This window comes from Streptomyces sp. NPDC087901, assembly GCF_044742205.1.
Classification (GTDB): domain Bacteria; phylum Actinomycetota; class Actinomycetes; order Streptomycetales; family Streptomycetaceae; genus Streptomyces.
The window spans coordinates 1-57671 of sequence record NZ_JBIUUC010000024.1 but is presented as its reverse complement, the minus strand read 5'-3'; the positions used below and the strand labels follow the sequence as shown (position 1 = coordinate 57671).

At 67.6% G+C, this 57671-nt stretch carries 38 protein-coding genes and 7 pseudogenes (1 of these 45 running past the window's edge); 22 read left to right on the top strand and 23 right to left on the bottom strand.

Annotated features, from left to right (window positions below):
• The 5 genes and pseudogenes from ACIOEW_RS39225 to ACIOEW_RS39205 form a co-directional block, all read left to right on the top strand.
• A pseudogene (locus ACIOEW_RS39225) lies at nt 1–1525 on the top strand (Helicase associated domain protein) (it extends 879 nt beyond the left edge of the window).
• A 180-nt stretch (nt 1526–1705) separates the two neighbouring features.
• Nucleotides 1706–2410 (top strand): TnsA-like heteromeric transposase endonuclease subunit, encoded by a 705-nt coding sequence (locus ACIOEW_RS39220; RefSeq protein ID WP_401970177.1) that lies wholly within the window; start codon nt 1706–1708, stop codon nt 2408–2410.
• Nucleotides 2392–4632, top strand: coding sequence for a transposase (locus ACIOEW_RS39215; protein WP_401970175.1), 2241 nt, complete (start codon nt 2392–2394; stop codon nt 4630–4632). Before ACIOEW_RS39220 ends, ACIOEW_RS39215 begins: the two co-directional genes overlap by 19 nt.
• Nucleotides 4626–5648: a TniB family NTP-binding protein gene (locus tag ACIOEW_RS39210; protein ID WP_401970183.1), complete on the top strand. Its 1023-nt coding sequence runs from the start codon at nt 4626–4628 to the stop codon at nt 5646–5648. The genes ACIOEW_RS39215 and ACIOEW_RS39210 overlap by 7 nt, the downstream gene beginning before the upstream one ends.
• Nucleotides 5649–5754: 106 nt before the next feature.
• Nucleotides 5755–8682 (top strand): helicase associated domain-containing protein, encoded by a 2928-nt coding sequence (locus tag ACIOEW_RS39205; RefSeq protein WP_401970173.1) that lies wholly within the window; start codon nt 5755–5757, stop codon nt 8680–8682.
• A gap of 947 nt (nt 8683–9629) precedes the next feature.
• Here ACIOEW_RS39205 and ACIOEW_RS39200 read toward each other — a convergent pair.
• Nucleotides 9630–9926: a hypothetical protein gene (locus ACIOEW_RS39200; RefSeq protein WP_401970170.1), complete on the bottom strand. Its 297-nt coding sequence runs from the start codon at nt 9924–9926 to the stop codon at nt 9630–9632.
• Between ACIOEW_RS39200 and ACIOEW_RS39195 the strand changes: the two genes are divergently transcribed.
• Nucleotides 9925–11250, top strand: coding sequence for a hypothetical protein (locus tag ACIOEW_RS39195; RefSeq protein ID WP_401970167.1), 1326 nt, complete (start codon nt 9925–9927; stop codon nt 11248–11250). The two genes, ACIOEW_RS39200 and ACIOEW_RS39195, sit on opposite strands and share 2 nt — an antisense overlap.
• A gap of 80 nt (nt 11251–11330) precedes the next feature.
• Here ACIOEW_RS39195 and ACIOEW_RS39190 read toward each other — a convergent pair.
• Nucleotides 11331–11456 (bottom strand): annotated as a pseudogene (locus tag ACIOEW_RS39190) (N-acetyltransferase); the annotation flags it as partial.
• A 269-nt stretch (nt 11457–11725) separates the two neighbouring features.
• Between ACIOEW_RS39190 and ACIOEW_RS39185 the strand changes: the two are divergent.
• Nucleotides 11726–12349 (top strand): hypothetical protein, encoded by a 624-nt coding sequence (locus ACIOEW_RS39185; protein ID WP_401970165.1) that lies wholly within the window; start codon nt 11726–11728, stop codon nt 12347–12349.
• Between the two features lie 279 nt (nt 12350–12628).
• On the opposite strand, the gene ACIOEW_RS39180 is transcribed toward ACIOEW_RS39185, so the two are convergent.
• The 11 genes and pseudogenes from ACIOEW_RS39180 to ACIOEW_RS39130 all read right to left on the bottom strand — a co-directional run bounded on the left by ACIOEW_RS39180 (nt 12629) and on the right by ACIOEW_RS39130 (nt 21113).
• Complete coding sequence (locus ACIOEW_RS39180; protein WP_401970163.1) at nt 12629–13408, bottom strand: hypothetical protein; 780 nt, start codon at nt 13406–13408, stop codon at nt 12629–12631.
• Nucleotides 13405–14268: a hypothetical protein gene (locus tag ACIOEW_RS39175; RefSeq protein WP_401970160.1), complete on the bottom strand. Its 864-nt coding sequence runs from the start codon at nt 14266–14268 to the stop codon at nt 13405–13407. Before ACIOEW_RS39175 ends, ACIOEW_RS39180 begins: the two co-directional genes overlap by 4 nt.
• A 365-nt stretch (nt 14269–14633) precedes the next feature.
• Nucleotides 14634–15857, bottom strand: coding sequence for a three-Cys-motif partner protein TcmP (tcmP, locus tag ACIOEW_RS39170; RefSeq protein ID WP_401970158.1), 1224 nt, complete (start codon nt 15855–15857; stop codon nt 14634–14636).
• A 136-nt stretch (nt 15858–15993) separates the two neighbouring features.
• Nucleotides 15994–16740: a DUF5131 family protein gene (locus ACIOEW_RS39165; protein ID WP_401970155.1), complete on the bottom strand. Its 747-nt coding sequence runs from the start codon at nt 16738–16740 to the stop codon at nt 15994–15996.
• A gap of 478 nt (nt 16741–17218) precedes the next feature.
• Nucleotides 17219–17356 carry a hypothetical protein gene (locus ACIOEW_RS39160; RefSeq protein WP_401970185.1) on the bottom strand — a complete coding sequence of 46 codons (138 nt, stop codon included), beginning with the start codon at nt 17354–17356 and terminating at the stop codon, nt 17219–17221.
• Nucleotides 17357–17359: 3 nt separating this feature from the next.
• A pseudogene (locus tag ACIOEW_RS39155) lies at nt 17360–17413 on the bottom strand (hypothetical protein); the annotation flags it as partial.
• A 124-nt stretch (nt 17414–17537) separates the two neighbouring features.
• Nucleotides 17538–17714, bottom strand: a pseudogene (locus tag ACIOEW_RS39150) (N-acetyltransferase); the annotation flags it as partial.
• 31 nt (nt 17715–17745) lie between these two features.
• A complete protein-coding gene (locus ACIOEW_RS39145) occupies nt 17746–18144 on the bottom strand; it encodes a DUF6415 family natural product biosynthesis protein (RefSeq protein ID WP_401970153.1) in 399 nt (132 codons plus the stop codon).
• Nucleotides 18141–18323 (bottom strand): hypothetical protein, encoded by a 183-nt coding sequence (locus ACIOEW_RS39140; protein WP_401970151.1) that lies wholly within the window; start codon nt 18321–18323, stop codon nt 18141–18143. The genes ACIOEW_RS39145 and ACIOEW_RS39140 overlap by 4 nt, the downstream gene beginning before the upstream one ends.
• Before the next feature lie 419 nt (nt 18324–18742).
• A pseudogene (locus tag ACIOEW_RS39135) lies at nt 18743–20200 on the bottom strand (IS1182 family transposase).
• A 67-nt stretch (nt 20201–20267) separates the two neighbouring features.
• Nucleotides 20268–21113: an MOSC domain-containing protein gene (locus ACIOEW_RS39130; RefSeq protein ID WP_401970149.1), complete on the bottom strand. Its 846-nt coding sequence runs from the start codon at nt 21111–21113 to the stop codon at nt 20268–20270.
• Between the two features lie 527 nt (nt 21114–21640).
• On the opposite strand from ACIOEW_RS39130, the gene ACIOEW_RS39125 reads away from it, so the two are divergent.
• Both ACIOEW_RS39125 and ACIOEW_RS39120 read left to right on the top strand, forming a co-directional pair.
• Nucleotides 21641–22438 carry a hypothetical protein gene (locus ACIOEW_RS39125; protein ID WP_401970146.1) on the top strand — a complete coding sequence of 266 codons (798 nt, stop codon included), beginning with the start codon at nt 21641–21643 and terminating at the stop codon, nt 22436–22438.
• Between the two features lie 185 nt (nt 22439–22623).
• The gene (locus ACIOEW_RS39120; protein WP_401970181.1) at nt 22624–23121 is read left to right on the top strand and encodes a DUF6193 family natural product biosynthesis protein; all 498 of its coding nucleotides are present in this window, start codon (nt 22624–22626) and stop codon (nt 23119–23121) included.
• 201 nt (nt 23122–23322) lie between these two features.
• Here ACIOEW_RS39120 and ACIOEW_RS39115 read toward each other — a convergent pair whose 3' ends face one another.
• Entirely contained in the window at nt 23323–23949 is a 627-nt protein-coding gene (locus ACIOEW_RS39115) for a nucleotidyltransferase family protein (RefSeq protein WP_401970145.1), read from the bottom strand.
• Nucleotides 23950–24094: 145 nt separating this feature from the next.
• On the opposite strand from ACIOEW_RS39115, the gene ACIOEW_RS39110 reads away from it, so the two are divergent.
• Nucleotides 24095–25777: an ISAzo13 family transposase gene (locus ACIOEW_RS39110; RefSeq protein ID WP_401970144.1), complete on the top strand. Its 1683-nt coding sequence runs from the start codon at nt 24095–24097 to the stop codon at nt 25775–25777.
• A 39-nt stretch (nt 25778–25816) separates the two neighbouring features.
• Nucleotides 25817–26263: pseudogene (locus ACIOEW_RS39105) on the top strand (transposase); the annotation flags it as partial.
• 630 nt (nt 26264–26893) lie between these two features.
• Here ACIOEW_RS39105 and ACIOEW_RS39100 read toward each other — a convergent pair.
• The 4 genes from ACIOEW_RS39100 to ACIOEW_RS39085 all read right to left on the bottom strand — a co-directional run bounded on the left by ACIOEW_RS39100 (nt 26894) and on the right by ACIOEW_RS39085 (nt 38467).
• A complete protein-coding gene (locus tag ACIOEW_RS39100; protein ID WP_401970141.1) occupies nt 26894–27367 on the bottom strand; it encodes a S1 RNA-binding domain-containing protein in 474 nt (157 codons plus the stop codon).
• A gap of 126 nt (nt 27368–27493) precedes the next feature.
• Complete coding sequence (locus ACIOEW_RS39095) at nt 27494–33880, bottom strand: RHS repeat domain-containing protein (RefSeq protein ID WP_401970140.1); 6387 nt, start codon at nt 33878–33880, stop codon at nt 27494–27496.
• Nucleotides 33881–34080: 200 nt separating this feature from the next.
• Entirely contained in the window at nt 34081–37767 is a 3687-nt protein-coding gene (locus ACIOEW_RS39090) for a LamG domain-containing protein (RefSeq protein ID WP_401970179.1), read from the bottom strand.
• A gap of 445 nt (nt 37768–38212) precedes the next feature.
• Nucleotides 38213–38467, bottom strand: a complete 255-nt coding sequence (locus ACIOEW_RS39085) for a hypothetical protein (protein ID WP_401970138.1) — start codon at nt 38465–38467, stop codon at nt 38213–38215.
• A 366-nt stretch (nt 38468–38833) separates the two neighbouring features.
• Between ACIOEW_RS39085 and ACIOEW_RS39080 the strand changes: the two genes are divergently transcribed.
• From ACIOEW_RS39080 to ACIOEW_RS39030, 11 genes are all read left to right on the top strand, one after another.
• Complete coding sequence (locus tag ACIOEW_RS39080; protein WP_401970136.1) at nt 38834–39010, top strand: hypothetical protein; 177 nt, start codon at nt 38834–38836, stop codon at nt 39008–39010.
• Nucleotides 39010–40266 carry an IS3 family transposase gene (locus ACIOEW_RS39075; RefSeq protein ID WP_401970135.1) on the top strand — a complete coding sequence of 419 codons (1257 nt, stop codon included), beginning with the start codon at nt 39010–39012 and terminating at the stop codon, nt 40264–40266. Before ACIOEW_RS39080 ends, ACIOEW_RS39075 begins: the two co-directional genes overlap by 1 nt.
• 142 nt (nt 40267–40408) lie before the next feature.
• Nucleotides 40409–41332: a hypothetical protein gene (locus tag ACIOEW_RS39070; protein WP_401970133.1), complete on the top strand. Its 924-nt coding sequence runs from the start codon at nt 40409–40411 to the stop codon at nt 41330–41332.
• Between the two features lie 230 nt (nt 41333–41562).
• The gene (locus ACIOEW_RS39065) at nt 41563–41826 is read left to right on the top strand and encodes a hypothetical protein (RefSeq protein WP_401970131.1); all 264 of its coding nucleotides are present in this window, start codon (nt 41563–41565) and stop codon (nt 41824–41826) included.
• Between the two features lie 200 nt (nt 41827–42026).
• Nucleotides 42027–43613 (top strand): ISL3 family transposase, encoded by a 1587-nt coding sequence (locus ACIOEW_RS39060; RefSeq protein WP_401970129.1) that lies wholly within the window; start codon nt 42027–42029, stop codon nt 43611–43613.
• Between the two features lie 874 nt (nt 43614–44487).
• Nucleotides 44488–45690 carry a hypothetical protein gene (locus ACIOEW_RS39055; protein ID WP_401970126.1) on the top strand — a complete coding sequence of 401 codons (1203 nt, stop codon included), beginning with the start codon at nt 44488–44490 and terminating at the stop codon, nt 45688–45690.
• Entirely contained in the window at nt 45687–47750 is a 2064-nt protein-coding gene (locus tag ACIOEW_RS39050) for a hypothetical protein (protein ID WP_401970124.1), read from the top strand. Before ACIOEW_RS39055 ends, ACIOEW_RS39050 begins: the two co-directional genes overlap by 4 nt.
• Before the next feature lie 87 nt (nt 47751–47837).
• Nucleotides 47838–49055 (top strand): hypothetical protein, encoded by a 1218-nt coding sequence (locus tag ACIOEW_RS39045; protein ID WP_401970123.1) that lies wholly within the window; start codon nt 47838–47840, stop codon nt 49053–49055.
• Nucleotides 49052–51808, top strand: coding sequence for an RNaseH domain-containing protein (locus ACIOEW_RS39040; RefSeq protein ID WP_401970121.1), 2757 nt, complete (start codon nt 49052–49054; stop codon nt 51806–51808). Before ACIOEW_RS39045 ends, ACIOEW_RS39040 begins: the two co-directional genes overlap by 4 nt.
• A gap of 109 nt (nt 51809–51917) precedes the next feature.
• Nucleotides 51918–52400: a GNAT family N-acetyltransferase gene (locus ACIOEW_RS39035; protein ID WP_401970118.1), complete on the top strand. Its 483-nt coding sequence runs from the start codon at nt 51918–51920 to the stop codon at nt 52398–52400.
• 320 nt (nt 52401–52720) lie between these two features.
• Entirely contained in the window at nt 52721–53641 is a 921-nt protein-coding gene (locus ACIOEW_RS39030) for a phosphotransferase (RefSeq protein WP_401970116.1), read from the top strand.
• Here the strand turns inward: ACIOEW_RS39030 and ACIOEW_RS39025 are convergent.
• The 5 genes and pseudogenes from ACIOEW_RS39025 to ACIOEW_RS39005 all read right to left on the bottom strand — a co-directional run.
• On the bottom strand, nt 53626–54294 hold the full coding sequence (locus tag ACIOEW_RS39025) for a hypothetical protein (RefSeq protein ID WP_401970114.1): 669 nt from the start codon (nt 54292–54294) through the stop codon (nt 53626–53628). The genes ACIOEW_RS39030 and ACIOEW_RS39025 overlap by 16 nt on opposite strands.
• A complete protein-coding gene (locus ACIOEW_RS39020) occupies nt 54291–55565 on the bottom strand; it encodes a pyridoxal phosphate-dependent decarboxylase family protein (protein ID WP_401970111.1) in 1275 nt (424 codons plus the stop codon). Before ACIOEW_RS39020 ends, ACIOEW_RS39025 begins: the two co-directional genes overlap by 4 nt.
• Nucleotides 55522–55785: a hypothetical protein gene (locus ACIOEW_RS39015; protein ID WP_401970110.1), complete on the bottom strand. Its 264-nt coding sequence runs from the start codon at nt 55783–55785 to the stop codon at nt 55522–55524. Before ACIOEW_RS39015 ends, ACIOEW_RS39020 begins: the two co-directional genes overlap by 44 nt.
• Nucleotides 55786–56504: 719 nt before the next feature.
• Nucleotides 56505–57107: a hypothetical protein gene (locus ACIOEW_RS39010; protein ID WP_401970108.1), complete on the bottom strand. Its 603-nt coding sequence runs from the start codon at nt 57105–57107 to the stop codon at nt 56505–56507.
• A gap of 41 nt (nt 57108–57148) precedes the next feature.
• A pseudogene (locus tag ACIOEW_RS39005) lies at nt 57149–57487 on the bottom strand (IS30 family transposase); the annotation flags it as partial.
• Nucleotides 57488–57671: the final 184 nt, after the last annotated feature.

Genomic DNA, 57671 nt, shown 5'->3' with positions numbered 1-57671 from the left:
TGCATCACCTTCCATCACCGGACGATAGAGGCACAGGCGTACGCCGAGGGCCTTCAGCGCGTTGGGGTGAAGCTGCACGCCGACCGGCCCGAGAAGTACCCGGCGAAGATCTGGGCGGACTGGCTGTGCGGCGAGCACGTCCCGGAGCGCCGGCGGGAGGTCCTGGGCGGCTTCGGCACTACCGCGCAGCGGGCGGTACTTTCGAATTGTCGCGTTTTGGGAGAAGGTGTTGATCTCAGAGCGGTGGACAGTGTTGCCCTTTTGGACCCCAAGGGCGCTCCGCACGACATCGTCCAGGCCATCGGCCGGGCCCTCCGTCAAAAGCCGGGAGAGGGAAAGCTTGCCTCACTGATCGTGCCGGTATTCCTTCAGCCCGGAGAGAAGCCGGAGGACATGTTCACCTCCGGGTCATACCGGCCCTTGGTGAAGGTGCTGGAGGGCCTGCGGGCTCACGATGAGGAGGCCGTGGAATTGCTGGCGATCCCTCAGGAGCCGCAGAAGGACATCGCGCAGCCGTCCAAGTACATTGGACCGCCGCCCGAGGAAGGCGAGAACGAATCCCGTCTACTGCTGCGTTTTGCCGCGCCGCGTGATCCCGTGATGGTCGCGGACTGGGTGTCCTTCAACGTGATCGACACCGAGAAGCAGGACTGGGCTCGAGGCTGGGCGAAGCTCAAGCAGTTCGTCGAGCGCGAGGGCCACGCCCGCGTGCCCTATGGACACCGGGAGGGTGCGACGCCTCTTGGGCAGTGGGTGGCGGAGCAGCGGCGAGCGTACGGGGCCGGGGAGATGAGCGGGCAGCGCGCGCAGCGGCTGGAGCGGCTCGGCATGGTGTGGTCGGTGGCCGATGAGCGGTTCCAGGAGAACCTGGAGGCCGCGAAGGCGTACTACGAGCAGCACTGGACACTGTGCGCGCCGAGGACTGCGACGATGCTGGACCGGCCGATCGGGCAGTGGCTGTCCAACCTGCGCCGCCCGGGTGCGCTCGCCGACAAGCCGGAGTGGGAAGCCGCGTTGAAGGAGATCGACGAGGGCTGGAACCCGTCCTGGCCGCCGGAGTGGCAACGGCACTACGCCGTGGTGCGGGAGATGCTCGCCGAGGAGACCATCCTCGCCTACGTCGAACCGGGCGTCACGGTGCACGGTATGGACATCGGGAGATGGCTGGCCAAGCAGCGGAAACCCGAGGTGTGGGCGGCCCTGTCCGACGGGCAGCGCGAGCGCCTGGAGCAAATCGGCATCACACCGGCCGCCCCGGCCCCGGAGGTACCCGCGAAGCAGTCTACGGCGCCCGTGAGCGCCTTCGAGAAGGGCGTAGCGGCCCTGGCCCAGTAACAAGGCACGGGAAGGGCACCTGATCGTCCCACGGGGGCACACAGAACGGCTGGAGGATGGCACCGATGTTCGGCTAGGGGTGTTTTTGAGCAACAGCAAGAGCAGGCGCGGGAAGCTCACCACCGACAAACTCACCGCGTTGGCCGGCCTCGGGCTCGACTGGGCCGCAGAGCAGACTGAGCGCGGCTGACAGCGGCTGCGGGTCAAGGGACGCCCCCGCAGGACCGGCGGGTCCGGAACTGCGGCAGGCGTTTTCCCGTTGGCTTGTTATGCCCATTACCGGATGAGCCGATCATTCGTTTGGCTCTGTGTGCGGAACGCGAAAGCGGGATGGGATGCGGCAAGGGCCGGGCCGGCTGATGTCGGAGCTGTGGACGTACGGTTCTTGGCTGCGGGCGGGACGATGCAGTGTTCGCCGTGGTCGGCGGCGGCCGCCGAAGTGGCCTTCGAGCAGTGTCCGCCGCTGAGTCCGTTTCCCGTCCGCAAGGGCAAGCGCACGGCGCCGGGATGGTGGTGGTCGGCGACCACTGGGCGGCTCGTGCACTACGGGTCGGGGGCTATGCGGCTGCATCTGATGCTGCTCGATCGCGATCCACGCGTCCAAGGTCTGGCCGGCCGGCCACTGGAACTGCGGTGGCGTGCGCCGGGCGGAGTGCGTACGTATCTCCCGCAGGTGATGCTCCGGCTAGCCGACGGCCAGGGGGTCTTGGCGGACTGCACCGCCGCAGGGGGGCTTTCTCAGCGTCAGCGGTCCCTCGCGGCGGCGGCCGGCGAGGTGTGTGCGGCGGTGGGCTGGCGGTACTGGGTGCTGGGGCCGGTCGATCCGGTCTACCGGCGCAACGTGACCTGGCTGTCCGGGTACCGGCATCCGCGCTACCACGGAGGACAGCAGCTGGCCGCGGCATTGCGGGAGTCGTTCGCCGGCCGTACGCCCCTGTGGGAGGGCGTGCGCCAGACCGGGGATCCGATGGTGGTCCTTCCCGCGCTGTTCCATGCTCTGTGGGCGGGGCAGCTGTCCGCCGATCTGGGCGCTCCGATGCATGAGCGGATGCCGGTATGGGCGCAGGCGGCGTGATGGGGGCACGGGGCCGGGGGCCCGGCGGTCCGGTGGTCGAGGTGGGGTCCCGGGTGCGGTTCGAGGGGCGGACCTGGACGGTAGCCGCCCTCCATGGCGGCCAGGTGCGGCTGATCGCCGAGAACGGAGAGATGGCGGCGCTGCTGTTGTCGCTGTTGTTCGCCGACGAGGGGTTCGGAGTTGCGGCGGCACCCGCCGCCCGCCGGGTGCCGCCGCTGGGCTTGCTGAAGTCGCTGCCCGCGCCGGTGCGGGAGCGGGCGTTGGCGTGGGAGCGGCACGTGCGGGAGGTGGAGACGGGGCGCCCGGGCGGATCCGCTGCGGCTGGCCCTCCGCGGGATGCGTACGACCCGGATGCGCGGACGCTGGCGCAGCGGGAGGAGGCGAAGGCGGCGGAGCTGTCGGCGGCAGGGATGCCCACCAGCGCGGTGACGGTGCGGCGGATGCGGGCCCGCTACCGCAGCGACGGGGTGTGGGGACTGGTGGATCAGCGGGCCGCCCGGCCCCGGTCGGCGCTGGGGCGGGCGGATGAGCGGGTGGTGGCCGCCCTGCTCGAGGTGCTGGAGGCCGGGCAGGAACGCTCCAGCGGAACGCTGGGGCGGCTTCGGGTGTATACCGAGCGGCTGCTGGCCGAGCAGCACGGCGACGGGTCGGTGCCGCTGCCGTCACCTGCGACGTTCAACCGCCTCGTGCACGCCCTGGCCGACGGGCGCGGGCTGCTGGGCAGTGCGCGGCAGCGCCGCTGGCGCTCGGCGCGCCCGGCTCCCCCGTTCGTTCCCACGACGGTGATGGCGCCGGGCGAGCTGGTGATGATGGACAGCACCCTGCTGGATGCCTTCGTGGTACTCGACGACGGGGTGGTGGAACGGCCCGAGCTGACCATCGCGCTGGATGTGGCGACCCGCAGCATCTGCGCGGCCGTGCTGCGCCCGAAGGGAACCCGCAGCGTGGACGCGGCGCAGCTGCTGGCGCAGATGATGGTCCCCGCGCCGATGCGGCCTGCATGGCCCCAGGCGCTGGCGATGGAACGTTCAGTGATCCCGTACGAGCGGCTGCTGAGCGTGGACGCCCGCCTGGAAGGAGCCGCGGCACGGCCGGTCATCACCCCGCAGACCGTCGTGGTCGATCAGGGCAGCGTGTTCGTCTCGTCCTCGTTCGTCGCCGCCTGCGGGTCGCTGGGCATTTCCCTGCAGCCGGCGCCGCCGGGCAACGGGCCGGCCAAAGGGCATGTGGAGCGCACGTTCTCCTCGATCAACACGCTGTTCGCCCAGCACGTGGCCGGCTACACGGGTTCCCACACCGGCGAGCGGGGCCGGGACACCGAAGGCGAGGCGGTATGGACGCTCGCCCAGCTGGACGACCTGCTGCAGGAGTGGATCATCTGCGGGTGGCAGGCGCGCGAGCACGACGGCCTGCGGCACCCGATGATGCCCCGCCGCGCTCTGTCGCCGAACGAGATGTGGGCGGCACTGGTCGCCGTGTGCGGATACGTCCCGGTCCCGCTGGGGCGCGAGGACTACATCGAGCTGATGCCCGTCAAACGGCAGAAGATCAACGATTACGGCATCCGCACCTACGACCACAAGACCCTCAACCCCTACCGTGGCGAAGCCTCGCTGGCGGCGGACGGCCTGTGGGAGATCCACTACAACCCGCACGCGCCCGACGAGGTATGGGTGCGCCTGCCCAAACCCGGCCGCCCGCGGGGGTACGGGTGGGAGGCCGTGCCGTGGATCCACCGCACCCTGGTCAGCGCCCCGTTCACCGACTTCACCTGGCAGCACGTCAGGAGCACCGTCACCCAGCGTGGCAGCCGCGTCCAGCACGAACACGACCTGGCCCTCGCCCTGCGCGAGCTCCTGGAACGCGCCGCCGCCGGACACGGCAGCCGCCGGGACAAGGTCGTCGCCGCCCGGGCCCGCGCCCACGGCGCCGCGAACGAGGGCGGTGCGGTGTGGGGAATCCTGTACGGCCAGCAGCCGCAGACAGCAGCCGATGGGCCCGACGAGGACGACGGCTTCGACCACGGCGAGGAGGCCTTCGCCGAAGACGCAGAGACGGAGGCGGGGGAAGCCGACGCCGCGGGTGAGTACCAGCCGCCGGGGCCCGCCGGCGCCGAGGGCCTGGCCGGGGTCGGGGCCGGGGACAACGAGGGCCAAGCAGGTCCGGCGCGAGATTCCTCCGTCACGGTCTACGACCCCTTTGAGGAGTCGCTGCGCTGGTGAGTACCTTCTCCGAGGACAGCGCGGGGTTCGTGCCCCTGGGCCCTCCGACCGTATGGCAGGGCTGGGACGCCTTCGTCCACCAGGTGCCGGCCTCCGCCCGGGAGGCCGACGATCCCGTCTGGTCCCAGACGGAGCGCGAGGACTACCACTCCGAACTCGCTGTCATGCGCACACCGGCCATGGACAGCGTCTTCACCACCGTGCGACGGCTGCTGCTGGTCAACCGCCGCCAGCAGGCGGGCGCCCGGCGCGGCCTGATCATCTCCGGTCCGGCCACCACCGGGAAGACCACCACGATGATGGCGCTCGGACGTTCCTTCCACCTCGCCGACCAGCGCCAGCACCCCGGACGGGCCGAGCGCAGGCCCGTGCTGTTCATCAGCGTGCCGCCCGCCGCCACCCCGAAGATGCTCGTCAGCGAATTCGCCCGGTTCCTCGGCATGCCCATCACCGACCGCCTCAACCAGACCCAGATCACCAGCGCCGTGTGCGACCTTCTGTGCGAGCTGGGCACCCAGTTGGTCCTCATCGACGACGTCCACCTCCTCGACACCCAGCGGCGCGCCGGCGCGGAAACCTCCGACCAGCTCAAGTACCTCGGCGAACGCATCCCGGCCACCTTCGTCTACTCCGCGATCGACATCGAGACCTCATCCCTGCTCAGCGGAGTACGCGGCGCGCAGATCGCCGGCCGCTTCAAGATCTTCCGCCACCGCCCGCTGGCGTACGCGACCGAACAGGACCGGGCTGTCTGGAACGACCTCGTACGGGCCATGGAAGACCTGCTGCGGCTGCGCGCGCACCGGACCGGAACCCTGGTCAAGCACGCCGCCTACCTCCATGCCCGCACCGCAGGGCGGATCGGCAGCCTCTCCCACCTCATCCGCGAAGCCGCCCTGATCGCCCTCACCGAAGGCACCGAACGGATCACCAAGCAACTGCTCGCGGAGGTCGAACTCGACGCAGCCGCCGAAACCCAGGCCCGGCCGGCCCGGCCCGCACGACGGAAGCAGTAGGGCATCCGCAATGGCGCACCGGTCCAGCACGCCCACACCCGCTCGCCTGCCCCGGGGCAGGCGAGCCGGACGCGAACGGGCAGCATCCGGCGGGATCGTGCCCACCATGAGCGGCGGCGCGGCAGGACGCATCGCTCCGCTGAGCGGGGAGCTGACGCTGTCGTTCCTGACCAGGATCGCCGCCCGGTACCACCTCGGCATCCGTGACGTGCTCGCTGCCGTCACCGACGTCGGCGGCCAGCAGAACCTCACCGGGATGCTGTACCCGGACAGCGAAATCCACCTCAACGCCCAGGCCCGCGCACGCGTTTCCGCACACTGCCACGTTCCGCAGCACGTGCTCGAGCAGGCGCTGCCCGCATGGACGAGGGAAGAGCCGAGCGGAAAGTACGGGAACGGCCCGGTCGGGCGGCTGATGCGCGGGGAGGAGGTCGTCGCCGCATGGGGGCCGGCCTGCCCCGCATGCACCGCCGCCCGCACCGGACGAGACGTCCCCGCATGCCGGTACCTGGCACCCGAGGAACGTGTGTGCGCGCGCCACCGCTACTGGCTCCTGTACCTGCCTCACACCAGCGGGCTGCCTGTGCCCCTGGGCGGCTGCCCGGAAGTGATCGAGGCACAGCGGCAGCATGTCCGGCTGCTGCACCGCTCCCCTGCCGCAGCGCAGGCCTTCGAGGTCGCCCGCGCCATCACCGGCGCCTGGTGGGAGCAGCCCTGGCCCAGCAAGGAACAGCGTTGGCCAGCTCGTCTTGAGGTCACGCGGCCGAAAGATGCCGATCCCGGCTGGTGGAAGGTAGCCGCCCGTGACCTGATCACATACCCCGAGACCGTCGCCCTCGCAGGCCTGCTGGCCGGCCATCCCTTGCAGGAACGCACGATCACCGAATCGGGCGGCCATCTGCCCTACCGGCTGGGCGAACTACCCGGGCTGCTGGCCGAGCTCGCCGACCAGCTCGGAAGGCCGTGGCTGCCCCGCCACCTCGCCACCGTCACCCACGGGCCGCTGTTCACCTGGGCCCACTCCTGCATACGCACCCACGCCGCCCCAACCCCCACAGCGCAGCACACGATGTGGAAGGTGCACTCGGCCCACCGGCCCCGCCCCCTCAGCGACCTCCTCCCCCACCCGCACGCCGCCGGCGACACCCCGCCTGCACCGGAACCCGCCAAGCGGCTGCGCGGCCACAGTCTCCAAGCCGAGCAAGCCTTCCAGGTAGGCCTGGCCCAGGCCCACGCCTACCACCAGCGGCACGGTCATCTGGCTGTGCCGAAGGAAGACGTCCCCAACGGCTACCCACTGGGTCAATGGATCGCCAACCTGCGCACCCGCCACACCCGCATGCCCACCCACCAAGCCGCCGCCCTCAACACGCTGTACCCGTGGTGGAACGCGCCATGGAGCACGCTGTGGCAGCGCACCTGGCACCAGGCTCGCGATCACGCCGAAGCCCACGGCTCGCTCCAGCCCGCCCGCGGGTTTCCTACCACTTACTACAGCCTCGGCGAGTGGCTGTACCTGCAGTGCACCCGCTACTCCGGCCTGCACCCCGAACAACAGCGCCTCCTCTCCCAGATCGGCATCGACGCCGCGGGGGCGGCCGCCGCCCGCCCCCGACGGCGCAGCTACGCGGAACGCTTCCAGGTGGGGCTGGCGCATGCCCGCGCGTTCGCAGACGTCCACGGCAACCTCGCCGTCGTCACCCACACGGCCGTGCACAACGACTATCCGCTCGGCCAGTGGCTGGCCAACCAGCGCAATCACCGGCGCTCCAACCGCCGGACCATGCCCGCCGACCGGGCTCAGGCCCTCAAGGACATCGATCCCTGGTGGAACCCGCCTTGGCACCTGACGTGGCAGCGTCACTACTACCGCGCCCGCAACGCCGCAGCCGGCCGCCTACTCCAGGCCGAGAACGGCTTCAATGACCTCGATAACTCTGGTGCGGCCGACTGGTTGTGGCGCCAGTGCTCCAAGTACGACGAGCTCCATCCCGAACAGCGGCAACTCCTCACCGACTTCGGCATCACCACCGAGGTAGCCCGCACGGCCAGGGAACATGCACGTACGGCCTCGAAGACATCGGCTGAGACCCCGGCTCCGGACGTGGAAGGCAGGGCAGGCCCCGTCAGAAGGGCTGCAGATCCCGCGACTACCACCGGTCCGCGTCGTGCACGGCGTACCGCCGAACCGAAGCGTCCCCGCGAGCTCCGCAGCCGCCTGGGGCACCGCCCCGACCTGAGGCCGGGCTTCGAGGCAGCCCTGGCACACGCCCGTGCCTACGCAGCCGAACACGGGCACCTCGCAGCCCCCCGCGATACCCGGTACGACGGGTATCCGCTGGGGTGGTGGCTGTTCAGCCAACGCAACCGCGCCAAACAACGCGCCCGCGCAGGGCTGCCGCCCTCATCCCACCTGACCGAGCTTGCCGTGATCGACCCGTGGTGGAACCCGCCGTGGGACCTGCACTGGCAGCGCAACTACTACCGCGCTCGCAACCACGTCGAAGCAGGCGAACCGTTCGATCCCGTCGCCCGCATCCCTGCACCGAGCACCGTCCTGGGCAGCTGGATCACCCGGGCGTGCCTGCAGTACGACCTGCTCCACCCCGACCAGCAGCACCTGTTGAACGCCCTCGGCATCACCGCTCAGACTGCCAGGCAGTGGCCGCTCAGCCCCCGCCCCCACGCCGAAGCCCTCCTGCACGCCCGTGCCTGGGCTGGCCAGCACGGCCACCTCTGCCCGCCGATCAAGACCGTCCACGACGGCTTCCCTCTCGGGGAATGGCTCAACCGACAGCGCGAACTCGCGAAGAAGCGCAGCAGCCCCTCCCCCACTCAGCAAGCACTCGCCACGATCGACCCCTGGTGGAACCCTCCCTGGCCGACCCTGTGGCAACGCGCCTACCACCACACCCGCACCCACCCCCGCCACCCGGCAACCCGCCAATGGGTCCAGCAACAGCACCGCGGTTGGCTACTCCTCCACCCCCACCAACAACACCTCCTCACCACAGCCGAACTCGTCAACGTCTGAACTCCCCCCTCCGGTCAGCACCGGCACCTTCCGACTCAGGTCGGTTGGCCCTCAACCAGCCTGGGTCGGCAAGAACTTCGGACGTAATCTGCCCGAAAAGGTCTCAGACGGCGGCGTGATGACCGATACTGGTGGGCAGGTCTGGCGTGCCCGCACGAGGATGCACGAGGCCGAAGAGCAGAAGAAAAGGCGGCGCGGAAAAGGTTAATGAACCGGCTTAAGGGCTTTATCAGCATTCTTTTTGTTACGAACGCTATATAGCCCACCCTGCCCAAAAAGCCGAAGAAAACCTCCGCTAAAACCGCCGAACAAAGCCTTTAAAACACCCTGCGGGACCAGTGCACCGGTCTCCCAAGGGGCTGACAGGTCTGCCGTAAAACACCACCGGCCCGCCCTACGGCGGCGCCGGTCCTCGGCATGCCCTGACACCACGGCACACCAGTGCCGCCTCTCCCCGTCCCAGCCGTCCACGCACGGCTCGTTCAGGCATGAGGCGGCCCAGCCGTCACGTGCTGGAAGGGCATCCACGCGATGAACTCGTCCTCCCTCGCCCCTGTCTCCGGCCTTCTGGCCGGGCTCCCCGCCGTCCTCGCCGGCGCCCTGGGCGGCGCACCCTGGTGGGCCGTCGGAGTGATCGTCATCGCGGCATACCTCGCCGTCCCCCTCACCAGCCTGATCCTCGAACACTCACGACAACGAAAAGGAACACTCGTCGATGAGAAATTCGCAGCCACACTCGACCAGATAACAGACCCCGAAAAAAGAATCCAAGCCATCATCAACTACCGCCAAGCCACAGCCCTCGCCACTACTCCCCAGCCACCACCCGACCCGCCACCAGGAGCACTACCACCCACCGACCCTGACAGCGGCAGCCAATCACCAGCACCCGCATAGACGATAAGGAGCAGCCTTTTACGCTGGCTTCATGCCCGAGGCCTATCTGTCTACCAGCCGGTAAGACTGTCGTGGTGGCCGTCGAGACGGTCCAACTGGCTGTCGCCCTCGGGGGTCAGCAGGTAGGGCTGGTGGGCGCCCATGTCGGCGAGCAGGTCGGCGGCGAGGGCATAGGCCGTGACATCGGCCTCACGCTTGTCGGTGGCGAGGGCGGTTAGGTTCGCGGTGGTCTGTGCCGGGGTTCTCGGGATTGGTCCGGCGGAGTCGTGCTGGAAGAAGACGCACGGGAGTGATGCCGCGGAAAACCTGGGCGCCCGGGGCGGCCGGTCGCGTCTAATGGCGCCCATGACCCCATCACCTTCTGCCTTGTGGCGCTTCATCGACAAGGACGATGCCGCCGCGCTGACGCTCGTCGTCGACACTCCGGCCGGGGTCTACACCCGCCGTGTCCCGCCGGCGCTGCCTCTGGCCCCGGGCGTCGAGCACGGCCCTGCGGCGGAACAGGCGGCCCATCATGCCGCGGCGGCCTGGGGTCTGCCCGACTTCGTCTTCCGCCAGGCCGCCCACGCCCAGAAAGGATCAGGCCTCCGCGAACTCGGTGACCGCCTGCTGCTGGCCGGCCATCGAGGTGCGGTCGTGCAGGTCAAGGCCCGCACCATCGCGCCCAAGGACGACACCGCAGAAGCCGCCTGGATCACGAAGGTGGCCACCAAGGCGATGAGCCAGGCGAAAGGGACCGTCCGGCAACTGCGGATGATGCCAGCCGACATGGTCAACGGCCGTGATCGGATCCTGAACGTCGACGGCAACGCCTACGAGTGGATAGCCGTGTTCCTGCTCGACCACCCCGGTGCCCCCGCGGGCACGGTGGTCACCTGGCAGGAGATCGGCATGCCCGGGATCGCGCTGACCCGCCGCGACTGGGACTTCCTCTTCGACCAGCTGCGCTCCACCACTGCAGTGCTGGACTACCTCTTCCGCGCCGCGAAGGAGCCCCCCGTCCCACTCGGCGAGGAACCGGTGCGCTACTACGAGTTCGCCGCCGCAGACGCCGACGCCTCGCCGGCGCAGTTCGACACGGAACTCGTGGGCCCCGGAGGCGTTGCCTACTCCACCCCGCTGCTGCCTCAGGCCCCGGCCGGGGACGACGGCACCCACGCCCACCTCATGATCCGCCTGCTGTTCGAGGACATCGCCCTCAGCCCCCTGAACCCCCCGCTGACCGAAGCCAACCGTTTCGCTCTCCTGCACGACCTCGACCGGCTGCCCGTCGGCGCCCGCACCGAATGGGGTCACCTGCTCGCCGACATGCTCCGCGACGTACCCGAGGTTCCCGAGGAACACTGCAAATGGCGTTTTCGGCGCATGCTCCACGAGGACGACACCCGCCAGCTCATCTTCGGAGCGGCCACCCTTCTCGACTCCCGCGTCAAAGCCGCTTTTCAGGCTTACGTGCTGCTGCGGCATCACGAGGTCACCACGCGTACCGGTCTGGCTGAGCAGACCGCCACGCTCGGTGTCCTGCTCACCCCCCGCCGCGGCGGGAACTCACCGTGGGACACCACTAGCATCCGCGTCGAAGGCCACCTGGACCTCCCCGACGACGAACTTCAGCTCTACCGGCAGGCATGGAACCGCACCCCCGAAGACGGCACCGCCGTCCCGGGCTGACCGGCTCACCGGCCCGCCGTACCGGTGAGCCCCGGACGCCACGCCGAAGGGGCCAGATGTGCCGGGAGCCGTGCTGCGCGTCAGGTGACGGTAGGGCTGCGGCGTTCCAGGAGGACGAGGGCGCGCCAGTGGCGGTGATGGCGGCCGATGCGCTCACGACGGCCGATGACGCGGAACCCGGCGCGCTCGTGGAGGGTGAGGCTGGCGTCCTCGCCGTGCTCCTCCCGCCCGACCGGCCACCGTTCCCCGTCATCGACAGCGACACCCTGCATAGCCTTGACGCGCTCATCGGCCTCGACACGCTGCACAGCCGCCTCGGCCCACTCCTCGCCACCCCAGCAGCAGACCCCGACAACCCCCAGAACGAACACCCGGCACGCATCCTCCAAGCACACCGGGAACACTGCGGCAACCCCCCAGTCAGCGGCTGACCACCACCTGCCTCATCCCTCCAGACAAGACGGAGCAGCAAGCCGTGACAGACCAACCACTCGCCCTCGCACCCGGTCGATGGCAGCGCCTCGCCGCCGCCCACCAGGCCTACACCGAGACCGTCAGCCCTTACTACGACGAGACCCTGCAGGAAGTGACACGCCGTGCGTGCACCAGCGGAAGCATCGGCAAAGCCGACATCGGAGCACTGCTGATGTGGAAACGGCTCAGGGCCGATACGCCCTGGGCCTCTGAACTCATGGCGCTCGCGGACGCTGACGTACGCCGCGCAACCGCCGCGGCCGCGGCCGCCGCCCGGGACACCTCTCTCAGCCGCCGCTCGGCAGCGCAAGCCGGCCGAGCAGCCCTGGCCTCACTACCCGGTTTCCGTACTGGTGACGCCCTCGCCTCCGCCGTCCTCACAGCGGCCGCACCGGACCGCATGGCCGTCTACGACCGCCGAGCCCACAACGGACTGCGCACCCTCGGCATCCCCCTCAGCCACGCACCCGGCCGCTACAGCCGCTACATAGAAGCGATCGGCCAGCTCCTGACCGCCGCTCCAGACCCCATCCGCAACTGGACCGCCCGCGACATCGACACCGCCCTGTACTGGATGACCACATACCAGCACTCAACGAATCTGATCAACACACCCGGAACATGACCACACCTGACCAGCACCCGCTCCACCTGATGAAACAGCAGCTCAGCTCAGAGAACTGAAACCCGGTCCCCCATCACCAAGCGGAGAGAGCCCGACCCGGCACACTATCGCCACCCACACCAAACTGATCAGCCCAGACCAGCCCACCACCCACTGATCAGAAAAACCGCCCCTGGACATCGCCACGCTCGCCGACCTCGGACTGGAATGGTCGGTGCCCCAGGACGGGCCCGTCACCGCATAGGACGTAGTCCCACGGCCGCTCGTGCTGATTCAGAACTAAACGACCCGGGCGGTCACCGCCGCTGCCGTCACCAGGGTGACCAAAGCGGTCCACACGACCAGCCTCAACGCAAAGGTTCGCTGCGTGGCTCCGTCGATCTCGGCACGTGCTGATCCACGTCGGTGGGCGACTGCAACGGGCGCGGTGACGGTCACGGAGGAATTGTCCCCTGTGACGATGTTGATGTTCTGAAGTGCTTGCGCGACTTGATCCGGTGTCGGGTCCTGCTGGCCGTGTGTCATGGCAGCCCGCAGTTCCCCGACCAGTTGAACCAGCCGGGTACGGACTTGGTCCAGGACTCCCTCCATGGCCGACGGATGGACAGCCCAGTAGAGCCTAAGCACCTGACGGGAAGAGTTCTGGCTCATGAAGACGGCTACTTCAGCAGCCATGGTTGGGGCGAGCTGCACTGCCCGCCCTGGCTGCCGGGCGATGAGAGACTCGATTTGACCGACCCCCTGTCCGAGGCGCAGTACGTCACCCAGGCTCTCCTGGGCAAAGTCCGGCAGGTCAAACATGCTGACCGGCTGCTCGTGGAACTGGAACATCCCCGTGATGCCGTCCATCACCAAGGGCGCGGCGATCCTCCGGTAGTCGGGGATCGGCACGTCCGTTCCCTCGTAGCCCTGGAGCTCTCGCAGTGCCCAGGTGCGCAGCGGTTCAGAGTGAGCATGCCCGCCCAGAGCGATCACCTGGCGCAGGATTGGGGCGAGCGGGCGGCCCTCGTTGAGGACGTCGTTCTCCAGTCGATCCAGGCGGCTTCGGCGGAGTCTCACTTCGCCACGATCACGGTGACGATGACGCCGGCGATCGTCGCCACCGCTGCGACGGCGGTCCAGATGACCGACGTTCGGTGCCACCATGGCTGAGGAGTTGCGGGCGCGGGCTCGTTGACGTTGGCGCTCGCGGTGCCGCCGCGGTCCGCCTTCGCGTTCGGCGCGGTGATATGGAAGGTGGAGTTGTCCCCTCCCCTGATGTTGAGGGCCTGCTGCGCGGCCGAATCGATCTGGTTGGGGTTGGGGTTCTGCTGGCCGGCGGGCATAGTTGCCCTCACTTCCGCAACGAATTGGGTCAGACGGGTTCTGACGTGATCAAGGACGCTCTCGATGCTCGGTTTGGCGATCGCCCAGTTCAGAGCCGTGAATTCGGTGGACTCGTTGCCGTGCTCCTGCTGCCACTGCGTCATTTGCAGGACGTACTCGGCTGATCCGGGTGGGCTGAGACGGATCATCCTGTCGCTGATGGCGACCAGCCCTTCGAGTTCCCGAATTCCTTGCCGGATCGGTGCGCTCTCCCCGATGCCGCGCTCACGAGCGCTCGGGGGAAGTTGGATCACGCTGATCCGCCGGGTGTTGCCCTGGACGATCTGGCCCGGCAGGTGGAGAGTGATCTCCACTTCCAGCGCCGCCGGCACTTTCCGGTGTGAGGGCAGCTCGTCGGCCGCCTGGTACCCCTCCAGTTCCTTCAGCGCCCAGGCGCGCAGTTCCTCATGGTGGGCATAGCCGGCCAGCAGTAGGCACTGCCGGAGGGCAGAGGCGAGAGAGGCAGTGTCGTCCAGGACGGCGTGCTCAAGCTGCTCCAGGCCCCGAACGTCGGAGGTCGTCACGGCGTCTAGTCTGCCCTGTCCTACTGACACCTCGGTCACCTCTACCGGGCAGTGAGCTGGCCGCAGGGCAGTGGAGGATGCCGTGTCTCAAAGCGGCCCGGGTCTTTCACTACTCAGGGCCACCGCCCTGAACCCCTGAGGACCTGCCCGCAGGTGGGTGCGATGCCGTGGGGGTGTGAGCTGCAGCATCGCACTGGCGTACGTGTAGGGCCTGGGACCTTGGGACGCTTCCCCTCGAACTACGTGGCGGCCGGAACGGGTTCGGTGAGGCGGCCCAGCCGTTCGTAAAAGGCTCGTACGCGGCGAGCACGCTTCCCCTCAGTGGCCGCCCCTAATGTCCGCCAGGAGGGGCCCGGAACAGGCCAGCGCGCACTGTCGCAACCCGCAGTCTTCGGCTACGGCCTGGTGACACGAAGCATGCGGACTCTACCTACTCCGTTGCACCGGGTCTTTCCTTCCTTGTACAGCTCTTTGACTGCTGCCCTGATGTGCATTTCGCGCGCTTCACCGGCAACTCCAGCCATGAGTTGTTCTTGGTGGTTATCGACAAGAAAATCGTCTTTCGTTTCGAGCAGTTCCATGATGTTTTCGCGGATCGTGTGAACCCATCCCCGTGCTCGGGAGGCTTCTTCATCGTCGAAGGCGTCGACCGGGTTCCAGAGCATGCCGTTCTCTGCGGGAGCAAGCTGGGCGCGGCGCCATTCGACCTGGGCGAGGCTGGCGGCTTCTCCGAAGAGCCACATGCCGTCGTTGTGACGGGTGAAGAGCACTAGGTTGTAGGCGACTTGGTGGTGTGCCCGGTTGCGGACCTCGATGGTCCAGGCTCCGGATCCGATCTCTTGGCTCACGCGGTCCACGAAGCCGTTGGTGATGCGTTCCACGGCTTCTTGGTTGTCGGCTGAGTCGAGGAATTCCTGGCGCCACCAGCCGCCTCCACAGGCAGCGTCCATGGCGTTCAGCGTTGCCGGTTTACGCGGGTTCTGCTTGGTGCTGGTCAGGAGGCCGCCGATCCTGCGTACGGCGTTGGCGTTGAAGTTCAGCAGGACTTCGGTGGCGTGACGCCCGGTGAGTCCCTGTTGGGCACGTGAGCCGAAAATGTCCTGCGTCAGGGCGTCGAAGCCCAGTCCCAGGCCGAAGGGGTCGAGGAAGGCAAAGAGCGGGGAGCCCGCGGCTCGTTCGAGGACGGATCCGAGGTGCTTCTCGGCGCGGCCCTGGAGGGCTTGGGCGGTCAGCCCTTGGCCTTGTGCTTCGGCGACGAGCTGGGAGAGGGATCGGTAGCTCTTGCGGCCTCGCTCGACGAAGTAGCAGTCGAGCTGGCGGAAGCCGGCGACTCGCGCGGCGGCTTCGAGGATGAGGGCTGGTGAGCCAGCAGTTCCGTCTTCGTAGCGCCCGGGGCCGGCGTAGCTGTCGAGGTAGACGACGCGGCCGTCGGGTGCGTAGGTGCCGACCTTGCTCGCGAAGGGCACTACGTACCGGCTGAGGATCTCGTGCTTGAGGACAGCAGCGGCTTTCTTGCTGACGAAGAAGGGGCTGCTGCTGGCGACGCCCTCCTCGCCAAGGCTTTCGCCGCTGAGGTCGAGTACGGCGTCTTCCTCGTACACCTCGTCATATGCACTCATGTCGATCCGCCCCCTGCGTACCGTGGCACTTCCGCTTTGGATGGGCTCAGTCTGGGGGGCAGGCGACAGATTTGTACTTCATTTGCTTACCTTGGGGATCTAATGCCTGAAATGCGGTGGTGCCACCTTGGGATGCTCAGACGGTGACGGGCTGGGGCATCTCGTCCCAGGTTCGGTCGGCGAGGGTACGACCCCCGGCCTTGGGGGTGTGGCCGCCCCACTGCTTGAAGAAGAAGGCGACGCCCGCTTCCTGGCACGTGTCCCGGATGCCGGTGACCCATGCCTCGTCCAAAGGGCGGTGGCGGGGGCCGGACTCGCCGCCTGCGATGACCCAGTGGATGCCTTCAAGGTTGAGCCCGGGCAAGGGGCCGAGCAAGGGCTCGCAGGACAGGAACCTGACCGCGGCAGGTACCTCGCGCAGGTCATCGACGCGCGCCAGCTCCTTCTCGGTCTCGATGGAGACGCCCATCCATAGATTGGTCGGCCACTCCAGCTTGGGCGCTACCTGGCGTAGGCGACGGGCTCGCTTAGTCAGAACCTGATAGGTGTGCTGCGGAGTATCGGCCATGACCTGGAAGACCTGGCGCACGAAGTCCAGGGGGACCCGAGCGTGGAAGAGGTCGGACATGGAGTTCACGAAGACCACCCGGGGACTCTTCCAGCCATAGGGAACATCGAGGGCGTCGGGGTGCAGAGTGACGTCGAAGCCAGGGCCGGAGGTGCGAGGGTCACCGTCATTCTGGTACTTCGCTGCCCCCATAGCCTTCAACCGCTTCGCCAAGGTGAGGGCGTAGCAGTTGTCGCAACCGGAGGAGACACGGTCGCAGCCGGTGGTGGGATTCCAGGTCGCTTCGGTCCATTCGATTGAGCTGCGGTCGCTCACTGATCTCCTCCTGATGCCATGTGCGGTATCCACACCGCCGACGAAAGGGGGCGTGATGGTGTGCAGTGCCTAACGATGCCTTCAAGGCGGGTGTACCGGGCCGCGGAGCCGGTAATCAAAGGCTTTCGAGCGCTTCCCGTAACCAATTAAATCGAACTGTAGTTCCCAACCTAGTAGTTGAGCCCTGCAGAGTCGAGTCTGGTGAGCTCCGCCACCACTCGTTCTGCGGGTGGTGGCCAGCGAGGGAGCAGCCACGTCGGCTTGGCCCTCCGGAGCCTGCGACGGGCCGGAAAGAAGGGCCAACGCAGGGCCGCCCCGCTTCCTCGAGACCACGCCCGCCATCATCCATCCACATCCACCCCCACAGCAGGGAGACCAGGTAGAAGAGGGGAACACCGGCCACTCACCACCGTAGAAGTGCTTCCTGGCCTGCGGTTATGCAGAGGCCCGCTCCCCCTTTTCCATGTGTTGCGTTGGTTCAGGTGTCGCCAGTCTCCAAGGCGTACAGCTCGTAGGGGACGGTTCCGGTCTCGGTGTGCCGGTCGGATGTGCCGACGCGGGTGAACCCGGCTTTGGCCAGGACGCGGCCGGAGGCGGGGTAATCGGGGTGGTGCATGGCCTCCAGCCGGTTGAGGCCGGCGGTGGTGAAGGCGACGGAGACGACCTGGTGGGCGGCGTGGGTGGCGTAGCCGTGGCCCCAGGCAGGTGTCCTCGCGGAGGATGTAGCTGATGGTGCCCGTGGACGGGGTTCGTCGCCGCAGGGAGATCAGGCCGATCATCTCGTCTGCGGTGAGGATGCCCCAGCTCCACTGTGCACGCGGGGTTTCGGCGGCTCGGGCGAGGGCTGCGCGGATCTTCTCGTGGGCCTGGTCGAGCGTGAGGGGCTTGCCGGTGGTGTGCCGGACGGAGGCACCGCTGTAGACGCGGGTGAGGGCAGTGGCGTCGTCGGGGCACAGGGCGCGCAGGGTCACCATGCGGCGATCAGCTCCTTCGCGGTAGGCCGTCTCAGGGGGTCTTGGCTGGCTTGGGGGCGGCGCTGACGAGGCGGTCCAGGCGTTCGTACAGGGCGCGTACGAGCCGGGCGTGGCGCCGGGTGCAGCGCGCGGTGCCCTCCACTGGGACGGACAGTCGTCGGTCGGCTTCCTCGAGGACGACGTCGGCGAGGACGCGGGCTGCGTGGTCTTGGGGCAGCAGGTCCGCGGCGCGGCGGACGTCGGCGGCGATGGCGCGGGCGGAGCCGGTGAGCAGCAGCGTGATCTGCTGGAGGTCCGCAGGCGGCAGGCCGGGGTCGCCGGTCCATCCCAGCACGGCTTTGACCAGACCCTTGTGGAGCTCCCGGTCCAGGGGGAGTTCCGCTTCGAGGCGTCCTTCGGGGTCGTGGAGGACCACGTGTGTGCTGCTCATCGGTGCCTCGGGTCGTCCTGGTCGTGGTCGCCGGTGTGGTCGTCCGGGGCCTGGAAGGCGAGGAAGCGGGCGTAGCCGCGATCGGCGCGTTCCAGCAGTGCGGGGGAAGGCCGGCCGAAGTCGGGGAGCTGGAGTCCGGGTTCTTCCGGATCGGGGCCGGCGGGTGTGGGTGCGCTCATGGGCACCGCCTCCGTTGCTGGGGTGTCGGTGTCGTTCGACGCTACGGAGAGCGCCGCTCGTTCTTCAACGCGATTGCGGGTAATTGCGGAACCTCACTCCAGGGTGTCCATCACCCGCCGGCCATGTCTCGGCCCCAAAAGCGGGCGGGTCGTCCAAGCACCCCCGCATACCAACGATCACCGGAAATGCACAACGCGCAATGCAGACGATACGACCTGATCACCACGGCCGCTACTGACAAATCAGCAGATCAGGCCCCTAGGAGCGTGTCCCAGTAACGGGTAAGCGGCCTGGTGGCCGTGATCGGTGGGATTGGTCGCGGTCGCGCTGCTGGCACCTGTGTGGCGGTGGTTGGGGGCCTGTCGGTCGGGCGTTCGGCCCGGTAGGGGTCCGTGGCGGGGACGGGAGGCCCGGCTGGTCAGCCGGCCAGGGCAGCGAGTCCGGTTGATCCGGCGTTTCGGAAGATCTTGCGGAGGTTGTGGCAGGCGGCCAGCAGCCGCCACTCGCCGCGGGCGCCGTCCTCGCCGCGCAGGAGGAGTTGGCGGCCGTTGTGGCAGGTCATAATCTGGCCGAAGACGGGCTCGACGATGGCCTTGCGGCGGCTGTAGGCGGCCTTGCCGGGCTTGGTCCGCAGCTTGCGGGCCATCCGTTCCTTCAGCGTGGCGCTGGCCGGTATGCGTCCGCGTGGCGCGGGTGGGACCTGTTCGTCGTGGGCCAGGCGGCCGGTGGCCATGAACGTTTCGGTGCCGCAAGCCAGTTGGCGGTCTCGTGCGGCCCCAAGGTTCGGAGCAGTAGCCGGCGTCGGCCAGGGCCTGCTTGGAGTGGATGCTGGTGTTCGCCGCGGACTGGTCGAGCATCGTGGTGTAGCTCAGCGCGTCCGAGGCATTGGTCGTCACGTCGGCGGCGGTGATGACCTGGTGTTCGGCGTCCACGACGGCCTGGGCGTTGTAGGCCTGGATGTAGGGGCCGTCGCTGTTCTTCATGATCCGCGAGTTGGGGTCGGTGAAGTTGGCCTGGGCCTTCGGCTTGGGGCGGGCCTTCGCGGCGGCCTTGTCCCCGGCGTCGGTGACGGCCTGCTCGTCGCCGGCCCCGGAGTGCGTCTGACGGCGGCGTTCCTTGTCCTCGGCGTGGCGGCGCGCCTTGTCGGCGGCTTCTGCCTCGATCTGCGCGCGGGCGGCCTGCAGTTTGGCCAGCCGCTTCTCGCGCCGGTCGAGCTCGGCGGGCAGGTCGGCGTCCTTGCCGTCGGCTCCGAAGTTCTGGTCCTCGGCGGTGTCGGTGGCCTCGGCGGCGGCCAGCAGGCCGGCGGCCTGGGCTTCCAGGACGGCGATCTCGGCTTCGATCCGCTCTTCCTTGTCGATCAGGCGGCCGTAGCTCATCGCCTTGTGTCTGGAGGCGCTGGCTTCGAGTTTGGTGCCGTCCAGGGCGACGCGGCCCATCTTGACCATGCCGAGCCTGGTCGCCAGGTGCAGGGACTGGGTGAGCAGGTCGGCGAGGGCGTCCAGGTGGCGGCGGCGGAACCGGGAGATGGATCGGAAGTCCGGGGCCTGGTCGGCGGCCAGGAAGCGGAACGCTATGTCGTCGGCGCACTTGCGCGCGATCGCCCGCGAGGAGCGGACGCCGGTGGTGTAGCCGTAGATCAGCAGACGCAGCATCAGCCGCGGATCGTAGGGCGGGTAGCCGCGCTTCTCGATGTAATCGGCCCGGATCGCTGTCAGGTCCAGCACCTCGTCGACCAGGTCGGCGACGAACCGGGCGAGGTGATCCTGGGGCAGCCAGTCGTCCAGCGACGGGGCAGCAGCAGGACCTGGTTCGGGTCGAACGCCCGAAACCGCTTGTCCACCGTCACCGGATGCTTCACCGGCTCGACCTCGAACAGCCCATCGCCCGTACGCATACCGAGATCATCCCGTATGAACGATCACGAAAAGCAGGCGGGTGACCCGCTATCCACCCGCGCCTATCGTCACCGCATCACCCCTCTGGACCGCGCCGGGTTCCAGTACGTCCAGGTATACGCCGAGACAGGACAGTCGGCCGAGGCTGAGGACCGGAACCCGGTGCTCACGGGCCACCGCGCGCATGATGCCCGGGTCGGCGGGCAGTTCGTCGTGACTCAAGGTCGGGACCACGCAGCGGGGCGTGGGCACCGTGACCTGGAACAGGGCCTCGCCGATCCGCAGCGTCGAGCCCAACCAGGAGTCCTCGGGGAAGCCGGGCCCGCCGGCGACGTCGACCACCAGGTTCGGCCGGAAGCGACGCGGGTCGAAGTCCCCGGCGGGGTAAGCCTGGCGAAGCCGCCGCAGGCTCGCTGTGGTGACGAGGTGGACTTTGCCGTAGTCGAAAAAGGTGCCGGAGGCGACTCGCCCCGAGGTAATAGTGTCTCCCGTCTCGTCCACGGACGCCCCGTCGCGCAGAATGTCCGGGACGCCGCCGTCGTACTCAGGAACCGCGCGCTCAAGGGTGCCGTGGTCCGGCGGACTGTCCGACACTGACACCTGGCGGCCCAGCAGGTCGGACAGTCGCGCGTCCAGTTCCGTGGTCCCGGCACGCAGTGCGGAGCCGTCAGGCAGCTCCACCCGGGCCGTTCCGGGGACAGTCAGCCAGCTCCGGCAGCGCAGCAGTGGCTCCCACTTGCGCGGATGCTTGGCGCTGCCGACGGCACCCGCCTCATCGAGCACCGCGAACATCCGGTCTCCGGACAGCCCCTGCTCCGTAACCTGCACGGTCGTCAGCGCCTCACCGAGCATGGATTTCACCGGGTACCGGCGCAATGCTGTCACTGTTCCCATCAACCGATTATGCGATCTTGCTCCTTGGGTGATCCACCACATTGCCGGTTCGGTGGGGTGACGATTCGCAGACGCCCCCGGTGACCATCCCCGCCCCCGCCGATCGCCCCGGCCAGTGTTACTGACCCACGCTCCTAGCTCAGTAACCGCACCCACGCTCGCCACGGCTCCTGATGCACCAGCACCGTCTAACCACAGCCACACAGCAAACTGATCGACCCAGACCAGAACATCCGCTCCTGATCACAAACACTGCTCCTGGACAGCAGGTGCTGGCCGAGCTGGGAGTGGACTGGGCGTAAGCGGGTGTTTTCCTGACGGCCCTCCAGCGCCCGACCGGCCGGGCGGGCATGAGGTGTCCCGCGTCTCGGCCGGTCTGGTCCCTGTCTCAGGTGAACGGGACCGATTCGTGATGGCGATATCTGAAATTGGCTCTGCCCGTAGTTCCGTGAACAACTGGGAAGGGATGCCTGCGGCTGCGTCGGCGGCCAGCCGGATCGAGATCGTGTACTGGTTGACTATGCGTCGTGACCGAGATGATCGAAATACCAGATGCAGAGGGTGACTGGGAGCCCGCGACGGAGCTCCAGGCAAGTGGGCGCAATCCGGTGCGGCAGGCGTCTATGTTCCAGAGCGCAACCTGGCCGTTGAGCTCGCTGGCCCTGCTCTCAGTGGACCTGGAGGCGGTGGCGCGGCGGCTGAAGCTGACCCTTGAGACCTCGTGGGACGGGCACGGCAGTGTGCGGGCGGCGTTCTTCGTGCTGGATGGGACGGACTTCGTCGTCACCCACCACGAGGGGGACGCTCCGGGAACCCACGTGTGGAACCGCAAGGGTGGGCCTGTCGATCCGGCCGCCCGCGCGGGCGGCCTCCTCGCGGCTCTCGGCGTGGGGCCGGAGGCGGTCTCGTACTCCACCTGGGGGGCTGGCACCGACCTGTCGCACGTGCCCGCTGCCTGGGGGCGCGGCCGGGGCAAGCCGACGTGGTCGCACCAGGACATCTGGGCCAACTTCAAGAGGCGCCCGGGGGTGTTCGTCGGCCGTGTCACTTTCGGGGCGGTGGTCGCGTTCCTCAATGGCTACGACATCGCCTCCGACAAAGCCCTGCTGGACGGGTTCAGGGAGTGGCTCGCAGCCAAGCTGGGATACGGCTGGAACCTGGTGTACTGGGCCTTGGCCGAGAAGCTCATCTTTCCCGACGGCCGCCCCGAGGAGCCCTGGTCACCCGAGACTGAGCAGCACGCCGTGGCTGGCCTGATCGGCCTGCTCGACGAGTACTTCGATAACCTCGCCGGTGATCCGGAGGAACGCCCCGAGACGGTCTGATCGAGGACCCTGCCCTCATCCCCGGGCAAAGATCCTGATTCCTCGATCGAGCGGAGAACCACGTGCAGGTCATCCCGCAGGGAAACGATCCTGCATGCCTACCGCTGGCCTGGGATTTCACGGAACTACGGGCAGAATCAGTTTCGGAGATCCCCATCATTCGTCGGCCGTCACTGGTCCGAGTCATGCTCTGTTGGCACACGAGGCGGCAGAATGTGCGCATGGGATCGATAGATGCGCCGAGTGCCTCCAATGGCGCCGAGCCTGGTCAGGGTGATGTCGTGGAGGCTGCGTGGCAGCGGCTGCTCCATCGCCAGGACATGGACAGCAGGCTGGTGCGAGCCGCGCATGCTGAGCCGCTTCTCCGGCAGCTCCATCCCTCAGGCAGCCACCAGGACCTGCACTTCAGCAGGTGCACCGGTGACTGGTCTTGGGATGTTCCATTCGTCATGCATCTTCCTCGTGGACGGTACCTCGTCGTTGGGCCGTCCCGTTCCCAGATCGTCGGGGAGGCGGACACCGCCGAGGAAGCCGTTGCTCTGGTCGTCGGTGGCCTGCCACCAGGCTGTGGCCCTGCGGTCGTCGGGCGCCGAGAGGAACTCGACCGGCTCGACACGGTCCCGCCGGACCAGGTCCTTGGAGACGACGAGCAGCGTTCTCACGCATCGGACGGGACCGGCTGAGAACTTGAGTGTCCGCCCGTCTCAATCAATCCGGACGCCGCAGCTCACAGTCCTGAGTTCGAACCAGATCTTTTGAGACGGGACATACGGGACATGAGGTATCAGCGTGCCTGACGCCTTGAAGCCAGAGGCTGATGGCTCCGGCCAGGGCCGCACCCGTGCCTCGCGTGCAGCATCATCTGCCTGCGCTGGCTCCGCACCTCAGGATGAAGAGGGCGCCAGGACGGCAGACTGCGACGGCCAGTCAAGAACGGTCAGCTCAGGCCACTGCTGTTGCCAGCGGGCCGCCTTTGTCTCAAACACCTCGCGAGGGGCGAGCACCGGATTGGGCCGCACGACGAGGTTGAACACATCCGAGAGGCCGTGCGGCGCATAGACGCGCCACCGGCCGCCCGGCTCCAAGCGCACACCCAGGCAGCACGTGGTCGCAGCGAAGCTGTCGATGGCTGCCTCCGTGGAGGCATGAGGAGCGCACGCGACGCCGAACTTCTGCTCGTACCAGAGGTGGACACGAGCCTCGTTCCGGACCTCGACCTCCGCCGGCAGCCCTGCGAACGCTGCTCCGGCGGCCTTGATCACCGTGTCCTCCGCCTCCCACGACAGGTCACGGTCATCGAAGTAGAAGACGTCGTAGTCCTTGATCCCGCTGGTGGGATGCCGGTCAGTGACCACGTTCCAGACGGTCTGGAACAGGCAACCCGCCGTTACGTACCAGTTGGGCAGCCCCAACCCTGCCGTGCGGTTCAGGACCTCCACCAGCACCTCATTGCGGGCCAGCGCAGGCTTCAGGGCGGCAAGTTGCTCGTCGAGCGGGAGGCGACCAATCATTGCCCATGCCTACCACGTGACGGACCTGCAACGCCCCCAGCCCCCAAGTGAGAGGCGCTCACGGAGGATCTGATTCTGAAACCATCAGTAAGGGCTTGCCGGGAAACAAGTCGTGGCTTCCAGCTGTCGGACTCGTTGTTCTGGTATGGGGAGACCAGAGGGGATCGAGGACGTTCTGGCGGCGAAGTTCCAGGTGTTGTTGCCGCATCTGGACGAGCGTCAGCGTCGGCTGGCCATGGGAGCGGAAGCACTGTCGCTGGGGCATGGCGGCATCAGGATCGTCGCCGCTGCAGCCGGGGTCCGCGAGGCCACGGTCTCGCGTGGGGCGGCTGAACTGGACTCCGGTCAGGCCCCGTTGGGGCGGGTGCGCCATCCCGGCGGAGGGCGGAAGAAGGCGGCCGAGCTGGACTCTGGGCTGCGGCCGGCACTGCTGGCGCTGGTCGAGCCCGACGAGCGGGGCGACCCGATGTCGCCGCTGCGCTGGACGACGAAGTCGACCCGGAAGCTGGCGGCGGAGCTCACCCGCCAGGGGCACCGGGTTTCCGCCGACACCGTCGCCGGCCTGCTGCGGGAGGAAGGCTTCAGCCTGCAGGCCAACGCCAAGGCCATCGAAGGTGCCCAGCACCCTGACAGGGATGCCCAGTTCCGCTACCTCAACGAGCAGGCACGAGACCACAGGGACGCCGGTGACCCGGTGATCAGCGTGGACAGCAAGAAGAAGGAACTGATCGGCGACTACAAGAACGCGGGGCACGAATGGCAGCCCGCAGGACAGCCCGTGAGGGTCAAAACGCACGACTTCCCCGGCCAGGCCGAGAAGGCAATTCCATACGGAATCTACGACATGACGGCGAACACCGGCTGGGTCAGCATCGGCACCGATCACGACACGGCGGCGTTCGCCGTCGCCTCGATCCGCCGCTGGTGGCAGGCGGTCGGCCGGCACGACTACCCCGGCGCCCGCCGGCTGCTGATCACCGCTGACGGTGGCGGCTCCAACGGCTATCGCACCCGGGGCTGGAAGACCCAGCTCGCCGATCTCGCTGCCGAGACCGGCCTTGAGATCACGGTGTGTCACCTTCCGCCCGGCACCTCGAAGTGGAACAAGATCGAGCACCGGCTGTTCTCCCACATCACCATGAACTGGCGAGGCAGGCCCCTGACCAGCCATGAGGTCATGATCCAGACCATCGCCTCGACCACCAGCCGCACCGGCCTCATCGTCCAGGCCGAACTCGACAGCGGTGAGTACCCCACCGGCATCCGCATCAGCGACGACGAGATCGCCGCCCTGCCCATCACCCGCCACCGCTTCCACGGCGACTGGAACTACACCCTCCACCCCCAGCGCCCGACGGACACGGCGACCACCATCAGCACACAGGACGAGACTCAGACGGAGAGACCGGCTCGCCTCACGGGGCATTCGCTACAGGACCCGGAACTGACCGGGATGACCCGCCGGCAGCTCAACGAACTCATCGACGTGCTGACTTCAGCGATGGAGATTCAACGCGAGCAAGTGCTCCGCACACGTCGAGGCCACGAACGCCTGGTGGCCCCTGGCGCAGGAGCCAAACCCAAGCTCACCTCAGCCGACCGGGTCCTGGCCACCGTGCTCCACCTGCGAAAACTCGCGGCCATGGACCTCCTGGGCCAGCTCTTCAACACCACCGCCATGACCATCAGCCGCGCAGCGAAAGACGTCCGCCCGCTCCTGGAAGCCCACGGAGTTCACATCCCTGCCTCGACCGCCCGCTTCCGCACACCGACTGACATCGCGAGATACCTCGAACTCGATAAAAGCAAGATCAAACCGACGTGTTGATTACCGGCAAGCCCTAAGCTCCGAGCCGGGCCGGGCAAGAAGGTGAAGGGCCGCAGACGGTTCACCGTCACGGACACCCTGGGTCTGCTGCTGGCTGTTCACGCGGTCGCGGCGAACATCCAGGCCCGCGACGGCGCGAAGCGTTCGTTGCTGTGGACTCGCCTGGACCATCCGCGCGTGCAGAGGATCTCGGCGGACCAAGGCTTCGCCGGCCGCCTCGTGGAGTGGTCAAGCACAATCCTCGGCCGTGAGCTGGAGATCGTGCGCAAGGCCCCGGGCCAGCGCGGATTCCAGGTCCATCCCAAGAGATGGGCGGTCGAGCGGACCTTCTCGTGGCTCACCGCCCACCGCCGCCTCGCGCGTGACTACGAGACCTGCCCGGCCCGCTCAGAGACCATGATCCGCCGGGCAATGATCGGCATCATGGTCCGCCGACTCACCCGTGGCCGACCGACGACGCGTCCCGGCCCGCGCTTGCTCCTGTGAGACGTTCCGTAAACACGCCGGCCTTTCCTCGACGGTCCCTGTCGGCGCTGTCGCGGTTTTGGGCGGTCATCAGATCGGGCTCGGCTCGTACGCCACCGAGGCGCGCCAACGCCATGACGGCTTCCTGATGCGCGCGAGTAGCAGGGCAAGCGGCAGCACGCCGCATAACCTGGACGACGGCCGCGGCGCGTGGGCGGGGTTCCGCCTCGCAGGCATGCCCGCAGTGGTGAGGCGGAAGGCGTAGGGGAGCCTGCGTCGGCTCGGTCCGCGCCGTCGACGATGGAGATGGCTGTCGGTGCTCCAGGCGAGGCCCTCGAAACGGCGGCAAAGGCGGGCGCGATCAGCACCTTCTCGCTCCTGGGCGCACCCGGCTCGGCGGCGCAACGAGCGGGGCGCTCTGCTCATACGTCGGGCCCGTGCGGAGGTATATGCGGCAAGAGCCTGGCGGGCAGGTTCGCAGGCACCACCTACCGGGCCATCGCCGGCCTCATCTCCGACCGCAACACCACCAACAACGCACTGCCACGGCTGCGGGCTGCAGCTCGTTGCGCAGGCCGGTCTCCTCCAGCAGCTCTCATGCCGCTGCCACACGCGGCGTCTCGCCGGGCTCCACCCTGCCGTCGGGCGCCCTCACTCACACAGCGATAGCTCGATTTGGCGACTATCAAGATTGATACCAATAACCTCGACAAAGACTTCATCACCAACCCGAAATTCCTGACCGCCACCAATTAGCGCGGACTTAGGGAGCAGCCCTCCCAGCCCATCCTTCAAGGACACAAAAGTTCCGATAGGCGTCAACGCCGTGACACTTCCGGCGATAGATTTGCCGAATTCTTCGCGCGCAAACTTTTTAATAGGATCCTCCCGCAGGCCCTTGATAGAGACGAGCAGCTGTTCTCGATCAGAATCGGCGCCGATGACTACGGCAATCACTTCCTGACCCTTTTGCATCACATCCGACACTCGCGCAAACCTCGCCCAAGCGATCTCAGTGACATTCGCAAAACCCGTACAGTCGCCGATCTTGACAAACACACCAAATTCTGCAACGTCGAAGACGACCCCCTTGCAGACGTCACCCTCTTTAAACCTCGGACTCATAGGCCAACTCTCCACGCACACCTCCCGGTTCAATTGGTCGTTGATCAATAGAATAGCACCACGAGCGCGGGCCCCGCATTCCACTGCTCACGGCTTGCCGCCCGCACTCGCGGTGCTTTCAGACTGTCACTCCCTCCAGGTATACCCCTCCCTGTGATTCACCCACGTCTGATCTTGGATGAATGAATTGAATTTAGGGATATCTTTTTGGGGAATTTTCCACTCGTATTCGATGGCGCCTCTGCTGTTCTTGTGGGGGCCGAAATACTTCGGGTCAGAGAACGCCTCCTTGAAGCCAGGGCCCATCTCATACTCCCAGTAGCCGTCCTCGAATTGGCCCTGCTCGGCGTAACGCCGGGCCACAAGCTCGTCATCAGCCAGGTACGCGGTTCCTTCGTGGACCTGCCCACTGGGCGAAGTGTACGACGGATGGTTCTCTGGGCGCGGGCCCCATCGCTCCGCCTCTTTGTTCCCAATATGCGGTGATCGATATATGTATTTTACGTCATCGTCTTCGTCTGTGCCTTTACGTTCCTGTGAATTGAGAAAATTCTCTACGAGGTTGCTGACATCGACCTTACGGTCAAGGCCTGCAGCAATTCCCAGCACTCCGGGAAGTCGGGGTCGCATGCCGGCGGGGCTACCCCTCAAAAGCGGAGCATTCAGCCCTCCGCCTCCCCTCAGCACCGGCATGGGGCTCGGCCCCACTTTGAACTCGATCTGAGTAGACGCCACACCACTGGACTGAGTGACCGTGGCGGTCATGACAAATCCAAAAGGCAGCGGGATTGTGTACGTCTTCGTGGAGTGATAGACCCAGGTTCCGTTGGGGCCCATCGTCATGTAGTCCCGGGTGGTGCCCCCCCTGCCGTCGCTGCATCCGCGTTCGCAGTCCGTGATGGGTCGCAGGCCAGTGGGGTCGGACATGGTGACGGGGGTGTTGTTGGCGTAGGCGTAGCCGTTGAGGGACTCGTGGTCCTCAGGGGCGAGGATGGGGTCGAGGGAGAGAAAGCGTCCGCTGGCCGGATCGTATTCGCGGGCGCTTATGTGGGTGAGTCCGGTGTCGGTGTCGGTGGGTTTACCGAGGAAGCCCTTGTCGTCGGGCCAGGTTGACGGTGTGACTCCGCGGCTCTCGCCGAAGGGCTTGGTGTAGCGGCGAGTGATGGCTTGGGTGGTGGCGTCCACGCTCATGGAGGCGGTGCCGTGGTGGTCGTCGACCGTCCAGGACAGGCCGGTCTCGGTGCGGACGGCGGTGGCGTCGCCGGCCGGGTAGTAGCGCTGGGCGGTGAACTTCTTGGCGGTCGTGTCGTAGTGGAGTTCCTGGCCACCGAGGTAAAGGACGGTATTGACGGGGCCGCGGCGGATTAGGAGTTCGCCGTTTGCGTCGTAGAGGTAGTCGGTGGTTTTCGTACCTTCGGTGAGGCGGGTGAGTTCTCCTTCGATGTCCCAGGTGAGGCTCTGGGGGGTGCCGGTGGGGCCGTAGCGTTTGGTGGTGTTGCCCTGCTCGTCGTAGCTGTAGGTCTTGGCGGTGTCGCTGTTGACGGTGACGGAACTCAGAGTGTGGGGCTGGCCAGCGCCGGAGGCGTTGACGGCGGGGTAGCCGTAGCCGGTCTTGGTGTCGCCAGTTGCCTTGTGCTCGGTTTGGGTGTCGCGCAGGCCGCCGGGCTTGTAAGTCCAGCTGGTCCAGTACGGGGCCGGCCCGCCGAGTGCGGTCGCGGCGCGGGCGGTGGCGCAGTCATTGGAGGACGGGGTCCAGGCTTCGGTCAGACGGCGGTAGCCGTCGTAGGTAAAGCACTGGGTGTCCTGGCTGTTGGAGTTGTCGGTGACCGACTTGACGTTGCCGGAGGTGTCGTAGCCGTAGTCGACGTCGCTGGTGTGGCCGGCGTTGGTCTGGTCGACGGTGTGAGTGTTGGCCAGGCGGCGGGTGCCGTCCTCGTAGCGGTTGAAGATCTGGAGCTGCTTGGCACCAGTGGAGGTGCCCAGGCGGGTCTCCTCGATTTCGCCGTACGGGGAGTAGCCAATGTTTTGGACGTAGTCGGTCATGCCGTCGGTGCCGGTGAGCATGCCGAGGCCGTTGTAGCTGTTCGTCACGGTCTCTGCCGGGAGGCCGGCCGCCGCGGGCAGAGAGGTCGACTGGACGGTGCCGTCGATGTTGTAGGCGGTGGAGGTAGTGAACGTCTGCGGCGCGCCGGCGACGACCAGGGGGTCACTGGCGGCGATGACTGTCTTGGTGCCCTTGGAACGGCCGAGAGCGTCGTAGCCGGTTGCGACCTGGGAGTAGATCTTGCCGGTGGTGCCGCCGACGTAGCGGATCGAGGCGGTCGGCTGTCCCTTGGCCAGGGAGTCGTAGGTGAACTTGGTCAGCTGGTGGGCGTTGTCCTTCAACCCGTCCCAGGTACCGATTTTGCGACCGAGCTCGTCGTAGTCCGTGATCAGTGTCCGCTGCACCCCGTCGAGGCTCGTGGTGGCAGTGACGGGTTGATCAGCCTCGTTGTAGGTGGTGGTGACGGTGCCCTTGTCCGGGTCATTGGAGGTGATCTTGCGGCCGCGCAGGTCGTAGCCGTAGGTCCACACAGCTCCGTCCAGGCCGGTCATTTTCTTGATCTGCCCGGACGGTGTGTACTCGTACAGGGTGCGGGTGTAGTCAGTGCCGGTGGGGGTGGGGCCGCTGTACTGGCGACGTTCGGTTACCCGGCCACGAGCGTCAATCATCGTCAGGGTTCCAGTGCCGCCAGCAGCAGCGGTGACAGCGGTACGGTCGCCCTGGTCGTTGGTCTTGGTGCGCCACTTCTCCTGGTCGTAGACCCGGAAGATTGAGTCGGTGACCCGTCCGGCAGCGTCGTAGACCGTTTCGGTGGAGGCCGGTGTTGATCCGGGATAGGTATTGGCCAGGGTGCCCGTGGGTGTGTTGTTGTCGTGCACCTGGGCGTTGGAGATGTAGGCCAGGCCGCGGTCATCGTAGAGGGTTTCGGAGATCACCCGACCGCCGTTGGGGGCGGGTACCTGCTTCTGGCGGGAACGCAGCAGGCTGTCGAAGATTTCGTAGGAGCTGTTGTAGGTCTTTCCGTCGGCCTTGAGGGTGTCGGTGCGGACCCAGGTCTCCTGATCGTTGTTGATGCTGTAGGTGTAGGCGATGCTGGCTGGGTCATTGAGGGCGCGAGAGCGGTCCGGCTTCCACACCGACTGCAGGCGTCCGAGGGCGTCGAAGGACCATTCCGTGATGTTGCCGTTGGCGTCGGTGGTCTTGGTCGCGGTGCCCCAGGCCGGGTCCACTTCGGTGGTGGATGTGTAGAGCTTGGGGTCAGTGGTGGTTTTGGACGTCAGCGGACCATAGCCTGCGTCATCTGGCACGTAGGTGGTCTTGATCGTGCGGTTCAGTGCGTTGGTCTCGGTGAGTGGCCGTCCGAGCTTGTCGTACGTAGCTCTGGAGACTTCCTGGTAGGTGGGCGTCTTATCTGTCTCTGCGTAACTAGTAACCCGGTAGGAGGCAGTGACCGCACCCTTGGTGGGTGCTACGCCTACGGTTTGGCTGTCGTAGGCCGTGGTGACGTCCGAGATGACGTCACTGGGGAGCGTCGGCGTGGTCACGCACGGCACCGCATAGGTTTCGACACGCGAGACTGTATTCACTATCCAGGCCGAGGTGTTGCGAGCGTAGGTGGTGCGCATGCATGCCTCGTCGCCGGTCTTGGCGCTGTCGCCGCTGCTTTCCACCGTGACCGGCATGCCGTACGTGGTGTCGTATGTGGTCTTCTGATTGACCTTGCGGGTGCCTGTGGAGGTCTTGGTACGGGTGGTGGACTCGCCTGCCTGGACGATCCAGGAGTCCGTGGTGCCCCAGCTGTAGGCGTGGCTGCCGGTCTTGTGGGACCAGGGGGTGTTGATGGTGCCGCTGACTTCTTCGGTGTCGTTGTAGGCGATGGTTTCGCGGACGAAGCTGGCGTACTGGCGGGAGTCGTCGATTGCGGTGCCGGTGGAGTCGGTGACCTTCTCGACGCGTGCGGTGCCGTCGAGTTCTTTCTCGCCGTTCAGGCCGCGCATGTAGAGGGTCAGCTTCTTGCTGCGTGGGCCCTCGTCGGTGTCGCCTGAGGTCTCCAGGACCTTGCTGTAGCCGCGCCACTGCGACCAGGTGCGGTTGGAGGTCTTGCTCAGGCCCTCGTCGTCGGAGTAGGCCCAGCCCGCGCCGCCCTGGTAGTCGTAGTACTTCTCAGTAGTGTCACCGTGGCCATAGGGGTCGTCCTGGAAGACGGAGGTGACCACGTACTTGTGGAACCAGTCGGTGACCGGGGTCGCGCCGGACTGGGACCACTTGACCGGGAAGCAGCGGCGGGTGTTCTTGTCGACCGCCGTCGGCATGCTGGTTCCCCAGATGCAGTCGGGGTCGGTGTAGTTGACGGTGAGGGTGGAGCCGGTCTCGGACTTGATGGTGCGTACGCGCCATTTGATGTAGCGCAGGGTGTCCGGGCCGCTGCCTTCGACATGGTTGGACAGCTGGAAGCCGCCGAAATAGACCGCGGGCGTGGCGGCCGCGGTGGTGTTGGCCTTGCCGGTGTTCTTGATGGACTTCAGCCACAGGCTTGCCGAGGAGGCGTCGCCCGTATTGGGGAAGTCATGCTCCAGATGCCAGGTGTCTACGTCGCGGCGGGTGGTGCCGGTGCCGGTCCATACCGAGGTGGTGATGTCGGTGAGGCGCTTGCGGGTGAAGAAGGAGGGGCCGATCTGGGTGCTGCACTTGGTGCTGGCTGCGCAGATCATGTCGAAGGGCACGTCGGGCCAGTTGGCCTTGGTGTCCTTCGTGAGGCTGGTGCAGCCGTCCGTGGTGACGCAGCGCTCGGCGTAGGTGAAGCGGACCTGCTGGGAGGCGGGCTTGGTGTAGATGAGGTCGCTGCGCTGGCCGTAGTCGATGCGGTCGAGGTGGCCGCCTCGGGTGTAGGCGGTGCCGTTGACTGTGGTGTCGGCGTTCTTGGAGTAGTAGTTCGTCTCCTTGGTGTACCAGTAGGTGGAGGCGTTGCCGTGGGTGTCCACCACGTAGTCGAGGTTCCAGCGCCATGCCTGCAGGCAGGAGGAGTTCGCGAAGCCGGTGGACTTGTAGCAGGGCTCTCCGGAGTCATTACCGAAGACGGGAGCGGTCCAAACAGAGTTGGTGACGGCGTCGTCGTCAGCAGTGTCAGTGGTGCCCTTGCTGCTCCAGCCGGGCATTTGGTGCTTGCCGAAGAAGTACTGGATGCCGGAGGCGTCCGTGACCTTCCAGTACTCGGTGTTGTCGTCACCGTTGCCGGTGGCGCCGGTCAGGTGCTCGACGCGAGAGCCGTCCTCGTTCTTGACCTTCCACGAACCGCCGGAATCCTGAGACAGGGCCGCGGTGTCGCAGGCCGCCTTGTCCGCACAGGCGTTGACGAGTTCGACGGCCTTGCCGTTGAGGACGAGTGTCGCGTTGGCGTACTTCCAGCACTGATCGCCCTTGCCAGACTGGCCGTCGTCTTTGCAGGACGCGTACTTGCGCTCGATGTAGGACTCGGTGATCGAGAAGCCTTCACCGATCACCGAGGTCTGGTTGTTCTCTCCGGCCGTGCGGCCGTCCACGGATGCGGAGTTGTAGGAGATGGACAGGTTCGGGGAGGGGCCGGCCGTTGCTGGGGGTACCCGCAGCGGGTAGTTCCAGGTGAAGTCACCTGTGCTGCCGCCTGCCTCCCAGGTCGCGGTCGGGGACAGCGGGGTGGAGGAGTAGTCCCCTCCGCTGCCGGAGCTGTCGGCAGCTGCGGCCAGCAGGGTCGGGGTACCGGCAGCGAGGGCGTGGGCGGAGACAGCCCCCGTCAGGGTCTGGGACTCGGTGTCATTGTCCGCGCCGACCAGCGGGGTCTGGGTGCGGCAGGACTGCTTCTCCGGGGTGGTCAGCGCACATGCCGGGAGGGTCACCAGGTGCAGGCGGGGGCCAAAGTTGCCGCCGTAGACGTCGTTGAACGAGGAGTAGTCCAGGGAGACCCGGAGCTTGTCGCTGTCGCCGGCAAAACCCTTGGATGCTTCGTGGGCCGGGTCGACGGTGAGCAGGACACCGTTGACACCTGCCTTCTCCGCCTCCGTCTGAGGGTGGACGCTGAGCGCCACTTCCTCGGCCGGGCCGGTGGCCTTGACCTCCGTCTTGCCCTTCGCTTGCCTGGCTGCCGGGGCGGCCGGCTCCTGCGCCAGTTTGATGGCGAGCCCGCCGACGGTGACAGCGGAGCCGCCGGTCGACGCGACCTCAGCGGTGATCTTCCCGGCCTTCGGCCAGGCCGCCTTCCTTAGCCGCTCACGGGTCTCTCGAGAAGCGGCAGCGGCCTTGTCTTTCGGGGCCTTGGACGTGCTGGGCTTGAGCAAGCCCACTTCGTCGATCTTCGCATTGGGCCGGTCCTCCAGGCGCTTATGAGCTGCCGAGGACTCGGCCTGGGCGGCGAAGTCGTAGCCGGAGGGAACCGCGACTTGCGGCAGGAGAGACAAGGAAAGAGCGAGCGCACCGCGGGCGAGCCAGCGGCGCATGACCGTCCCTGGCAACCACGTACGGAAAGGCGATGAAGACACGTGAGGTCCCGGTTCTCGGAAAGGGGCAGAAGGTGCTCGGACGGCGTCAGCGCCAGAGCACCGAATCTCGACAGCGCGTCCGGGTAGACGCGCGGAGCGTTTCGAGCAGAACATGGGCAGGACGGGCAAGAATGCCCGTCCTGCCCATGTTCTCCTTGCTACTGCTGCTCGGTGTTGCGTCGGTTGGCAATCGTGTCGGTGGAGGTGGCTCCGGCCCAGACACGGACGCTGTCGATCATTCCCGGGAAGTAGCGCGCGGCAGCGCCGTTGATCTTCGCCCGGCCGATCTCGAACGCTCCGCCACCCTGCCAGGGCGCCGAGTAGGACACACCGTCGTCGTCGCCCATCAGGGCGCTGTCGACGTAGAGCTTGAGCCCGCCGAGCTTGGACGTGTCGTCGGGGTCGGCTGCTGCCTGCGCGTCGTAGACGGCGGTCAGCATGACCGGGACACCGAGTGTGGCGGTGGTCGTTGCGGTGGACTCGCTCTCGGTCCAGACCGCACCGGTGCCGTCCTTGTTGGGACGGCCGAACGTCCACCGACCCTGGGTGCTGCCGGCCGGTTGTTCGTACCAGACGCCCCAGGAGGACTGGCTCGTTCCTGACTGGCCGAACACCTGCACCGCGTACGACTTGGTGGTGTCGGCAAGCTTGGCCGGGTCCAGCGTCACCCACGCGGTTGCAGTGAACGAACCGGAGTCATCGACGACCGGGCCGGTTGCGGTGGCGTATGCGCTGGTGCCGTTCAGTGTCACGGTCTGTGTCGTGGTGACCTCTTCGCCGATTTCCGGGTCGCCGGTGGTGAGCTGCGTGAGCGCTGCCCCGTTGAGCGTCAGGTTCCGGGCGAAGCCGCTGGTGTCCTTGACCGTGCTGCCGGTCGCGTTGCTCATGTCCGTGGCGTCCCATTTGGCCACAAGGGCAGGGACTGGATCGCCCGAGGTTCCGTCGCTGAGGTCCTCGTCCTCCAGCCAGGCGTCGTGGGTGACCTCGGTGTCCGCGAGCGCGCGGGACCAGACTTTCACCTCGTCGATGGTTCCGGCGAAGTTCTCCTTGCCGGTAATCGCTCCGTACGAGGTGGACCAGCGGCGTCCGACCTGCAGGCCGCCCGATGCCTTCCAGGGGGTTGTGAACGAAACCGGGTTGCCCTGCGGAACGCCGTTGACATAGAGCTGGACAGTCTGCGCTGCGGCGTCGTATACACCAGCCAGGTGGGTCCAAGCATTCAGTACCGGCGGCTTGATGCTGAGCGAGCGGGTGATACCCGGATCAGCCTCGTCCGTCTGGTGGCGGTTGAAGATCCAGGCGTTGTACGAGCTGGAGTAGTACAGCTGGAGTCCGGAGGCATTCGTTCCTGCCTGGGACAGAACGGTGTAGTTGACGTCCTTCTTCTCCAGACGTGCCCATGCCGAGACGGTGAAGGACTTGGTGGTGTCCAGTACCGCACCAGGGGTGGAGAGGTAGGCGCTCGTGCCGTTGAGCTGCGCCGCGCCGATACCACTGCGCGCCCTGCTGTCCCATGTGGCCCCGGAGGAGGTCAGGGGGTGCTGGGTGGCGGTGGTGGAGTCGGTGAGGGCGTCATCCAGGTGCCAGATCCCTGAGGGCTGCTCGGCGCCCTTCACGAGGAAGCTGTAATAGCCGGTGAGTGAACTGTGTGCGGCCGCGTCGAAGCCCCAGACCTGAATGGTGTTCTCACCAGCCTGGTTCGGTGCGATCGTCAGGGTGGTAGCCGCGCCCTTGGCCACGCTGATCGGGGCGGAGAGCGCACCGCTGTTCAGTTTCCACTTGTAACTGACGACGTCCGACTGGATACCCGCTACGGCGGAGTTGGTGTCCGCTGGGGTGAAGGTGAACTTGCCCGTGGTGCCCACCCCGCCTGCGGCCGGATCGGTCTCGGCTGACTTGTACACGCCGTCAGCGCTGGATACGACAGGGGGCGGCGGAGAATCGGTGTCGACCCGGAAGTAGCACCAGGACGACCATGCGGAATCCACGACACCGCTGACGCCGCGGTCCGTCATGTAATACGCCTGTGTCTTGACCCTCATTCGGTAATCGGTCTGCGCCGGCAGCGTGCTGGAGGTCGCGTTACGGGGCGCGTTGTCTGCCACCCAGGCACTGCCCGGTGAGGCCGCGTACCAAGCGCGGCTGGAACCGTCGGCCTTCCATACCTCGAACATTGCGCGCAGCTGCGCGTTGGAACCGTCTGCGGACTGCACCGTGGCCAGCATCTTCGGCGTGGTGGCGCTGGTGGCGAAGGTCGACGTGGAGGCGTTGCATGCCCGCCCAGTCGTGCCTTGCTGAACACCGTACGAGGTCGGCTTGGAAGGATAGGAAACGTAGGTCACCGACAACTTTGCATCGTTGCGGAACCGCGCCCAGGCACCTGCGTCGGACTCATCGTGGGCGGCCAGAGAGAAGGTGATCTGCGCAGTCTTGTTCGCGGCGTAGGAGGCGAGAGTCGTCGTCAGATTCTCGTTCGTCTCCTCGCCCACGTTGTCGCTGAAGCGCACCCAGTCCGCCGGCTGCGACGGATCGCACAAGGAGCCCCGGCCATAGGCCACGTTCCGGTCGCCCATCAGGTCCACATTGCCGGGTCGGGACGACCAGGTGGTGCTGGACGAGATGCCCTTGTCCACCCGGCTCAGGTCGTACCAGTGCGGATCGCACGTGAACGTCCACGCCTGGTACACCTCCATCGTCGCATCCAGGATCTTCTTGCCATGGATCGAGGAGAGCGGGTACTCGAAGAACAGGCGCTGGGTGTACGGACTGCTGGAGCAGAGATACCCGGCGTAGTTGGAGCAACGTCCCACGCCCTTGTCGCCGCTGAACTCCCAGAATTTGTCACCGTCCGAGGACAGCGCTGTCCAGTCGCCCAAGGCAATGCCCTTGGTCGGCGGGTCAATGTAGAGCGGGAAGACAGTGTCCTCGCCGTGAAGGATCGCCGGATCGGGCGTGATCTCCAGGGTCGTCCCGTTGAGCTTGAGCGGGAGTTCGGCCACCGCGTCACCGCTGCTGGGACCTTCCGAAGGGGCAAGCTCACCCCCTGCGTCGAACAGCGGGTCCGATCCCGTCGCCTCCGGCGCACCGTCCGCCTGCGCATCTGCCGTGTCGGCGGTGCGGCCAAGCTGCGAGGCAGTGGTGGTTGGGGCGGTGTCGCCGGCCGAATCCCACATCCGCCCCGCCGGACTCTCAAAAACAGGCGAGCCGTCTGCATCGCGCGCCACGAAGCCACCGTCAGCCGTCGGAGTGATGTCCAGGCCCTCGCCGAAAACGCTCATCCGGATTGTCGCGAGCGCGGGATTCTTAGCCGCCTCCGCTGTCTTAACCACGAACACCGAGGTGTAGCCAGAGCTCAGCGCAGTCAGTTGCAGATCAACGTCCGGAAGGACTCCAGCGTAGGTAGCAGTGGCACCGTCGAGCTGCGGCTCGGGGAGCGCGGTGGGCCAGGCGAACTCCAGTTCGTGCCCCTTGTCCTCCAGCCTGACCAGCCCGTCCCCGCTGCCGCCGCCCGAAAAGGTGAGGCGAGCCGTCGTGTTCCTTGCCCGCACAGAACCGTCGGCTTGACGTACGAGGGTGGTGTCAATGGGGGCCCATTTGCCGCCGTCCTCGCGGGCGCGGACGGGAGCCGCGTTCATCTCCCGTGTGAACGTGCCGTCCGGGTTGGCGAAAACCTGGGACGAATCGGTGGTCGCCTCATCTACGGCCGCCCGCTCACCGGTCTCCGCGGCGAGCGCACTCGCCTTTGACTCCGGAGTCCCGTCAGCCGCTACCGAGGGCGTCCCACCGTCGGCAAGTGCCGGGGTTGCCCCGGCACCGATCACCGGAACAGCCCCTCCGACCAGCATGACGGCTATCGCCCAGCCCCGCGCCGCCTGACGCCAGCCATGCCGCCGTCTTTGTGTACCCACGCCCCACCCGCCACCCTTAGACGCTCATTACAAAAAGCTGTGAGGATCATGTGCTGATCACGTGTACAGGTCAATAGTGCCGTGCATCACATTGACTTCTTCGTCCCAGCTCAGCAGGGGTAGCGGGCCCCTCGCGCACCACGCGTGACACGGTAACGATTCGACGCTTCGTCAGTCGCTGGACCCCACTTCACGACCAGGCCGGGGCCCTGGCCTCCGTTCCGGCCTGAATGGCTGAAAAAGGTAGGGCAGCGGCGCTGCATCCCGCCTTTGGGTCCATCGACACTCCCTGCCTGACCTGCTGGATCGCCTCGAGTTATCTGTTGACCGGCTCCTGGAACGCAGGTGATAGTGGCGCGCGGCCGGTTACGTATCGGCCCGTTCACCAGGGGTGGGAACAAATGCTGGAGAGCACGAGGTCGGTTCCGTGCGTGCCGGAGGCGGCGAGCAGGAATCTGTTGCAGAGCGGGCGCAGACAGCTCTTCGGGATGGGCGGTTTGCCGCCGCGAGAGTCCGCGCGGAAGAAGTGCTGGAGGAGTTCGGGCCAAGTGCTGTCCTGTACCCGGTTCCAGGCCGTGCCCATGCGGCCGAAGACGTGAACGATCACGACGACCGGGCCGATTTGGTCTAGTGACAACTCTCGGTATGCGGCTGGGACACTGCCCCGGGTCGGCTCGGCGGCTGGCCGAGGTGCGTCACCTACGCAGGTCCGCTTGGCGCCGCACGTACAGCATGCTCGTGGGCCGACCGCCGCTGTTGTACTCAACGACTCGGGGCTGAGCCACGAACCAGCGGTCTCCGCCGCGCGTTCACTGCGCGTGAGGGTCCTGCACCAAGCCAACTGAACAGCAGTCCGCCCTCCTTCATGACATCGCGCTGTCCCTCACTGTCCCGCCGGCATGGTGTCGGGCTCCGCATCCGACCGTTTTCTCTCAAGGACACTCATGCCCAGACGTAAGCGCATCGGCCGCGTAGCGGCGTCGGAGGATCCGTCAGTGCGCTCGTGGCAGCCGCCACGGGCATCAGTCCCGGGCCCGCAGTCGCCCAGGACCTCCCCATCGTCCACGTGAACAATGTCGTCCTGCGGCCGTCGGACGGGGGCTGGTGGGCAAACACGGCCATGTCCGGGCCTTTCCTGGACGGCACCATGGTCTACGCGTTCGCGGGCCTTGACCCCTGATGTTGGACACACGAGACACTGGATCCTGCGGATCTGAGGACGGACATCTCGTGGTCATGAAGAACTACCCGCCGGAGTTCAAGGCGGATTCGGTCGCGCTGTACGAGTCGCGGCCTGAGGCGACGATCAGGTCGGTCGCCGCCGATCTGGGGATCAACCCGGAGACGCTGCGGAACTGGGTGAGGGCAGCCGGGGTGAGCCGTCCCCGGGGACGGCGGACGCAGAAACCGTCTCAGCCGCCGGCCCCGCTGCAAGGCGGAGAACGCCGCCTTGCGGAAGAAGGTCCGCGAGCTGGAGGAGGAACGCGAGATCCTGCGGAAGGCGGCGAAGTATTTCGCCGGGGAGACGCGCTGGTGAACCGCTTCCAGTGCGTCGCCGACCTCCAGCGCCGTCACGGCGTGAAGCGGCTCTGCAGCATCCTCGGCGTCGCCCGCTCGAGCTTCTACTACTGGCGCCGGACAGCCGCTGACAGGGCTGCCCGGAAGACGGCTGACGCCCGCCTGACCGCCCGGACACGGGCGGTGCACCAGGAATCGGACGGCACCTACGGGGCTCCGAGGATCACCGCCGAACTCCGGGAGACGAGCGGCGAGGCGGTCAACCACAAACGCGTCGCCAGGATCATGCGGGCGTCCGGGATCGAAGGGGTCCGGTTGCGCCGCCGGCACCGCACCACCGTCGCCGACCCGGCCGCGGCCAAGGCCCCGGACCTGATCGGCCGCGACTTCACCGCGGACAAGCCGAACACAAAGTACGTCGTCGACATCACCTACCTGCCCATCGACGGCGGGAAGTTCTGCTACCTGGCGACCGTCATCGACCTCGCCTCACGCCGTCTGGCCGGCTGGGCGATCGCCGACCACATGCGCGGCGACCTCGTCACCGACGCCCTGGCCGCGGCGATCCGCACCCGCGGCAGCCTCGCCGGATCGATCATTCACACCGACCACGGAGCTCAATACACGAGCAGGGCCTTCGCCGAAGCCTGCAGGTCAGCAGGGGTCCGGCAGAGCATGAGCGCGGTCGGGTCCAGCGCGGACAACGCACTCGCCGAGTCCTTCAACGCGACCTTCAAACGCGAGACCCTGCAAGGACGAAAAAGCTGGCCAACCGAGCGCGAGGCCCGACTCGACGCCTTCCGATGGCTCCACCGCTACAACACCCGACGCCGACACTCCCGCCTCGGACAACGATCACCGATCGCCTTCGAGAACGCCCTTCAACTCACACCAACTACGCTGGCACAAGCCGCATAACCCGTGTTCAGGATTCGGGGTGAAGGCCCTACCGCAGACTCTCCGTGCCATTGCCCCCGGTCGACTTCGGCAGGCGTAACAGGCCCAGCCCGTGAGCTGAATCTCCTGCTTAACCTGCTTCGGATTGGCACGATGAGCTGCGATGGACTTACAAGAGATTGCGCTGGTCGTCACCACCTCGGTAGCTGTCGTGGGGGTGCCGTCCACACTACTGATCGGTCGCTGGCAGCTCCGCGCTGCTCTCCAGACCGCTAGCTCCACGCACCATGCAGGTCTCCGTCAGGCGGAATCGGCCTATCAAGCCGCGCTGGACACGGTCCGGGCGCAGTCAGATTCCGCCCACGACCAGTGGCTGCGCGGCGTACGCCGGGAGGCGTGTTCGGTCTTCCTCCTCTCCATCGGGGAGCTGGTCGGAATTCTGGACCAGGTCCTGGACGGCACGGGCGCCCCGGACAGTTTGCGTCCGGCCAGCCGTGACCTTCAGCGGGCGCTAGCTGTGCTGGAGTTGGAGGGAGACGCGGAACTGGTGGGGGCCGCGCAGGAGCTGGTGGCCTGTTGCGATGAGATCGCTGACGCAGCGCTGGGCAGTAGTTTTGCTGCCCGTACCTGGCGTGTGCTCTATGTCAGGCAGGTGGAGGAACGAAACGCCGTAACAGGGCGGGAGGTGTTGAGCACACCGATCAACGATGCGGTCAACGCGCTGTCCGACCTCCAGATCCGTCTCGCCGGCATGCGCGACGCCTACACGGCTGTAGGGACACCGACCGGTGTCCGTCCGGGAACGATCAGTGCTCTCGCCCATTACGCCCCGCGAGGTGACCACCCGTTCGACTCCGTCGGTGAGGCTTACGCTGCCGTGCGGCACGTGTACGAGACGGCAGTGCAGTATCTGGAGCTGACCGACCTGCCAGACGAAGAGGCTGCCGTACTGTTGCGCGATGCCGTCAGCGACGGCCGGATCACCGTCCTCGATTACATGACAGGCCAGTCCACTCGGCTGAGCGAGACCCGTCGAACATTCCTGGCCGCAGCACGCCGCACGCTCGGAAACAACGACATCAGATGACCGGACCACCTGTGCTGCGGTTTGAGAGGCTGGCCGCTGACGGCCGTCCTGGGACGTCACAGCAAGTCGGGAACCTCGTCGGCCATGATGCGGGCAACGGCCAGGGCACGGCGCTGCTCCTTCTCACGGACGAGAACACCGACAAGGGCTGGGCAAGAGGCAGTGGCTCTTCACGGTGACATCGCACCGATTCCGTCCCCATGGAACCCGCATCGCATCAGAGTGACCACATGACGCAGGAACAGCGGGTGTACGGCAGCGAGCGTGATGCCCCGGTGCTCGGGCCGCAGCCCGGTCGCGAGTACCGCGAGCTGACCGGTGGGCCGCTGGATGGGCAGCTGATCGCGGTGACCGGCTGGACGGAAGAGCAGATCACCACCGGCGCGTACTTGATCACCCCTCACAGCGTATACGGGCCGGGCGACCGGGCCTCATACGGGCCTACCTTCAGCCTTCCTGGCGGTCCACGGGTATGGGAGGGTGACACGCCCTGACCGGCTGAGGGCGCAGCAGACGGACCGGTTGCGGTCTCCAGGCGGTCCAGACATGCGTAGAGGGCACGGACAAGCCGGGCACGGTTCTGGGCGTAGCGGACGGTGCACTTGGCTCTGTCGAAGACTCACGGGTTCTGGCACACATTCCGTGAGGACGATCAGCGGCGTTCTGCCACGGTGATGTCGCGTCATCTGAGACCGTGGTGCGGTGTGATGACCTCATAGCGGTGCTGTTTCCGCACTTCAGCGCGGTTCTGGTGGAGCGGGTGTTCACGGAGTGCGGTGTGGTGAACATTGTTGCGAGAACCCTAGATGCCACTGCTTCGTGTCCGGGCTGTGAACGTCCGTCGGACCGAGTGCACAGCTGCTACGAGCGTCGGCTGGCTGATACTCCGTTCGGCGACCAGCCGGTGCTCATAAAGCTGACCGTGCGGCGGTTGTACTGCGACAACGCGCTATGCGGGCGTCGTACGTTCGTCGAACAGGTCGCGGGGCTGACGTTCCGGTACGGGAGGCGGACGCCTGCTTCGCGCCGGACCCTGGAGGCCGTGGCCGTCGCGCTCGCCGGCCGGGCGGGAGCCCGGCTGGCCGTAGCACTGCATAGTGTGGTCAGCCGGATGACGCTGTTGCGGCTGCTGATGGCGCTTCCTGACCCCTCGTGGGAAGTGCCCAAGGTGCTCGGGGTCGATGATTTCGCCACCCGCCGCGGGCAGCATTACGGGACCGTGCTCATCGACTGCGAGACCCGCAAACCGCTCGCTCTGCTGCCCGGGCGGGACGCGGGGACCCTGGCCACGTGGCTGCGTGAGCATCCTGGGATCGAGGTGATCTGCCGGGATCGTGCCGGCTCCTACGCTGAAGGTGCCCGCGTCGGGGCCCCACAGGCAGTCCAGGTCGCTGACCGCTTTCACCTGTGGCAGAACCTCGGCACCGCGGTGGAGCAATGCGTGCGCCAGCACACAGGATGCCTGCGGTCACCCGGCTCCGACCCGGGTGACCTGCCGGACGTCGAACCCCCGTCGGCAAAGGAGATGTCGCCGATCGAAGCCCGCATCCGGGAACGTCACGCCGTCGTCCATGCACTCCTCGACCAGGGCCACGGCATCCGGGAGATCGCCCGCGAGTTACACACGGGTGGGAACACGGTCCGCCGATGCGCCCGTGCGGCGACCCCTGAGGAGTTGCTCGGCGGTCGGCGGCAACCCCGGCCCAGCCAGCTGGACCCTTACAAGCCCTACCTGGACAAGCGCTGGGCAGAGGGCCACACCAATGCTGTTCACCTGCACGCAGAGCTCAAAGAGCTTGGCTACCGAGGCAACTACCAGATCATCAGTCACTATCTGCGGCCGCGGCGCCGCCGCCGCATCAGCGTCGTCGGGCCCGCGCCACCAGGACTCCGGCAAGTCACCGGGTGGATCATGCGTCACCCCGACCGACTCTCGGAAAGCGAGAACAAGCAGCTGACCGAACTCCTCGCCCGTTGCCCGGAACTCGCGGCGGCCCACCGTCTCGTCGACAGCTTCGCCGCGATCCTCTCCACCCGCACCGGCCAGCATCTGAAGGACTGGGTCGTCAGCGCGCGAGCCGAGGAACTTCCCGGCCTCCACTCTTTCGCCACCGGTCTGGAGAAGGACTGGGACGCCGTCGTCCAGGGCCTGACGAGCCACTGGAACTCCGGTCCCGTTGAAGGCCGGGTCAACCACATCAAGATGGTCAAGCGCCAGATGTTCGGCCGCGCCAAGCTCCCGCTCCTCCGTAAACGGGTACTTCTCACTGCCGCCCGGTGATGGCCCTGCTCAGGCAGGACGAAGCCGTCGGAGTACGCACTCCGACGGCCAGCAGAGGGCTCGAACAACCACGTTGGTGACGACGAAGTACCCCGGGCTCACCCATCCGTCCTCTTTACTCACGAGCCCCGGACGGTGCTCGCGGTAGTAGCGACGCAACATACGGCGGCGCAACGGAGTCCCGGCCACCAACAGAACCGGAGCAACGACGACTGCCCCGATCGTCACGGCGAGCCGGACTGCCTGGATCCTGGCGACGCTCTCTATCCGCATCTCTCCAGTCTGCCGATCAGAAGAGACTCGTCCACCGCTCTCACGGAATGTGTGCCAGAACCGACTCACGACAGCAGCCGTCGACGACTTCGGGAGGCGCCTGCCGTACGAGGATGTCGATGTCGACGAGAACGGAAGGCGGTACGCCGCTGCGGCCCGTGCGCCGGCATCGATGCCGGGCTACCGACTGCCTGGCCCCGCAGCCAGCGCATTTGTCCTCAGCCACCCGCGGACCGATGGCGCCGCAGACAGCGAAGCGCTCCCCTGACAGTGGGCGGTGCTGTCCGTCGTCGTGAAGAACAGCTCTGCGACGGTCACCGATGTGCCTCCCGAGCTGCCCAAGAAACGCTGCTCCTCGTCATCGACAGAGCCATCGGTGAACTTCCTTCCGCGGCGCCTGCCGGTCGCTGTTGGGGGCACGACGCTGTTGGCCCCGGTCCGGAAGCAGCTGGACGCGAGTTCGTCCGGAAGACCACCGCAGCACACACATCGGACCGGGATCACCGGATCGGGGGAAGGTCCCCGAACTCCCGTGCCCTCTCACAAGGCGAGGGGGTTGAGGTTGTGGCATGGGCTCGATGCAGTAGGGGGGAGGACCGGGGTGTCGGTGGTGGCCGGGACGGCAGCGGCCGTTCAAGAACTCGACGTGGGCCAGCGCGCAGCGCTCGACGCCTGCGTGGTCGCGGCGCTGGCCTTGAGTAGCAGTGAGGGGGAGGCACAGGGGCGGATGCGGCTGCTGATGGAGTGCCATGGTCGCTACGTGCGATCGTTCGGGGTCCTTGAGCAGGCACCGTCGTACGAGGTGTTCACCCGTTGGCTCTGCGGAAGCCGGGTGGCCGACCTTCTGCCGGGACGGCCCCAGGGATCAGTGCTCGGCAAGCTGTGGCTGCTCGATGACGACGGTATGCCTAGCTCGGCGCTGCACCGGCTCGCGGTGGAGGCCTCTGAGCACGGCCACCAGGCCCCGGGGATTGGTGCTGACATCCGCCATCTGCACAGCCTGCTGCGGGCGGTGGGAATGCTGCCGGTGAGTACCGGGCTGTCGCGGATCTCCGGTGAGACCGTCCAGCACGCCGTCTTTCGCGCGCTGGGGGCTGCCGGCTTCGAGGCGTACACCCGGGGCCGGGAGGCGATGGTCCGCACGCCCGTCCTGACACGGCGTGTTTTGTCCCGGAACACCGCGTTGGTCGAGTTGGGCGCGTACACCGGTATCTCCCCGACGCGGCAGTTCGGCGGCCTGTGGGCAGCGTGTCCAATGTGCAGATGGACGATGCGCGCCGCCTACCGCCCCAACGGCGTGGTGGATGTCGAGTGTGAGGACGAGCGCCACAGCCTGCTGGGCGCCCGGTACCGGGCCGAGCCGACTGCGATGGAGGGCTGGCACCTGACCCCGCGCGGCGAACTGCGCACCGTGCCGGAGCTGCTGCCCGTGGAAGGTTACGTGGCGTTGCCCTACGCCCTGTGGCTGTGGGTGACGCTCCCGGGCCTGCTGGAGGTCGAGCTGCGCGACCGGCTGGTCGCTTTGGGCGCGGAGGTGCGGCTGTGGCCGTTCGGCGACGCGTATGACCTGCATGTCACTCGTCCCGGCCGGTCCAGGGTGTGGCACGTCGACGTCAAGACCTGGGCCGATCCGTACGGGCTGGCCCAGAAGTTGCGCGAGGATCCCGAAGGGCCCAGCGAGCTGTGCTTCGTGGTGCCTCAGCACCTGCGGGGGTATCTGCCGCTGCTGCGCCGGGTGGTGCGGAGCAGCGGGGCCCGGGTGCTGACCGATGCCGACCTGGTGGCGGAGGTGGAGGGGGCGTGAGCAGGACGCTTGCCGGTGCTCTGGCCATGGCCGATTATCTTCTTCCCGCCCGGTTCCGCGACGGGCGGCAGGTGGTGCGCGTCGCGGACGCCCATGTCCTGCTGAGCGGGCACGCGCCGCGTGTCGTGGCGGGCTGGGCGCAGTGGTCGGAGGCGGACAAGCAGCGCCTCGGCGCGCTGTTGGGCACCCGCCATCGGGGTGAGGCGCTACTGCACCACGTCGAACGGACCGTCTACAACGTCTTCCACACCCCGGACGCGGACGACCCGCTGCCCGCTCTCTACGCGCTCGGATACCACGAGCGGGGGCGGGCGTTTGAAGTGCTGCCGGCTCACGGGCAGGACCCTTCGGACGTCGCCGAACGCCTGCTCGCGCCGGCTAAGCCTCGGCGGCTGCTGCGGGTCGCGAGCGGATCGGGCTGGTCGGCGCCGACATCGCGTGGGCGGGTCCAGCTCACTTTCCCCGACGAGCAGGGGATGTACAGGCCGCCTCAGGTCGTGACCGCGCCGGCGGTTGAGCTGGTGGTGGACGCCGATGAGCTCAGCTGGCAAAGCCGGGACACCGACCAGGATATGCAGGGCCCGGCATTCCGTGAGAAGCAGATCGCGCTGCTGCTGCGCGGGACCATCGGTGGCGGGCAGCGCCCCTTGGAACCCATCGTCATGCCGCCGGGCCGGACGCACCTGCTGAGTGCGCCCCCGGGCGTGGGCAAGAACGTCTTCGGCCGAGGCCTGGCGATCCAGCAGGCGGGCCTGGACCGCACCACCGTGCTGGTGGTCAGTGACAACGGCGACGTCTACGGCGAGGCCTCCACCTTGCAGCAGGAGCTGCGGGCGGCGGGCGTCAAGGAGACGGCCACGCCGTTCATCGCCCCCAACAGCCGGTACAAGTTCGCGCTGCGCTCCGCCGCGAAGCTGGAGGGCACCGGCGTGCCGCTGGCGCAAGCCTCGGCCAGCATTGCCTTCCTCGTCAACAACTCCGCCTACGGGTGCGCCGCGCAAGCGCAGCTGGAGGGACGTGACGCCTTTGAGGGCGGCAGGGAGCCGTGCACGGTTGCGGCGTCGGATGCTTTTGGCCAGCCGGAGCGGGCGCTGTGCCCGTATGTGTCGTCCTGCGGGAAGTTCTCCCACGTCGAGGCCGCGACGACGGCCAGGATCATCGTGACCACCCACGCCTGTTTCCAGTCCGGGATGATCAAAGTTCCGGTGGAGGTCGACGGGGAGGTCCGCAACAGCATCAGCGTGCGGGAGTTCCTTCTGCGCCTGGCGTCCTATGTGGTCGTCGATGAGGTTGATGCCTACCAGTCGCGGGGGTTCGGTGAGTGCGGCGAGCTGGAGCTCGCGTCCCGCTCCCGCCCGACCACGGTGCTGCGGCGCATCCGCGACAGCCTGCACCAGGCGCCGCCTCGGCTGGCGGTGGCGGTGCGCCGGCCCCTGACTCGGGCGGTGTTCCTGGCTGAGCAGCTGCTCGACCTGGTGGCCGGGGAGGAGGTCTGCACCGAGGTCGCCCAGGCCCAGGCCCTGGCCCGTGGGCAGGACCCGCGCCGGACGCGGCAGGTCCTGCAGGACCGCAAGCGCTGGTATCAACCCCATCAGTGGGACCGGCATCTGCTGGAGAACCTGATCGGGGCGGATCCCGAGGCCGCGGCCACCGCCGAGCAGTCCGACTGTCTGCAGGCGCTGCTCCCGCGCGTGGCCACCCGGCCGGGCGACCGACCTTCCGGCGCTGTCCTGCCGGATCGGCTGCGGCCCGTCCCGGGCGTGCTGGAGCGGATGCTCACGATCGACGAGGGCGGGGAGTGGCAGCTTGCTTCCTTCAAGGACGAACTGCGGGAGATCGTCTCCGCCGCGCTGCCCGCCTTCTGCGCTGCCGAGGACGGAGCCGACAGAGCACCTGCCGAGTCCACGGTGCCGGCACAGCGCGGGCTCGACCGGCCGGAGCCGGTGCAGGCGCTCACGCGCACCGAGGTCACCGCGGGCGTCCTGCACGCGTTGATGATGAAGACGTGGCTGACGGCCATCGTCCACACGATGTTCACCCTGACGGACAGGGCCGGCTAACTCACCGGGCACGGCATCGACGCTGCCTCCGAGCTCTCCGACGCCATCGGCCACCGGGGCTCCGGCACTGTCGTCCCGTTCGGTCCTTTGGGCCGGCAGCTGGGCGGGTTCCGCTTCGAGGGGCTGGACGATCCGGGTGGCCACGCGACTTTGAAGATGGAGGTGCTGCGCGCCGATCCCCATACCGAGACGCAGTTCCTCGGCAGCATCGTCTCCCTCGCCCTGAGCGGCCGCCAGCGCACTGTCCTGGGCATGTCCGCCACCGGGTTCATGCCGGGCGCGGCACGCACCCACCTGCTCGCCCGCCCCGACTGGGCGATGCCCGACACCCTCCGAGATGGTCTGACCATCTTCAACAGCACCCCCGTCGCCGACGGAAAGCTCTTGGCTGTCGGCAGCACCCCCTACCGCGAACGCGACCAGCGGGTCATCTCTCTGGCCGCCGGCTACGCACCGGGCCTGGTGCGCGACCTGGGCCGGCTGGCCGCAGACGCGCGCACCCGCCATCGTGCGCGGGCCCTGATCACCGTCAACTCCTACCGGCATGCCCGCCTGTTCGCCCAGGCCCTGTACGACACCGCGCTCGCCCTCGGACGGCGGCTGCGGATCTACGTCGCTGTCGCGGATACTCCCGACCCGTCTCTGCCGCCGGTCTGCGATGCGATCGGCCAGCTCACCCGCGACCGTTTCGCGGAGCTGGCGGACCTCGACGGTGAGGTGCTCATCTCGCCGCTGCCGCGCACCGAGCGGGGCTTGAACGTGCTAACCGTGTTCGAGGGCATCGCCGTGTCGGCCATCACCCTGATCGCCATGGGTGTGCGGCCGGTCATGCCGGCCGAGGACCCTGCGGTGCTGGCGGCCAGTGTCGCCGCCCGGGCCTGGCGCGACACCGTACCCGACGACGACCCCGCCGCCGTACTGGCCCGGGCCCGCGCGGCGGCCGACGCGCACCTGCGCCTGAACCTCAACGCACCCAAGCGCTTCTCCGCTCTGCCCGACGAGCTGAAGTACGAACTCGTCGCCACCCTCCTCGGGCAGAGCGTCCAGTTGGCAGGCCGCGGACGCCGCGGGCAGACCCACGTCGAGCTCCACTTCATCGACGGCGCATTCCACGACCCCACCTGGGGATCCGACCTGCCCACCCTGATCCGGGGATGGCTCGAGCAGTCCCCGCAGGACGACCTCGCCCAGCTCGGCGCTTCCTACGGCCACACCGTCGAGGAATTCGCCGAGTACGCCCACGCCCAGCACATGCTCCCCGCGCTGCGCGCGGGCTTTGACTCCTACCTGGGAGAGTACGCATGAGTCGCCCGCTCGACAGCGTCGCTCGCAAGCAGGCGCGCCTGCTGCAGTTCCGCACCGCTCCCGCCGACCTGGGCGAGGTCATCGCCTACCGGCCCGAGGCTCCCGTGCTGGATCTGGCCATGGAGCTGTCGCGCGAGTACAAGCGCAACGTCAGTACCGGTCTGGATGTGCAGCCCCCCTACCGGGCACTGGAGTGTGTCCTGCGCGCGGCGGCGGGCACCTGGGCGCGCTGGCAGTGGAACGACGGCTGCTACGAACTCCTGTGCGCGGCGCCGATCAGCGCCGAGGACCGGCACGACGTGTTCCGTTACTGGGCCGAAGCCGTGGTCCTCGGGCCCGACGGCCGGCGCATCGGCGAACAATTGGCCGAACTCCTCGCCCGGGCCGAGCCCCGCTCCGCCGTCCTGCCCGCGCCGCCGAGCGCCGGCAAACGCTCGCGCGCATGGTGGCCGGGCGAACTCGCCCGCTGGCGCCTGGCCGAGGAACTCGCCGCCCTCGAGTGGCCCCGCAACAACGGCGCCCCCGTCCGTTTCACCCTGTGCACCGACGGCCGGCTGGCCGCGATCGGCCACGAACTGCCCGCCCAACCCGATCGCAAGGGCGTCGTGCGGCACCTGCTGCCCCGTATCACCATCGGCACCGCCGCCAGCGGTCACTCCCGGCGCCACGCGGTGACCGTGAACGCCACCACCACCCTCCTCGCCACCTCCTGGAAGAGGGTCGCCACGGTCCTGCTGGCCAACCCCGACCAGCCGCTCGTCGTCTCCGCGGCCGCCGACGGCCCGCCGTGGAAACGCCGCCTGAACGTCCCCGCGGTGGCCGCCAGTCGCCGCCTGGCCGCCCTGCCCCGCCTGAGCGCGAACGTGCCTCCTTTCCCCGAGCACCTCGCCAACGACGCCCTGGCCGACACCGCCCCCGGGCCGGTCTGGGCCGTCGCCCCAGCCAGCGCCCGCACCCCCGGCCTGGGCCGTGGACACGGCATGGAGTTCTTCCGCCGCATCGAAGAAGCCATCGACAGCCGGTGCGAGAAGTACAGCCACCGCAGCCCCGTGTTCATCGAGGTCCCCGGCATCAAGGTGCCGCCCACCGAGAGCGGCTCACGCGTCAGCGGACCGATCCCCTTCGAACGGATCCCCGCCGCCCTGGACGCCGCCGGCGTGGGCACCCTCCTCGTCCCCGTCCTGTGGAGCACCGACGAGGTCCGCGCCCGGGTGAAGGGCGCGATCGCCGCCCAGTGGGGCCCCGGCGAGGACTGGAAGGCCGTCGACGGTGTCGCCGAACCCGTCGCCGGCGGGCGTATCGAGGTCGTCTTCCTCCACGACAAGACCGATGCGCTCGGCCACGGGCCGCGCACCAGCGCGGAGCGCGAGCGGGACCTGGCGCAACTGCTCGCCCCTTACACCCGCGAGGACATGCTCGTCGCGGCGATCTGCGAGACCGACTGGGACCCCGAGCGCTGGTACCCGAGCGTCGAAGGCCGCGAGAAGGCCGAGGCCGAGGACGGCAAGTGGCCCTCCAAGCAGGCTCTCGCGCGCCTCGCAACGACCTCCCAGTACATCAAGCAGGCCCCGCCGCCGGTCCCCACCCACACCCGGGAAGGCAAGCCCTACAACGAGAAGTACCGGGCGAAGAAGGTCGCCTCCCGCCAGAGCGGCCTCGACAGCTCGACCGCGAACGTGCTGCGCGAGATCCTCACTGGCGTCGGCGCCACCGACCACCGCCTCGGTGCCGCGTTCGGCAAACTGCCGCTCGAGAACTGGTGGCACATCGGCATCCACGTCCGCCGCCACGCCCAGCGCCGCACACCCGGCAAGCGCCGTACCACCGAACCAGCACCGATCACCGCAACCCTCACCGCGATGCGCCCCACCGGCGGGAAGGACGACCCCTGGCAGGTCTGGGCCTACAGCCCCCAGGCCGGGCAGTGGCAGCCCCACAGCCCGGCCACAACAGCGCTGCACGCCACCGACCTCGCATGGGACGTCAGCGGATACCGCGCCGCCGCGGACGAGACACTCCAGGCCCGTGCCGCCGCGGACATCGTCGAGCAGGCCCTCATCGCCACCCGCACCCAACTCCCCGCAGCAGCCCCCGCCGTCCTCTACGTCGACGGCGACGCCGCCGAGTACATCTGGGCGGGCCTCACCGATGAAGCCCTGGGCCAGGACCCGCCCCCCGGCATGTCCCGGCCAGCGTCCTGGCTGCCCGGCCACAGCCTCCCCCGCGCCCAGCGCCCCTTGGCCACCGTCCGCGTCATCGGCGACCTGGAACGCATCGGCCGCCCCACCGGCGCCCACATGCGCACCAGCGACGGCACCTGGCGCGCCACCGACACCACCAACAGCCTCTTCCAACTCGCCACCGACGACGGCGCCGCCACCTACCCAGACCTCCTGCTCGTCAACGTCCCCCGCACCTGGGCCGCCGGCCCCGCCGGCCGCTTCGGCAAGGACGAGACACGCTTCGACAGCAGCAGCCAGAACAAGAACGGCTACGCCCACACCGCCACCCGGTTCACCGTCATCGCCCAGAACCCCGACGCCGACTGCGACCTCATCGGAGCCGTCGCCGCCGTCCTGACCAACCAGGGCATCACCTCCGACGTCCGCCAAAGCACCCCCACCCCCCTCCACCTCGCCCGCAGGATGGACTCCACCCACCCCTACCACCGCCGCACCGCGGAAAGCACCGAAGACGCCCCCGATGCCACCGAAGACGGGAACACCGCGCAGGAGGAGACAACCAGCCTGTAGCCAAGGCGCGCTCACCCCGACGAGGAGTCCCTTGAGGAATTCCGGGATACCGACGCCAAAGCTGACGCCGATGCCCTCCACGCCGCTACGGTCCTGGGACAATCTGGCCATGGCGCTCATCCGTGACATCACCGCGGCCGACGACTCAGTGGTGGCGGCGCTGCTGGCCGCGAACGGTCTGGGAGACGGCTGGGGCTACGAGCCCGAGGGGCTGAGCGTCGTTGTCGCCGAGCTCCACGAAGCCGTTGTTGGAGTGGCCGAGTTCCAGCTCCACTGCGACTTCGGACACGACGAAGGCCGGGAAACACACCCAGGAGAGCAGACGTTCGTTTTGACGATGGCGGTCGCTCACAACGATCGTCGTGGCGGGGTCGGACGAGCGCTCCTCGCCGAAATCGCCCGCCGGGCCAAGGAAGCAGGCGACACCTTCCTAGCTCTGGTCCCTCAAGACGGCGATGACGCAGATGGCCGTCGGTCGTTCTTCAAAGCGTGCGGGTTCGCCCTCTACGGCCCCGACAGACCAGGCGCGGCCTGGGGCTGCCCTGCCTCGGAGATTCTCCCGGCAGGCACGGCCGTCGGCGAAGGACGCTGAGCATCCAAAATGCGGAGGCCAGCGGGCAGGTGGCCCGTCGCCCGCGTCTGGTACGAACTGGCGGTACTCGCCGCTGACCGTGTCGCTTGCATGCCGAAGGCTCCGCCGCGGCAGAGAGGATGGCGGTCTTCTTTCCTCGCTCGGTGACGCCGATCCCCGCGTAGACCGTAAGGAAGCATGAGCGGCTGGATGCCGTGGAACTCGATTGCGATCTGTGGCTCCTTCTCGGTTGAATCGGAACTTAGCGGACAGGTGCGGCAATCTCCGGGAATTGGCCGACAGCAAGGTCTGATCTTTCTAGCCGACCCGAGGAGCTTTCTGTGAACACACCATCGGTGCGGCCGCGCTGGGAGGGCCTGCCGGCTGAGGTGCGGGCCAAGGTGCAGGCGCGTCTCGGTTCGCCGGTGGTCGAGGTCAGCTATCCCGAGGGCGGTTTCACCCGTGGGCTTGCCGTGCGGCTGACGTGTGCCGACCGCAGTGAGGTGTTCGTCAAGGCCGCGGATCTGGCGCTGCCGATGGCGTCCCACTACCGCGCCGAGGCCTTGGTCGGGGAGCACCTGCCTTCTGTGATCGCGCCCAGGCTGTGGTGGTCGCTGGAGTCTCACGGCTGGATCGTCAACGCCTTCGAGGCGGTCCTGGGCAGGGGGCCCGATCTGGGGCCCGGTTCCGCGGACCTGCCCGGCGTATTGGACGCGGTCGGTTCACTGGAGCGGGAATTGACCCCGTGCCCGGCCTCCGTGGGTGAGGCCGGGGAGACCTTGTCTCTGCTGGCAGGTCACTGGGAGCGGCTCGCTGCCGCCCCTGCCGGCCCGGGTGCCTGGTGTGCTGCGCGTCTCGCTTGGCTGACGGAGATGGACGACCGGGACGCGTTGGTGAAGGCCGCTGCGGGTGACACGTTGGTGCATTGCGATCTGCGGGCGGACAACATGCTGGTGGACACCGAGCGGGTGCGGGTCCTGGACTGGTCATGGGCGGCTCGTGGTGCGGCGTGGGTGGATGCGGCGTTCTTCGTCCCTCAGCTGATCCTCGCCGGTCACAGCCCGGTCGGAGCGGAGGCTGAGCTCAGAGGGCGGGTTCCGGCGTGGCGGGCGGCAGATCCGAAAGCCCTGAGCATGTTCGCGGTGGCGATCACCGGCTACTGGACGTGGAACCAGGCAAACAGCCCCGGTGACGCACTGAGTGCGTACCGGGGCCGGGCGGCGGAGGCCGGCAGGCGGTGGATCGATTACCGGCTCGGCTGAAGCCCCGGAGTGGCGGGGTGGTGGTCGGTCAGACCTCGGGTGAGGACGGACAGCAGGTGCGGGGCCACGAGGTAGCCGAGGTAGTCCTTCCCGGTTCGGCCGTCGGGTGCCTGCCACAGCGCCGCCCACGCCCTCTGGAGGGTCGGCGGGTCGCCGTGGGCGGTCAGGGACTGGGCGAGGGTGGCGGCGGAGCGTTCGGCGCGCCGGACCTGCCGGTGATAGGCGGTGACGTTCCCGCCCAGGAAGACGTGGGGGCTGGTGAGCACGTTGAAGATCAGACGGAGCCGGAAGGCGTCGGTGCTCAGGAACCAGGTCTCGCGGACCGTCGCAGGTGGGGTGCCCCAACTGGCTTGGAATCCGGCGAGGGCGGCGGCCTGGTCGACCTGGTCGCCGGTGGCGTACAGCTTCACCGCGTAGGGGACTTCCTCGTCCAGGTCCAAGCCGTTCCGGTGGTGCAGCGCCACGACTGCGGCAGTGAGCGTGCTCAGGCCGGCGTCGTCCAGGGGGTGGTCGCCGGTGTAGAGGAGGTCGAGGTCGGAGGTCGGCTGGCGGGTGTTGGTGGCGTGGGATCCGTAGGCGAGTGCGTAGCCGCCGGTGTCAGGCAGCAGGTCTGCGGCCTCCAGCAGGACCGTGGGCGCCGGGGCAGGGGTCATCGGGATGCCTCCTGGCCCAGGCGGGTGACGTAGTCCAGGACGTCGCGCATGTGGGTGGGGGTGATGCGCGGGTTGATGGACATGAACCGCAGCGGGGCCAGGACGGCTCCGCGCCGGATGTGGCCGTGGTCGTCGGGGAGGGTGAACTGGTGCAGGTGCCAGCGTCCTTCGTCCATCAGGCGGCGGTGGATGGCCCGGTTCACCTGGTTGAGCCGGGCCACCTGGGCGTCGGTTGCGGTGCCGGGATGGATGCCGGGCGGCAGGTAGCAGAACGCCACCGCGCACAGGTCCGGCTCGTGCAGCCGCATCAGCTGGGAGTGAGCGTCCACGAGCGTCGCGAACGCCGCAGTTCGGTCCAGGCGCTCATCCATCATCCGGGTCAGGCCCTGGCGGCCCTGGGAGCGCAGTGCGGCCCAGGCGCGCAGGCTGGTCCACTCCTTCGTGCCGAGCTGCGGGGTGACCTGTCCGAAGGCATAGTCCTCTTGCATGATCAGGTCGGAGTAGGAGGAGACCATGCGCAGGGAGGACGGGTCGCGTACGAGGAGTGCGGATGTGGCGTAGGGGACGTTGAGGACTCTGTGGGGGTCGACGGTGACGGAGTCGAACGCTTCAATGCCGTCGAGGAGGTGGCGGCGGCGTGGGGTGAGCGCGGCCATCAGGCCCCAGCAGGCATCTGCGTGCAGCCACACCGACGGGTCTGCTGTTCGGACAGTGTCGTGGACGGCTCGCAGGTGGTCAATCGTCTGGGTGCGTGAGTCCCCCGCGTAGGCGACGACGGCCATCAGACGGCCGGCGTTCTCCTTGACGGCCTGGGCGAGGGCGGTCAGGTCGTAGCGGAAGTGGTTAGTGTCGACCTCGATGAGGTGGGTTCCGCAGCCGGCCCAGGCCGCGGCGCTCTTGACGCTGTAGTGGCCGACCCCGCGGGGCACCACGAGCCCGAAGCGCTCGGGGTCACGCACGCCGTCGGTCAGGGTGCCGGGAACCGTGTGCTCGCGGGCGAGCATCATCGCGGTGGTGTTGCTGCCGGTGCCACCGTAGGTCGTGATCCCTCCGGCCTCCCACACCGACGTCACCGCGCAGGCCGGCACGGTGGGGTAGCCGATCAGCTCTCGCAGCCATCGGATCACTGCGATCTCCGCCATGGTGCCGGACGGGGAGCAGAACGACTGGTTGATCAGGTTCTGCTGAGCCAGAAGCGCGAAGATACCGGCGACGAGGGAGGCGGGGTCAGCGCCGGTGTCGCCGAATCCCATGAAGCGGGGGCTGTTCATGTTTCACGCAGTACGGCAGCAGCCGCTCGGAGATGTCCTCCCAGATGGCCTGCGCGGTGGCCGGCTGCTCGGGCAGGTCTTCCAGCAGGAGATCACGCAGCGTGTGCGGGGTCGCCCGGCGGGCGAAGACGTCTTCGCTGTCCTTGAAGGCCAGCGACTGAGCGATCACCTCCTGGAGTAACGGGGTGAGTGCGGTGAGCGGGCTCGGTGTTGACGGCATCTCTTCCTCCAGCAGCAGGTCAGAGAGGAACCAGGTGGCCGGCCTCTTGCCCGGGTGAGGCAGCGGGCGGCCTGTACTCCAGCTTCATGCGGAATCTGGTGGGCCGTCATTGAGGCGCTCGCGGCCCGTCATTGCGGGCTGCCCGCAATACGGCGCCCTCCCATGTGGGGCTTCAGGTCGGTAGCGTGGACAGGCTGACTCGCCATTCGTACGGGGGTACGCCCATGGCCAAGTGACCCGCTCGAGACGCTCTCAGATTCAGCGTGAAGCCGCCCCAGGTCCGTATGCGCGGCCAGCGCCGGCAGCACGACACCGCCCACATCGCCCGCACGATTCAGGACGCGCTGGGCGAGGTGAACGCACTGGAGGCGTGGCGGTTCGCCCTGGGATGGTCCCGGGCCCAGACCGTCGCCCAGATCGCCACGCTCTATCGCGCGGACGGGCTCCTCCCGCCGGGGCTCTCCGAGCCGATGCTGTGCCGGTGGGAACACGACGGGACCGAACGGCCGGGCCCGGAGTACACAGTGATGCTGTGCCGGGCCTACGGCGCCCGGCCCGAGCAACTCGGTCTCGCCCGCGCCCTCGCGCCACACACGAATGCCCTCTTCGGCCGGGCGGTGATCCGGTACGGTCGGCCCGAGATGACCGTGTACCCGAAGGGTTCGTGGGAAGGGATGGAGCCGATGACTACCGCAGCCGGTTTGCCCGCTGTCCGAGAATCACTCCACCTCACCCTGCTCGCCGACCCGCAGGGGCGCGTCGGGACGGCTGACCTGGTTGAAGCAGCCGTCGAGCACTACGCGCTGAACTACTCCAAGCACCCGCCGCAGATCCTGTTCAACGAAGTACGCCAGGTCCGCCAGCTCCTCACCCCCGTCCTCCAGGCCGACCCCAGTGCTTCGTACGGGGTCGATATCCAGCGGCAGGTCGGCTGGCTCTCGGCACTCCTGGGAAACCTGGCCTTCCACCTGGACGATCTGACCGGAGCCCGAACCCACCTGTCTGCAGCCGCGGCCTGGGGTGAACGGACCGGCGACATCCGTCTGGCCGCGTGGGCATGGGGCGCCCACAGCATGGTCGCCCGTACCACCGGCCGCTACGACGCCGCCCTCGCCCACGCGGAACGCGGCGCCCGCCTCGCCCCGGCCGGCCTGGTCCGGGCGCAGCTGCATGCCTGGGCACTGCTGCCGGCTCTTGCCCGCCTGCAACGCGCCGATGCCGCTGATCAAGCTCTGCGTACGGCGCTGGCGGAGCTGGAAACCGATCCGTCGGGGACCGCGCCGGGCAGGTTCGGGTTCGACGAACCCGAACTCGCCCTCCACCAGGCCGAAGCCAACCGGCGGATTCCATCAGTGGTTGCGAATCACCTGGTCAATGGGCCTGCAAGGCATTCTCGCATGGCCTCGATCGGAGTCTTGTCCCCGAGCACGATGCGAGGTCTGCGGTTGAGCTGGTGGGCGACGGCGCGAAGATCCTTTGCGGTGTGGACGGACAGGTCGGTGCCCTTGGGAAAGTACTGCCGCAGCAGGCCATTCATGTTCTCGTTGGTGCCGCGCTGCCAGGGCGAGTGAGGGTCGCAGAAGTAGATCCGGAAGCCAGTGAGGGCCTCGATGTCCTCGTGGAGCGTGAGTTCGCGTCCCTGGTCCCAGGTGAGGGTTCGCCTCATCTGGGGCGGGATGTGCGCGGTCTGTGTGATCAGCGCGTTGCAGCAGTCGGCACTCTGTTGGGGGCGTACCTCGGCATGCAAACACTCTCCTTCCGGAGCGTTCGCAACCACCGATAGAACTCAAGCCGCGTCCAGGGGCCGGTTCTGCCATTAGGCCATGCCCTCGATGACCTTGTCGGTGATCGTGGAGATCGTCTGACGGGATACGTCGACGCCGTAG

Bases quoted from the DNA above. Each gene is read 5' to 3' on its own strand.
- ACIOEW_RS39040 (WP_401970121.1), top strand. From the start codon at position 49,052: ATGAGTCGCCCGCTCGACAGCGTCGCTCGCAAGCAGGCGCGCCTGCTG.
- ACIOEW_RS39195 (WP_401970167.1), top strand. From the start codon at position 9,925: ATGACCCCATCACCTTCTGCCTTGTGGCGCTTCATCGACAAGGACGAT.
- ACIOEW_RS39120 (WP_401970181.1), top strand. From the start codon at position 22,624: ATGCTCTGTTGGCACACGAGGCGGCAGAATGTGCGCATGGGATCGATA.
- ACIOEW_RS39160 (WP_401970185.1), bottom strand. From the start codon at position 17,356: ATGCACCACCCCGATTACCCCGCCTCCGGCCGCGTCCTGGCCAAAGCC.
- ACIOEW_RS39075 (WP_401970135.1), top strand. From the start codon at position 39,010: ATGTTGGACACACGAGACACTGGATCCTGCGGATCTGAGGACGGACAT.
- ACIOEW_RS39205 (WP_401970173.1), top strand. From the start codon at position 5,755: ATGAGCGGCGGCGCGGCAGGACGCATCGCTCCGCTGAGCGGGGAGCTG.
- ACIOEW_RS39100 (WP_401970141.1), bottom strand. From the start codon at position 27,367: ATGAGTCCGAGGTTTAAAGAGGGTGACGTCTGCAAGGGGGTCGTCTTC.
- ACIOEW_RS39035 (WP_401970118.1), top strand. From the start codon at position 51,918: ATGGCGCTCATCCGTGACATCACCGCGGCCGACGACTCAGTGGTGGCG.
- ACIOEW_RS39215 (WP_401970175.1), top strand. From the start codon at position 2,392: ATGGGCGCAGGCGGCGTGATGGGGGCACGGGGCCGGGGGCCCGGCGGT.
- ACIOEW_RS39095 (WP_401970140.1), bottom strand. From the start codon at position 33,880: ATGCGCCGCTGGCTCGCCCGCGGTGCGCTCGCTCTTTCCTTGTCTCTC.
- ACIOEW_RS39115 (WP_401970145.1), bottom strand. From the start codon at position 23,949: ATGATTGGTCGCCTCCCGCTCGACGAGCAACTTGCCGCCCTGAAGCCT.
- tcmP (WP_401970158.1), bottom strand. From the start codon at position 15,857: ATGAGTGCATATGACGAGGTGTACGAGGAAGACGCCGTACTCGACCTC.
- ACIOEW_RS39140 (WP_401970151.1), bottom strand. From the start codon at position 18,323: ATGAGCGCACCCACACCCGCCGGCCCCGATCCGGAAGAACCCGGACTC.
- ACIOEW_RS39015 (WP_401970110.1), bottom strand. From the start codon at position 55,785: ATGCCGTCAACACCGAGCCCGCTCACCGCACTCACCCCGTTACTCCAG.
- ACIOEW_RS39020 (WP_401970111.1), bottom strand. From the start codon at position 55,565: ATGAACAGCCCCCGCTTCATGGGATTCGGCGACACCGGCGCTGACCCC.
- ACIOEW_RS39065 (WP_401970131.1), top strand. From the start codon at position 41,563: ATGACGCAGGAACAGCGGGTGTACGGCAGCGAGCGTGATGCCCCGGTG.
- ACIOEW_RS39130 (WP_401970149.1), bottom strand. From the start codon at position 21,113: ATGGGAACAGTGACAGCATTGCGCCGGTACCCGGTGAAATCCATGCTC.
- ACIOEW_RS39025 (WP_401970114.1), bottom strand. From the start codon at position 54,294: ATGACCCCTGCCCCGGCGCCCACGGTCCTGCTGGAGGCCGCAGACCTG.
- ACIOEW_RS39145 (WP_401970153.1), bottom strand. From the start codon at position 18,144: ATGAGCAGCACACACGTGGTCCTCCACGACCCCGAAGGACGCCTCGAA.
- ACIOEW_RS39070 (WP_401970133.1), top strand. From the start codon at position 40,409: ATGGACTTACAAGAGATTGCGCTGGTCGTCACCACCTCGGTAGCTGTC.
- ACIOEW_RS39110 (WP_401970144.1), top strand. From the start codon at position 24,095: ATGGGGAGACCAGAGGGGATCGAGGACGTTCTGGCGGCGAAGTTCCAG.
- ACIOEW_RS39090 (WP_401970179.1), bottom strand. From the start codon at position 37,767: ATGCTGGTCGGAGGGGCTGTTCCGGTGATCGGTGCCGGGGCAACCCCG.
- ACIOEW_RS39200 (WP_401970170.1), bottom strand. From the start codon at position 9,926: ATGGGCGCCATTAGACGCGACCGGCCGCCCCGGGCGCCCAGGTTTTCC.